Source organism: Aeromicrobium sp., assembly GCF_037719875.1.
Lineage (GTDB): Bacteria > Actinomycetota > Actinomycetes > Propionibacteriales > Nocardioidaceae > Aeromicrobium.
On the sequence record NZ_JBBJMJ010000001.1, the window covers coordinates 1 to 54,704 of the forward strand.

Below are 54,704 nucleotides of genomic sequence, written 5' to 3' on the forward strand. Positions count from 1 at the left end.
GCTCACCGAGACCGAGGAGAAGCCGGCTGAGGTCCTGAGCCTCAACATCTTGTCCAGCCGCGGCCGCACGATTCGGCCCAAGACGGTCAACCAGAAGCGCTATGTCGATGCGATCGACAAGCACACCATCGTGTTCGGCATCGGCCCGGCTGGCACCGGCAAGACCTATCTCGCGATGGCCAAGGCCGTCCAGGCGCTGCAGGCCAAGGAGGTCACCCGCATCATCTTGACCCGGCCCGCAGTCGAGGCCGGAGAGCACCTCGGGTTCCTTCCTGGGACGCTCGGAGAAAAGATCGACCCCTATCTCCGGCCGCTCTACGACGCCCTGCACGACATGATCGACCCCGAGTCGATCCCCAAGCTGCTCGCGTCGGGTGTCATCGAGGTGGCCCCGCTTGCCTACATGCGCGGTCGCACGCTCAACGACGCGTTCATCATCCTCGACGAGGCGCAGAACACGACTCAGGAGCAGATGAAGATGTTCCTGACCCGCCTCGGCTTCGGCTCGAAGATGGTCGTGACCGGAGACGTCACCCAGGTCGATCTTCCCTCCAGCGCCAAGAGCGGGCTGCGCGTCGTCCAGGGCATCCTCGACGATGTGCGCGACATCCACTTCTCGCGGCTGACCGCGCAGGACGTCGTGCGCCACAAGCTGGTTGGGCGAATCGTCGCCGCCTACGACGAGTTCGAGACCGAAGCGGGTGCAGACACCCATGAACGTCGACGTACTCAATGAGTCCGGTGTCGACGTCGATGTCGTCGGCCTGACCCGGCTGTGCCGCTTCACGATGCGGCGGATGCGACTTCATCCTGCGACCGAGCTGACCGTCCGGCTCATCGACTCCGACACCATCGCCGTGCTCAACGAGCAGTGGATGGGCAAGAAGGGTCCGACCGACGTCCTGTCGTTCCCGATGGACGAGCTCACGCCGGGGCGTGATGGTGCCGAGAGCCCGGAGGGCTATCTCGGCGACATCGCCCTCTGCCCGCAGGTCGCCGAGCAGCAGGCGCCGGCAGCCGGGCACACGGCACAGGACGAGATCGACCTGTTGACCGTCCATGGCATCCTGCACCTCCTCGGCTATGACCACGCGGAGCCCGAGGAGCACCAGGCGATGTTCGGCATCCAGGGACGGCTGCTGCTGGAGTGGCAGCAGGCCGCCGCGGGCAAGGATCCCGAGCAGCCGTGACGGGCCCACGATGAGCTGGCTACCGATCACGGTCTCGGTGGCCCTCGCGCTGGTTGCAGGCCTCCTGGCCAGCGTCGACGCCGCCATCTCGGCATTCTCCAAGGCCCGCGCCGAGGAGCTCGAGGACCATGGCCGCGGTGGCGCCGGGCGACTCGTGCGCATCCTCGAGGACCCCGCGGCCTATCTCAACTCGGTCCTGCTCGTACGCATCCTCGCCGAGACCTCGAGTGTCGTGCTGGTTGCCCTCGTGGTCGCCGACGAGGTGGATGGCCTGTGGCGACGCTTCGCCGTCGCGGTGGCGATCATGGTCGTGGTCAGCTTCGTCCTGATCGGCGTCGGCCCCCGTACGCTCGGCCGTCAACACTCCGAGTCGGTCGCGCTCGCGTCGGCACTGCCGGTCATCGGCCTGACGCGCCTGCTCGGCCCGCTCCCGCAGACGCTGATCCTCCTCGGCAACGCTGTGACGCCGGGCAAGGGGTTCCGCGAGGGCCCGTTTGCCTCGGAGGTAGAGGTTCGTGAGCTGGTCGACCTGGCCGCCGCGAGCTCGATCATCGAGTCCGACGAGGGCAAGATGCTGCAGTCAGTCTTCGAGCTCGGAGAGACGATCGCGCGCGAGGTCATGGTGCCGCGCACCGACCTGGTGTTCATCGAACGCCACAAGACGCTGCGTCAGGCCATGTCACTGGCGCTTCGCAGCGGCTACTCCCGCATACCGGTCATCGGTGAAAATCTCGATGACGTCGTCGGGATGGCCTACCTCAAGGACATCACCAAGCGGGTGTTCGACAACCAGATCGCCGAGACGACCGAGCGGATCGACTCGATAGCGCGGCCGTGCCTCTTCGTGCCGGACACCAAGCACGCCGACGATCTGCTCAAGGAGATGCAGGCCGAACGCATGCACGTCGCGATTGTCGTCGATGAGTTCGGTGGCACCTCAGGCATGATCACGATCGAGGACATCGTCGAGGAGATCGTGGGTGAGATCACCGATGAGTACGACACCGAGCCCGACGAGAGCGAGCAGCTGGGTGACGGCTCGTGGCGGCTCAGCTCGAGGTTCGAGGTCGACGACCTCGAGGATCTCTTCGACATCCCGATCGACGACGAGGACGTCGACTCCGTCGGCGGTCTGATGGCCAAGCACCTCGGCAAGGTCCCGATCCGGGGGAGCGTCGTCGTGCTCGAGGGCCTGCGGTTCGAGGCCGAGGGACCCTCCGGCCGGCGCAACCGCATAGGCCGCGTGCTCGTCAGTCGACTCGACCAGCACACAGACGTTGACGCATCGAAAGGTTCGGACCATGGAACTCAGTCCTGAGGACGCCAAGCTGGTGACACTCGCGCGTGCTTCGAGGGCGCGCGTCGGAGCTGCGGAGGGCGCGGCGGTGCGTGACCTCGACGGTCGCACCTACGCCGCGTCGACGGTGCGGCTCGAATCGCTGCAGATCGAGGCACTCGATCTCGCTGTTGCGATGGCCGTCTGCTCGGGGGCGAAGGGTCTCGAGGGCGCGGCGGTCATCACCGAGTCAGGCTCGCCCAGCACGTCGTCCGTACGCGATCTGGGTGGGCCCGGCATCAGCGTCTTCGTGGCTGACCCCAGCGGCGTCGTGGGATCGGTGCGTGAGTCGTGAGCGGGTTCTCATCGGGATTCGCCTGCTTCGTCGGGCGACCCAACGCCGGCAAGTCCACACTGACCAATGCCCTGGTCGGCGGCAAGATCGCGATCACCTCGTCCAAGCCGCAGACGACGCGGCACGCGATCCGGGGGCTGGTCAACCGCGACAACGCGCAGCTGATCCTGATCGACACCCCCGGTCTGCACAAACCGCACACGCTCCTCGGTGAGCGCCTCAACGCGCTGGTCCGCTCGACCTGGTCGGAGGTCGACACGATCGGCATGTGCCTGCCGGCCAACGAGACCGTCGGCGAAGGCGACAAGTTCCTGATCCGTGAGCTTGCGCAGATCCGCAACAAACCGGTGTTCGCGATCGCGACCAAGACCGATCTGGTCAAGCCCGACAAGCTCCGCGACCACCTGCTCCAGATCCAGCAGGCCGGCATCGACGCCGGTCTGCAGTGGCAGGAGATCATCCCGGTCTCGGCCGTGGCCGGCGACCAGGTCGACCTGCTCGCCGATCTGCTGATCGGCACCCTCCCGGCGGGGCCGGCGCTCTATCCCGAGGGGCAGCTGACCGATGAGCCGGAGGAGACACTGATCGCGGAGATCATTCGTGAGGCGGCGCTCGAGGGCGTACGCGACGAGCTCCCGCACTCGATCGCGGTCGTCGTGGACGAGATGGTCCCCAGGGCCGACCGGCCCGAGGACAAGCCGCTGATCGACGTCAGGGTCAACGTCTATGTCGAGCGGGACAGCCAAAAGGGCATCATCATCGGCAAGCAGGGTGCCCGGCTGCGGGAGATCGGCACCGACTCTCGCTCGCAGATCGAGAAGCTGCTCGGAACGCCGGTGTTCCTCGACCTGCACGTCAAGGTCGCCAAGGAGTGGCAGCGTGACCCCAAACAGCTCCGCAAGCTCGGATTCTGACGTGGACATCATCCAGCCGGTCATCGAGGTCGGCACCCTGCGGCTGCGCGATTTCACCACTGCCGACGTCGAGCTGGTCAACTCCGCGTCGAACGACCTGCTGATCCCGCTGACGACCTCGGTGCCGTCGACACCGGGCGAGGCCGAGGCGCGCGACTACATTGCCCGGCAGAACAGCCGGCTGCCGTCCGGCGTCGGCTATTCGTTCGCCATCGCGCGGACCTGCGACGACCTGGCTGTGGGTTACATCGGCCTGACCTATGTCGAGCACGGCCGGGCCTCGATCGGCTACTGGATCGGGCCAGACCATCGTGGTCAGGGCTATGCCGCACTGGCTCTTCGGGCGCTGGGCGAATGGGCGCTGACCGGGCTGTCGCTCCCGCGGCTCGAGCTCTACGTCGAGCCCTGGAACGAGGCCTCCGGCCGTACGGCCTTGGCTGCCGGCTTCGAGCGCGAGGGCCTGCTCCGTTCGTGGCAGGTCGTCGGCGACACTCGCCGCGACATGTGGATGTATTCACGGGTCAGCTGACTCCCGGATCGGTCGTCAGGCTGCGCGGGGTTGGAGCTTGGTGTGGCGGGCGTGGCGTAGTGGCCGTTGGTGGGGGTCGATGCGCTCGGGTGGGATGACCTCGATGACGCCGTCGGGGGCGAGCCGGGCGTGCCAGTCGGCGTCGTGGAGGAGGTGGTGGTGGATGAAGCAGAATAGGGCGCCGTTGTCGACAGTGGTCGGTCCGCCCCCGGCATAGGGTTCGGGGTGGTGAACCTCGCACCAGGCGGGTGGTCGTTCGCAGCCTTTCCAGCAGCATCCGCCGTCGCGTTTGACGATGGCGTGCCGTTGATGACGATCGTGCAGGCGGCGGGTTGGCGCCATGTCGAGGATCGTGGAGTCGCCGCCCATGACGACGGGGATGATGCCAGCGTTGCAAGCCAGTCGGCGGGCCTCGCCGGCGGAAATCTCGTCGCCGGTCGACAGCCCGGCTGTGCCGAGCCCGGATATGAGGGTGTCCAGGCTGGTCTCGATCGTGACGACAGCTGGCAGACCACCGGCTTGGGGCAGGGCGGCGGTCGGAAGGTGCTCGATGAGCTCGAGGAATGCCCACCCGATCCGTTGATCGTGGTGAGGGTGGCCCAGAGCGGGGTCGCCGTGCGGGCCACGGCCGTCCGGATCGATGCGGTGTGCCCGACGACGCGGCGAGGCCAGCCCTTCGAGAGCAGTCCGGAGCATTGCGCCCTGGGCGGTGGGGATCTGGCCCTTGAGTTGGGTCGTGCCGTGGCCGTCGTCCCGCATGATGAGCCGGGCGCCGTCGAAGGCACGCTTCTCCTGCTCGGCGAGCTGCCGACCGATGATCTCCTCGGCGCCGTCGGGGTCCAGGACCTCCACGACATGATTGCCGAGCCGGCGAAGATCCTCGATCGTCAGGTGGGGAGCGTGTTGGAGCATCACCTGCTCGGCGTCACGGCGCTCTTCTTCGCCGAACCAGTCCGGCAGTGCTTCGATCGCCCGGATGATCACACCGGCCTGCTCGGTCGTGATGCTCCCGTGTGACCACGCTGAGCGGGTCGGCTCCGCGTCGCAGACCGGGACTCGCGACAACGCCACCAGCTTGGCAGCGTCGGTCCGCGAGATGCCGGCGATCTTTGCCAGCCACGCCGTCGTGGACGTGCATCCGTCCTCGCGCGGCATGTCACGGTCCTCGGCTGCAGACGCCAACCTGGTTGCAAGCTCCTCGAGCCCGGCTCGCGCCCGGAAGACCACCTCGGCCAGTCCGCGGATCTCATCATTGCTCAGGCACCACGGTTCGAGCGCGCTGGTGTCATCCGGCAAGGACGACAGCTGCTCGATGATCATGGTCTCCCGATCGACTAGAACGTATGTTCGAGTCTATCTCGGGCCCGCGGCCGGGTCAAGAGAATCAGTCGATGAATTGTCTGCTATTGCAGGAGTATCTGGCGGACACCTCTTCAGCGCACACTGAAGTCGGACAGCCCCCGCGGATCCTCCTCGGTCACCTCGACGTTCTCCACAACGGCCTGGGGCGGGCCGTGGCCGGACCAGGCGACCATCGTCATGACGGCATCGCGGTCGCCCTCGAAGACGGCCTCGACCGCACCATCGGGTCGGTTCGACACCCAGCCACGGACCCCTTGTGCCCATGCCTCGTCACGGCAGGAGGCGCGGAAGAACACACCTTGGACGGTGCCACGCACCACGACGCGTCGACGGATCATCACTCCAGCGTATTAGGCTCCCGGCGTTGACAGGCTGCTCACGCGTCACACGTACCACGTGGGGTAGGGAGGACATATGGATGCAGTCGCGGCGCTGAAGGAGATCGGGTTCTGGCTCGAGCGGGAACAGGCCAAGTCCTACCGGGTCGAGGCATTCCGCAAGGCCGCGGCCGCGATCGACCACCTCGAGTCCGATGAGCTCGCGACTCAGCTGCGCGACGGACGTCTGAAGCGGATCAAGGGGATCGGTGACCGTACGTTCGGGATCATCGGCCAGGTCGTCGCAGGCGAGGTGCCGGACTACCTGGTTGATCTGCGCGCACGGGGCGAGGGGCCGCTCGCACCCGGGGGCGCGGAGCTGCGGGCCAAGCTGAGGGGCGACCTGCACAGCCACTCCGACTGGTCCGATGGTGGCTCCTCGATCCAGGAGATGGCTCGCGCGGCGCGCTGGCGCGGACGGGAGTACCAGGTCCTGACCGACCACTCGCCACGCCTCACGATCGCCAACGGGCTCACCGCCGAGCGGCTCGCCGAGCAGCTCGACATCGTGACCGAGGTCGATGCCGAGCAGGACGACTTCCGGCTGCTGAGCGGCATCGAGGTCGACATCCTCGATGACGGAGCGCTCGACCAGACCGACGAGATGCTCGGGCGGCTCGACGTCGTCGTGGCCAGCGTGCACTCCAAGCTCAAGATGGATCGCGACGCGATGACCAGACGCATGGTCACGGCGATCAGCAATCCACACACCAATGTGCTCGGCCATTGCACGGGTCGGCTCGTGGCGGGCGGGCGCGGCGCCCGCGATGAGTCACGCTTCGACCCGGAGATCGTGTTCGCCGCGTGCGAGAAGTTCGACGTCGCGGTCGAGATCAACTCCCGGCCCGAGCGGCGTGACCCGCCGCGCCGGCTGATCGAGATGGCGCTCGACTACGGGTGCCTGTTCGCAATCAACACCGACGCACATGCACCGGGGCAGCTCGACTTCCTCGACTACGGTGCCGAGCGGGCGGCGGCCAACCAGGTCCCGGCCGCACGCATCGTCACGACCTGGCCCGTCGAGCGGCTGCTCGAGTGGTCCCACGCCAAGCGCTGAGGTCAGCCGAGACTGTCGGCGAGCTCGCGGATCTGGTCGGAGTCGATATCACGGGCGATGCGACCGGTCACCGCGTCGTAGACGTCGATCAATCCGGCGAGATCGTTGACCATGCGCCGAGCCCGTGCCGGCTCGTTGCCGCAATCCGCGCGGCACTCTCCTGACGCGGCCACGAGGTGTGCGATGACGAGGGCCTTGGTGGCGTGGGCCTCGGCGGGCCCGAGCTCGGGGGACATCACAAAGGCCAACACCTGCGACGCGCCCCGATGGAACTCGGTGTGGGCCGCGTCGAGCTCACCGGTACGGCGAGGAAACGCCATCGCCTCGTCAAGGGCGTCGCGTACGTCGTCGGCAGCGCCATCGCGACCCAGCCACGACGTGGCCTGTTCGATGGCATGAGTGACGGGGCTGCGTGTGCCAGGCTCCAGCAGCGCGGCAACCTGATGCGCCTGCGCGATGCGAAGCCTCGTCCGCAGCTCCGGCGAGTCCTCAGTGGTGCCGAACAGCCGGCCGATCAGCGGCACGAGTCTCGTACGGTCGCCGTCACGCAGCAGATCGTTGGTCGTGCGGGCCTCGTGGGCGAGTATCGGATGGGTGCACTCGGGGCGGTCGCTCCACTCCTCGCCGGCGAGCAGCGAGACATACTCCATGACGCAGGCCTCGCCGTGATCGGAGTCGTGCGAGCCGGCGGACAGCGTCGGCAGGGAGTCGGGGATGTCGATCATCACGGTCTCCATTGTGGCGCGCGAGTCAAGCCGGACGATCCAGTAGCGTCCCCCTACCAGTGACACTCTGGACCAGCTAGACGTCGACATCGTCGTGCTGCCTGCCCGGCCGGTGTGTTGGTCAGTCCATCAGGGTCGCGGCGACGGTGCCGCCAAGCTCGTACGCGGCTTCGAGGTGCGCTTGGTCAGGATCGCCGAGGAAGCACAGCGGTTCGGCGATCCGCCGCCACTTGAGTCCGGTGGTGATCGACTCCATCGCGCGCTCGGCACCGCTGGTGTCGCTGCGGCCGTGTATGTAGTAGCCGAACGGGCGATTCGTCGTCTCTCGGCTCGCGACGTCGAAGGTCGTGTCGAAGAAGTGCTTGACGGCTCCGGAGATGTAGCCGATGTTCGCCGACGTGCCGACGATGTAGCCGTCGGCTTCCAACACATCGTCAATGGTCGCCTCCAGGGCCGGTCGTGCGAGCACCTGAACGCCCTCGATCGCGTCGTCCGAGGCTCCCGCGACAACAGCGTCGAGGATGCTCTGCAGGTTCGGTGAGGGGGAGTGGTGGACGATCAGCAGCCGGGCCATGGGCCGGACAGTATCAACCGGGCCCGTCACGCCACGTGATTCTGGACGGCGACCGGCTGTCGATGGCCTCCGGCGAGTCGTCCCAGGTACACCGCGACAACACTGCGCATTTGTGCCGATGTGCCTACCATCACATATGGAGTTCGAGACGGTTGCTCGTGCGATTCTCGCCAACATCGAGAAGGTCATCGATGGCAAGCCCGAGGCCGCAGAGGCCGCGCTGGTCGTGTTTCTCGCCGAGGGGCACCTGCTCATCGAGGATGTCCCCGGCGTGGGCAAGACGGTCCTCGCCAAGGCGCTGGGACGCTCGGTCAGCTGCTCGGTGCGGCGCATCCAGTTCACGCCCGACCTCCTGCCATCGGACATCACCGGCGTCTCGGTCTACAACCAGGCCGACCGGGAGTTCGAGTTCAAGCCCGGCGCGGTGTTCGCCAACATCGTGATCGGCGATGAGATCAATCGCGCTTCGCCCAAGACGCAGTCCGCTCTCCTCGAGGCGATGGAGGAGCGGCAGGTCACGGTCGACGGCACGACCTACGTGCTGGCGAGCCCGTTCTCGGTCGTCGCGACGCAGAATCCCTATGAGATGGAGGGCACGTACGCCCTGCCGGAGGCCCAGCGCGACCGCTTCATGGCCCGCATCTCGATGGGCTATCCCGACTCGCGGGCAGAGCTCGCCATGGTGCAGGGTCGCGACGCCGAGAACCCCTTCGACGAGCTCGAGTCCGTGGCCTCGATCGAGGACGTGCAGGCCATGATCGCGACGGCCCGAGCGATCTATGTGTCTCCGGCCGTCGAGCAGTATGCCGTCGACATCGCGCAGGCGACCCGGATCGATCCCGATCTCCGGCTCGGTGCTAGCCCACGCGCGACGCTCCAGCTCGTGAGGGCCGCCAAGGCCCGCGCGGCCGTGCAGGGGCGCGACTACGTGCTGCCGGACGACATCGACGCACTCGTGCCGGTCGTGCTGCCGCACCGACTGATCCCGATGCGAGGAGCCTCCAGCGCTGACGATGTCGTCGCCCGCATCGTCGCGAACACCCCGGTCCCGGCCGGCGCCGTGCAGCCGAGCTGAACGACATGCCGACCGACAGCTCTACCGGCCGTATTCGCCGCGCTGCGAGCTCCGTCGTCCTCACCTCGCGTGGTGGGGGGTTCCTGTGCGCGGCCATCGTGACCTTCATCGCCGCTCCGATCCTCTCCCTCCCGGCCCTGCTCTATGTGACAGGCCTGATGCTCGCGCTCGTGATCTTCTCGGCCGTGTTCGTGTTCGTCGGCCATTCGCGCGTACGCATCGAGCGCTCGTTCACCCCCCAGGTCGTGCCGCCAGGGGAGATGACCCACGCGACCTTGCGCATCACCAACCTGTCGGTGCTGCCGTGCCTCGAGGCGAGGTGGTCCGACGACCTGCCCCACGGGATCTCCGGCGACGCGGGCGGCATCCTGCCGGCGCTCGGCGGCAGCCACAGCCGCGACTCGCGGGCCTCGTTCTCGTATGCCCTGCAGGGGCTGCGGCGTGGGCTCCATCCGATCGGGCCGCTTCGGGTCAACGTGCTCGACCCCTTCGGCCTGGTCTTTCGTCGACACTCCTTCGGAGAGCCAGGGCTGTTGACCGTGCTGCCACGCAGGGTGGATCTGCGCCCCATCGCCCCGCGAGGGACGAGCGAGGACGGGGCCACCCGACCGGCTCCCCAGCACGTCGGACTCGGTGAGGATGACGTCATCGCCCGGAGCTATCTGCCGGGTGATGCCATGAAGCGACTGCACTGGAAGGCGACTGCGCACCGCGGCGAGCTGATGGTCCGCCAGGAGGAGCAGCAGCTCACCCCGCGGGCGGCGGTGTTCCTCGACTGTGAGCCGGTCGGCCAGGGCACGGCACGCGATCGTCAGGGCGATTGGGAGTACTCCTCTTCGTTCGAGTGGTCCATCGTCGCGGCGGCCTCGATCACGACGCACCTCGTCAGGGCCGGCTACGTCGTGATCTTCCAGTCCAACGGCACGTCGATCGACCACTTCATCGCAGGCGGCGAGGACACCCTCGAGGATGCGATGGTCGACCTCGCGGTCGTCGCGCCGGAAGTGCGCGACAATGATCGCCGGGTCGTCCCGGAGCGCGCAGCGTTCGTCGTGCTGGGCCGGCCCAGCGTCGAGCGCGCCCAGCACTGGGCGAGCCACTTGGCGACATCACGCACGGTGCTCGCGCTCGTGGCCGCCAACACCTCGCCCGAAGCTCTCGGCGTCCTCGACGACGCGCGGTGGCGGATCGTGACCTATCGCCCGGGCGACGACATCGGGTCGCTGTGGACCGAATTCGACGGAGCGCGTGCTCATGCTCCGGGCTGAGCCGGCGACCCGGCGCGGCACCGCCCGCACGGTACGCGACACGTGGCTCGACCACGTCATCATCGCCCTGGCTTTCGCGCTGCTCCTCTCGGGCTTCCGCAGCATCGTGTCGGGCACCGACTGGTGGATCACCACGGTCCTCGTGGCGACCCTCGCCGGGCTGACCTGCGCCGTCCTACGAGCGGTCGGAATGCGCTGGGTCGCACCGGTTGCCCTCCTGGTCGAGCTGCTCGCGCTGGCGTGGATCTTCGTCCCCGAGACCCTGCTCGTCTTCGTCCCCACGATCGACACGTTCCGCGGGCTCGGCAGCCTGGCGTCCGCGGCGCAGGAGATCATCGTCGAGGAGCAGGCGCCGGTCGCCGCGGCCAGACCGGTCGTGCTCCTCATCGCCAGCTCGTTCGGCCTGCTCGTGATCGTTGCGGACACGCTGCTCGCCAGCCGGCGAGCAGCCGCCGCGATCGGTGTCCTGTTGGTGGCGGTCTTTGCGACCCCCGCCCTGATCTCGGGCGACACCCCGTCGGTATGGCTTTTCGTCGCGGTCGCGGCCCTGTGGTTGGTGATCCTGCGATCGCGGACGACTCTTGGCAACGGGGCCATCCGGCGGCAGGGGGGACCGGCAGTGGTCCTCGCGACGGCCGCACTCGCGGCGGCCGTGGCGTTCCCGATCATCTCGCCGGACGTCAGTGCGGTCGCGGCATCGTGGGGCAAGCCTCCGGCCGCGGTGTTCGGACGGGGAATCAACCCGATGCTCGAGCTGGGCCAGAATCTTCGGCGCAACGGCACCTCGACCGCCCTGACATACACGACGGGGCTCGACGAAGCTCCCTACCTCAAGGTCGCGACGCTCCGCGACTTCACCGGCAAGACCTGGCGGCCCGGCTCGAACGGACGACTCGGTGCCCTTGAGGGCGAGTTCGCGATCGATCCCAACATCAGCGCCGAAAGGGTGTCGACCACCATCACGATCAGGAACCTGCGTAGCGACATGCTCCCGGTGCCCTATCCGCTCTATGAGGTCTCCGGACTCGACGGCCGGTGGGTGCGGGACAAGTTCGGGCTGACGTTGACCTCGAGGAACGACGACACTCGCGGGCAGAAGTATTCCGTCACGAGCCTGGACGTGCGGCCGACCGCCAACCAGATGCGCGCGCTGTCGACCGATGTCGGCATCCAGCTGAAGGATGAGGTCGCACTCCCCAAGAGGATTCCGGCAGTCATCGAGGAGACGGCTCGCGAGGTGACGGCCGACGCCGACAACCAGTACGACCGGGTGTTGGCGCTGCAGGACTATCTCCGCGACGGAGGGTTCACCTACTCCGAGACCGCCCCGGTCGCCGAGGACTACGACGGCAACGGGGTCGACGTCATCGCAGAGTTCCTCGACAAGAAGTCCGGATACTGCGTGCACTTCTCCTCGGCGATGGCCGTCATGGCGCGGACCCTGGACATCCCCTCGCGGATTGCGGTCGGCTATGCACCCGGCAGCGTCGACTCGATCAGGAGCGGTCGCAACGTCTACGAAGCCACCTCCGACGACCTCCACGCCTGGACCGAGATCTATTTCGAGGGCGCGGGGTGGATCAAGTTCGAGCCCACCCCGGGTGTCGGCTCGGCGACCGCGTTCAAGGAGCCCGGATCCTCGGCGACTGCACCCGAGGATGGCGAGGTACGGGATCCCGAGCAACTCGCCGCCCCTGAGGGAGCCAACCGGTTCGACAGCACGACCCAGACCAGCACGCAGTCCTCGCAGACCGCTCCCCGCACGGCGCTGATCACGGTCGCTGGACTGGTCGTCCTGCTGGGCGCCCCGTGGCTGATTCGGCGGTCGCGGCGTCGCTGGCGGCTCAGTCATGCCGACACCTCGATCGAACCGATCTGGCGCGAGCTCGAGGACACCGCCCGTGACTTCGGCGTCGCCTTCTCGCTCTCGGAGACACCGCGTGGATTCGCCGGACGACTCAGTGAGAGACGCGGAATCGACCAGGAGGCGTTGGACCGGTTGCTCAGGCGGGTCGAGCGGGCCCGATTTGCGCGGGCCGCGGCGCAGGATGGCGATGGTGTGGACGACCTGCGCGCTGTGATCGCGTCGCTGGAGGTGGATGCGACCCGGCAGGAGCGGTGGCGAGCGATCGCGCTGCCGAGGTCACTGTCCGGACGCCGGTCCTACACGTCCAGCGCGAGCGCACCCGTCCCGCTCGCGACCTAGGCAGGTCAGCATGCGCCCACCGCATCACGACGTCGAGCTGGTCGGCGGCCGGGAGAAGCGCGACATCATCATCGTGGATCATGACCCGACCTGGACCGATCGCTTCGATATTGAGCGGACGCGCATCCTGAACGCCTTGGGCGATCTGGCCCTCCGGATCGACCACATCGGCTCGACAAGCGTGCCGGGTCTCGCTGCCAAGCCGATCATCGACATCGACCTGAGCGTTGCCGATCCGGAAGACGAGCCCGCCTTTCTCCCCGATCTGGAGGAGGCAGGCTATGCCCTGCGAGTCCGTGAGGCTGGGCACCGCATGCTGCGCACCCCAGAGCTGGACGTGCACCTCCACGTCTGTGCAGTCGGCAGTGACTGGGAGTGGCGACACCTCGTGTTCCGCGACTGGCTTCGCACACATCCAGCTGACCGACAACGCTATGAAGACGTCAAGAGAGCCCTCTCAGATCGCGAGTGGGATGACATGAATGACTATGCCGACGCCAAGACCGAGGTCATCGTTGACATCATGCGTCGCGCCGGCTCAGCGCTCGGTCAGGGGCGCCGATCCATTGCCGAACGGCCGGCCGCCGAGTGACTCGCGGTGGTGGGGCGTCAGCCACACGGCGGGCTCGGGCCCCATCGGCACGATCCCGGTGGGATTGATGTCGGCGTGCACGACGTAGTAGTGGCGCTTGATCTGGTCGAAGTCGATCGTCTCGCCGAAGCCGGGGGTCTGGAAGAGGTCGCGAGCGTAGGCCCACAGGACCGGCATCTCGACGAGCTTTTGCCGGTTGCACTTGAAGTGTCCGTGATAGACCGCGTCGAACCTGGCCAGCGTGGTGAACAGGCGTACGTCGGCCTCGGTGATGGTGTCGCCCATCAGGAACCTTCGCGTCGCGAGCCGCTCCTCCAACCAGTCCATCGCGGTCCACAGGCGGTCGTAGGCGGATTCGTATGCCTCCTGCGATCCGGCGAAACCGCAGCGGTAGACCCCGTAGTTGACCTCGGTGAAGATCCGCTTCATGACGTCGTCCATCTCGTCACGGAGATCGGCGGGCCACAGATCTGGGGCGCCCTCCCGGTGGAAGTCGGTCCACTCTGTTGCGAAGTCATGCGTGATCGAGGGGAAGTCGTTGGTCACGACCTGGCCGGTCGGTACGTCCACGATCGCCGGCACCGTGATGCCGCGAGGGTAGTCGGGGTAGCGGGCGAGGTAGGCCTCCTGGATGCGCTCGATCCCGAGCACCGGGTCGACCCCGTCGGGGTCGAGATCGAAGGTCCAGCTGCGTTCATCGTGGGTCGGGCCGCAGTAACCGATCGAGATGGCGTCCTCGAGCCCGAGCAGCCTCCGGACGATGATCGAGCGGTTGGCCCAGGGGCACGCGCGGGCAACGATCAGCCGGTAGCGCCCAGGCTCGACCGGCCAGGTTGGGGGCGCCTCCCGCGAGCCCAGCGACGGGGGGACGCGCGCATCGCGGGTGATCCGGTCCGGGATGTAGTCCATGTCCCGGTCGAACTCCTTGCCCGGTTCGACGTAGGAACCCGCAGGGGTCTCAGTGTTCATGCTGCTAGCCTAGGCACATCATGCTGAATCAGCGCCTGCTCCTTCTCTGCCGCGTCGAGGTCCTCTAGGTCGGACCCCTCGGCGCGGAGTTTGTCGCGTACCGGCCGCACATCAGCCAGACAGACACCCCGAGGATGCAGATGAACGCGTACGTCAACACCCCACAGAAGACCAGTGGCATGCCGGTCGGGCGCTACACGCCATTCGTGCCGATCGACCTGCCCGACCGGACGTGGCCGGCCAGGACGATCTCGGACGCGCCGCGCTGGTGCGCCGTCGACCTCCGCGACGGCAACCAGGCCCTGATCGACCCGATGACGCCGGCGCGCAAGCTGGCGATGTTCCAGCTGCTCGTGAGGATGGGATACAAGGAGATCGAGGTCGGGTTTCCCAGTGCCAGCCAGACCGACTTCGACTTCGTGCGTCAGCTGGTCGACGGCGGCCACATACCCGACGATGTCGTGATCCAGGTGCTGACGCAGTGCCGCGAACCCCTGATCGATCGGACCTTCGAGTCGTTGGTCGGTGCCAAGCAGGCCATCGTGCACTTCTACAACTCGACCTCGACCCTGCAGCGCCGCGTCGTCTTCGGCCTCGACAAGGACGGCATCACTGACATCGCGACGCAGGGTGCACGACTGTGCATGAAGTACGCCGAGATCCACACGCCGGACACGAAGATCTCCTACGAGTACTCGCCGGAGTCCTACACCGGGACCGAGCTCGACTATGCCCTCGAGGTCTGCAGCAAGGTCATCGAGGTCATCGATCCCACCCCGGACTGGCCGTTGATCATCAACCTTCCTGCGACCGTCGAGATGGCGACCCCCAACGTCTATGCCGACTCGATCGAGTGGATGCACCGCAACCTGCCCCGCCGCGACAGTGTCGTGCTGTCGCTGCACCCCCACAACGACCGGGGAACCGGCGTCGCCGCCGCCGAGCTGGGCTACCTGGCCGGTGCCGACCGCATCGAGGGCTGCCTGTTCGGCAATGGTGAGCGCACCGGCAACGTCTGCCTCGTCACGCTGGGGCTCAACCTGTTCAGCCAGGGCGTCGACCCGCAGATCGACTTCCGCGACATCGACTCGATCCGGCGCACAGTGGAGTACTGCAACGAGCTGCCGGTCCCCGAGCGTCACCCCTACGGCGGCGATCTGGTCTACACCGCGTTCAGCGGCTCACACCAGGACGCCATCAAGAAGGGACTGGAGGCGTTGGCCAAGGAGGCTGCCGAGCAGGGCACGCATGTCGATGAGATGCCGTGGGCCGTCCCTTACCTGCCGATCGATCCCAAGGACGTCGGACGTACGTACGAGGCCGTGATCCGGGTCAACAGCCAGTCGGGCAAGGGCGGTGTCGCGTACATCCTGAAGAACGACCACCAGCTCGACTTGCCGCGTCGCCTCCAGATCGAGTTCAGCCAGGTCGTCCAGGTGCTGACCGAGGGAGAGGCCGGCGAGATCGAGCCCAACGAGATCTGGGCCGCGTTCCAGCGCGAGTATCTCGACATCGAGGAGCCCTATCTCCTGCAGAGCTACACCTCGGTGACGACCGCGGACGGTGGTGACCAGCAGGTCGTGACGTTGCGCGTTCGCGGCGATGTCCAGGAGTTCACCGGGGTCGGCAACGGACCGGTGGCGGCGTTCGTCGACGGCATGCGCCAGGCCGGTGCCGACATCAGCGTGCTCGACTACTCCGAGCACGCGTTGTCGGCCGGCGGCGACTCGCTCGCCGCTGCCTATGTCGAGTGCGACGTCGCCGGCGAGACCGTGTGGGGGGTGGGCATCCACGCCAACATCGTGACGGCGTCGCTGCGCGCTGTGGTGTCCGCGGCCAACCGCGCGGTCGCCCAGACCATCCCGGCCTGACGACTCACCGGGCGGGCTCGACCCAGCCGAGTGCGTGCCCGACGGCGCGGTTCCATTGCGCCGCCTCTCGGGTGCGTTCTGCAGGATCCATCTGCGGACGCCACACCGCGGCGACGTGGCGGTGGTGTCGCAGGGCGGCGAGGTCGGACCAGTAGCCGACGGTGAGCCCGGCGGCGTAAGCGGCGCCGAGGCACACCGTCTCGGAGACGAGCGGACGCTCGACCTTCGCGTCGAGGACATCGGCGACCAGCTGCATCAGCAGGTGGTTGGAGGTCATGCCGCCGTCGACCCGCAGGGTGTCGAGCGAGAGGCCGAGATCGCGGCGGATCGCCTCGACCACCTCCCACGTCTGCCAGGCCGTCGCCTCGAGCGCCGCCCGGGCCAGGTGGGCCTTGGTCACGAATGAGGTGAGGCCGACGATGACCCCTCGGGCATCCTGGTCCCATCGTGGGGCATACAGCCCCGAGAACGCCGGGACGATGTAGCAGCCGCCGTTGTGGTCGACCGAGCTCGCCAAGGTCTCGATCTGGGGTGCGGTCGGGATGATCTCGAGGGCATCCCGCAACCACTGGACGAGCGAGCCGGCCATCGCGATCGAGCCCTCGACCGCATAGACCGGGGCGTCGTCACCCAGCGCGTACGCAATCGTCGGCAGAACCGAGGGTCCCGGCGTCGGCCGATCGCTGCCGGCGTTGATCAGCAGGAACGCGCCCGTGCCATAGGTGCACTTGGCATCGCCCGGTTCGAAGCAGGTCTGGCCGAACAGGGCGGCCTGCTGGTCACCGAGCGCGCCCGCGATCGGCACCCCGGCCAACGGCGCGACGCAGGTCCCGTAGATCTCGGCATTGGAGCGGATGCTCGGCAGGACATCTCGCGGGATGTCGAGCAGGTCGAGCATGGAGTCGTCCCACTGGCCGGTCGACAGGTCCATCAGCATGGTGCGGCTGGCATTCGTCACATCCGTGACGTGGACCCCGCCGTCGACACCGCCGGTCAAGTTCCAGATCAGCCAGCTCTCCATCGTCCCGAAGAGCAGCTCGCCGGCCTCCGCACGGTCCCGCAACCCGCGCCGGTGGTCCAGCAGCCAGCGAAGGCGCGGCCCGGCGAAGTACGTGCGCGGCTGCAGGCCGGTGACGGCCATGACCTGTTCTGTCGTGCCCCGGGCGACGAGGTCGTCGACGATCGCCGACGTACGCGTGTCCTGCCACGTGATCGCGGGTGCGACCGACCGGCCGGTGACCCGATCCCAGACGACCGTGGTCTCCCGTTGGTTGGCGATCCCGAGCGCCGCGACCCGGTCGTGACCGAGGCCGGCCTGGGCAAGGGCTTCGGGGACGAGCCGCTGCACGTCTCGCCAGATCTCGTCGGCGTCCTGCTGGGCCCAACCCGGTCGGGGAAAGGCCTGGCGGTGCTCTCGCTGGGCCAGCGAACGGGTGCGACCCTGACGGTCGAAGATCATGCACCGCGTCGAGGTGGTGCCCTGGTCGATCCCGGCGACGACGGTGTCGATCATGGCCGGAGCCCCAGTGAGCGCGAGATCGATGCCGCGGTGTCGAGCGTCGCCTCGACGATGGAATCCCGCGGTGGCCCGGCGTGGCGATAGACCTCCTCGACCGGACCGGTGACCCCCAGCGCCCCCACGCCGATGCCGCCATAGCCACGCAGCGGCACCGCGACCGCACCGATCCCCGCGGTCAGCTCGCCACCCTCGGAGGCCCAACCGCGAGCGCGTATGCGGTGCATCTCCGCGTCGAACGCGGCGCGGCTGATCAGGGTGCGGCGGGTGTAGCGCTCCAGCTGTCGAGGAGCGGTCGGTGTGCCGGCCACGAAGCCAAGCATGACCTTGCCGAGTGCGCTGGCATGGAAGGGGAGGACCTCGCCGATTCTCAGCTCCTGTGGGGCGTCGCCGGGGCGGAAGACGTGGTGGACGATTCGAGCGCCGTCCTGATCGGGGAAGCCGATGTGCACCTCGAGGCGGGTGCGCGAAGCGAGGGCGTCGGACCAGTTCATGGCGTGTGAGCGCAGGTCGTGGGGGTCGAGACCTGACTCGTGCAGGTTGCGCACTCCCTCGCCGAGGGAGTAGTCGGACGTCGCGCGATCCTGGTGGACGAATCCGACATCGCGCAGCGTGCGGACGAGCCCGAACACCGTGGGCTTGGGAAGATCGAGGGCGTCGGCGATCTCGGAGAGCCGCAACGGGCGACCCGCCCCACCGAGGATCCGCAGCACGGCCGCAGCGCGTTCGACGGACTGGATGGCACCGGGCACGACACGACAGTATGCGAGCTGTTCGGCGATGTCGAACGGTCGGGGTTGAGCAAGGTCATACCGTCCCCTAGCGTCGGTCTGGACGGCGACCGACTGTCAGATATCGGGGGAAAGACCATATGAAGAAGAACAACCTCTGGGGTGAGGTCTGGGCCGAGATGCTGGGCACGATGGTGCTCATCTTGTTCGGGACAGGCGTCGTCGCGCAGGTCGTGACCGGCGATGGCGCGCAAGGCGATCACGACTCGATCGCGTGGGCATGGGGCATCGGCGTGACGCTCGGCATCTATGTCGCGGCTCGGATCTCGGGGGCGCACCTCAATCCGGCAGTCACGATCGCCCTCGCGGCGTTCAAGGGATTCGAGTGGCGCAAGGTCGCGCCCTACATCGCAGCGCAGGTCGTCGGCGCCTTCGTTGCTGCGCTGATCGTTCGCGCGACGTATGCCGATCTGATCGCCACGATCGATCCGGACCACACGTACGACACGCAGGGCATCTTCTCGACGTCACCGACCGCTGGGGTCTCGATCCCGTCGGCCTTCCTCGACCAGATCGTCGGCACGGCGATCCTGGTCTTCGTGATCTTCGCCCTGACGACGGCGGCCAACAACCCGCCAATGGCCAACATCGGCCCGGTCGTCGTCGGCCTGCTGGTCGTCGGACTGGGCATGGCGTTCGGTGGAAACGCCGGCTACGCCATCAACCCGGCTCGTGACTTCGGTCCGCGTCTCGCCTCGTGGCTGACCGGTTACGGAGACGCGTGGCTGAGCACGAGTGGCAGTCATCCGCTCTACTTCTGGCTGCCGATCGTCGCCCCGATCATCGGCGGCCTGATCGGTGGAGCGATGTTCAAGTACCTCATTGAGAATCACCTGCCCGATGAGCCCGAGGCAATCACGGTGTCCGAACCCATCCAGGAGGGGCCCCGCCAGGTCACGGACACGCAAGCATGACCGATCCACACACCCACATCCCCACCAACGAAGGGCACGTTCATGGCTGAGTACGTAGGTTCAATCGACCAGGGCACGACGAGCACACGCTTCATGATCTTCGACCACAGCGGCAACGAGGTCGCCCGCCACCAGCTCGAGCACGAACAGATCCTGCCGCAGGCCGGCTGGGTCGAGCACAACCCGGCCGAGATCTGGGAGCGCACATCGGCGGTCATCCAGACCGCCCTGACCAAGGCAGGACTGGGTCCTGACGACCTGGTGGCGCTGGGCATCACCAACCAGCGCGAGACCACCGTCGTGTGGAACAAGAACACCGGCCGTCCCTACTACAACGCCATCGTGTGGCAGGACACCCGGACCGACCGGATCGCAACTGCTCTGGACCGCGACGAGCGCGGCAATATCATCCGACGCAAGGCCGGGCTGCCGCCGGCGACCTACTTCTCCGGTGGCAAGATCCAGTGGATCCTGGAGAACGTCGACGGAGTGCGTGAGGCGGCTGACAAGGGTGAGGCGATCTTCGGCAACACCGACAGCTGGATCATCTGGAACCTGACCGGCGGCCGCAACGGCGGTGTCCACGTCACCGACCCGACCAATGCGAGCCGGACGATGCTGATGGACCTCGAGACCCTCGAGTGGGACGACGAGCTGCTCGGCTTCTTCGACATCCCGCGTGCCATGCTGCCCGAGATCAAGCCTTCCTCGACGACCGAGCCCTACGGCATGACTCTCGAGAACGGGCCGTTCGGCGGCGAGGTGCCGATCACCGGGATCCTCGGGGACCAGCAGGCAGCCACGGTCGGTCAGGTCTGCTTCGCGCCCGGCGAGGCCAAGAACACCTACGGCACCGGCAACTTCATGCTGCTCAACACCGGCACGGAGCTGGTGCGCAGCGAGGCGGGACTGCTCTCGACGGTCTGCTACCAGTTCGGCGACGACAAGCCGGTCTATGCCCTCGAGGGTTCGATCGCGGTCACCGGTTCGGCAGTCCAGTGGCTGCGCGATCAGCTCGGCATCATCTCCGGAGCGGCCCAGTCCGAGTCGCTCGCGCGTCAGGTCGACGACAACGGCGGTGTCTACTTCGTGCCGGCGTTCTCGGGCCTCTTCGCTCCCTACTGGCGTTCGGACGCGCGCGGAGCAATCGTGGGTCTGTCGCGGTTCAACACCAACGCCCACCTGGCACGGGCGACGTTGGAAGCGATCTGCTATCAGTCGCGCGATGTCGCCGAGGCGATGGAGAAGGACTCCGGGGTCGTGCTCGAGGTGCTCAAGGTCGACGGCGGAGTCACGGCCAACGAGCTCTGCATGCAGATCCAGTCCGACGTCCTCGGCGTCACGGTCAGCCGCCCGGTGGTCGCAGAGACCACGGCTCTCGGTGCCGCGTATGCCGCAGGGTTGGCGGTGGGCTTCTGGGCCTCGACCGACGAGCTCCGCGAAAACTGGAACGAGTCCACGCGGTGGGAGCCGGAATGGACCGACGAGCAGCGTGAGACCGGCTATGCGCAGTGGAAGAAGGCCGTCGAGCGGACCCTCGACTGGGTCGACGTCAGCTAACCGGACCGGTCAGTCCGCACATCCACGAGAGCCGAGGAATCACCATGAGGTCAGCTCCCCTGTCACCGCAGTCGCGCGAGGACGCACTCGAGGCAATGGCAGGCGAGACGCTCGACATCCTGGTGATTGGTGGTGGCGTCGTCGGGGGAGGTTCTGCCCTTGACGCCGCCACCCGTGGGTTGTCGGTCGGGCTGGTCGAGGCGCGGGACCTTGCGTCGGGAACCTCGAGCCGTTCGAGCAAGCTGATGCACGGGGGTCTGCGCTATCTGGAGATGCTGGACTTCCGGCTCGTGGCGGAGGCATTGAAGGAGCGTGGGCTCAGCCTGCAGCGGCTCGCACCTCATTTGGTCAGGGAGGTCCCGTTCCTCTATCCGCTGCAGCATCGGGGGTGGGAGCGCCTCTATGCCGGTGCAGGTGTCGGCCTCTATGACGCGATGAGCAGGGCGTCGGGATATGGGCATGGTGTGCCGCTGCACCGCCACCTGACCCGCCGAGGTGCGCGCCGCATCGCACCGTCACTGCGCAAGGACGCCCTCGTCGGCGCGCTGCAGTATTACGACGCCCAGGTCGACGACGCCCGGCACACGATGTTCCTGTCCCGGACCGCCGCGGCATACGGCGCACACGTCGCCACCCGAGCGAGGGTCACGTCGCTGGTCAAGGAGGGCGGTCGTGTGGTGGGCGCGGAGGTCCACGACCTGGAGTCGGGGCGCACGATCACGGTGCGCGCCCGCCAGGTCGTCAATGCGACGGGGGTGTGGACCGACGAGACGCAGGCCTTCGCAGGTGAGCGGGGTCAGTTCCATGTGCGGTCGAGCAAGGGTGTGCACCTGGTGGTGCCGCGTGATCGGATCCGCAGCGAGACCGGGCTGATCCTACGCACGGAAAAATCGGTGCTGTTCGTCATCCCGTGGGGTCGGCACTGGATCATCGGCACGACCGACACCGACTGGTCGTTGTCCAAGGACCACCCGGCCGCGAGCCGCAGCGACATCGACTATCTGCTCGACCATGTCAACAAGGTCCTGGTCGAACCGTTGACGCACGCCGACGTCGAGGGTGTCTTCGCTGGCCTGCGACCGCTGCTCCACGGCGAGGACGCGGCAACCAGCAAGCTGTCCCGCGAGCACGCCGTCGGCAACGCGGTGCCCGGACTGGTCGTGGTTGCGGGCGGGAAGTACACGACCTACCGGATCATGGCCAAGGACGTGATCGACCACGCCGTGAGCGGACTTGTCGGACAACTCGAACGAAGAGTGCCGCCGTGCGCCACCGAGCACGTCCCTCTCCTCGGCGCTGAGGGGTTCGACGCAATCTCCCACCAACGCCATCTGCTCGCGCGCAGCAGCGGCCTCCACGAGGAGCGGATCACGCACCTGCTCGGACGCTATGGATCGCTGATCGACGAGGTGCTCGCACTGGTCGCCGCCGACCCGGATCTCGGGCTGCCGCTCGACGGGGCGCCGGACTACCTCCGCGCCGAGGTGGTCTATGCGGCCTCGCACGAGGGCGCGCGCCACCTCGATGACGTCCTGACCCGTCGCACCCGCATCTCGTTCGAGCAGTTCGACCGCGGGACGGCGGCGGCTCCGATGGTTGCCGAACTGATGGGCCGGGTCCTCAGCTGGGACGACGCACAGCGTGCCAACGAGGTCGAGCACTACGTCAAACGGGTCGAGGCCGAGCGCGAGAGCCAGACCATGCCCGACGACGAGACCGCCGACGCTGCGCGCATGGGTGCGCCGGATGTCGTGCCGGTGTCCGTGCGGACCGGCGCGCGCTGAGCGGGCCACGATCGACACGAGTCGTCTACTGTACCGCCCGGTACAGTAAATGACCCTTCGGCGCGTTAGGATTGGGTCGACGCCGACCACCCCTCGGCGCATTGTCGTACTGCGGTGTGATCCACCGTGGTCGTGAGGAGGATTCGTGTCTCGCATCATCAATCAGGTCGCGGTGTTCGGACTCGGCAAGGTGGGCGAGCTCGTCGCCGTCATGCTCGGAGAGTCCGGTTTCAAGGTCGTCGGCTATGACGCCGCACCACGTGACGATCTCGATTTCGAGGTCAAGCCGCTCGACGTGCTGGACACCGCCGGACTGCGGGATTCGCTGCGCGGCGTCGACGCCGTGGTGTCGTGCCTGCCCTATCACCTCAACATCGCCGTGGCCGAGGCTGCGTATGACGCGGGCACGCACTACTTCGACCTGACCGAGGACGTCCCCACGACGAACCGGGTCATCGAGCTGGCCTCCCAGCCGAGCAGCTCGGGTGCAGCCGGCGCGGCATTCGCCCCGCAGTGCGGCCTGGCCCCGGGTCTCATCGGCATCATCGGCGCCTCGATCGCCAAGACCTTTGAGGAGATCCGGTCGATCGAGCTCAAGGTCGGTGCGCTGCCGCAGAACCCGACCGGCCTGCTGGGCTATGCCATCAACTGGTCGCCAGAGGGAGTCGTCAACGAGTACCTCAACGATTGTGAGGTCCTGCGATCGGGCAACCGGCAGATGGTGCCGGCGATGACCGAGAAGGAGCGGGTCTTCATTGGCGGCATTGAGCTCGAGGCGGCTCTGACCTCCGGCGGGCTCGGCACGATGTGTGAGACATACGAGGGGCAGGTCCACCGGCTCGACTACAAGACGCTGCGCTATCCGGGTCACTTCGACCAGATGCACTTCCTGTTCGACGAGCTCAACCTGCGCGAGCAGCGCGATCTGGTCGGCAAGATGCTGGTCGACTCCAAGCCACCGGTCAATGACGATGTCGTGTTCATCCACGCGGCCGTCGAGGGCCGCAAGGCCGGCCACCCGTTCCGCGAGAACCACGTGCGCGCCTACAAGCCGCTCAACATCTCCGGCCGGGTGTGGCGCGCGATCTCGTGGACTACGGCCGCCTCGGCGGTCAGCGTCGTCGAGCTCGTCGCCGACGGTGTGCTGCCCCACACCGGCTTCATCAAGCAGGAGGACATCACGTTGGAGCAGCTGTTCTCCACGCAGGCCGGCCGCCATTTCGCCGAGCAGGGAGAGGTCTGACATGACTGACATCGCCACCCGTACGCAGGACATCCTCGACCGGCTGGGAGCCGGCAACCCGTTCGTCGCGGACGGCGACCTGGTCTGCCGCTCGCCGATCGACGGCAGCGAGATCGGCAGGTTGCGCTCGCACACCGCCGATGACGTGACCGAGCTGATCGACCGCGCCCAGACCGCTTTCGAGCAGTGGTGCAGCGTGCCTGCGCCCGTGCGAGGGCAGTTCGTCCGCGAGCTCGGAGAGCTGCTGCGCGAGCACAAGGAAGATCTCGGCGCACTCGTCTCTATCGAGGCCGGCAAGATCGTGTCCGAGGGCCTGGGTGAGGTCCAGGAGATGATCGACATCTGCGACCTGGCCGTCGGGCTGTCGCGGCAGCTGCACGGACTGACGATCGCGACGGAGCGACCGGGTCACCGGATGATGGAGCAGTGGCATCCGCTGGGTGTCATCGGTGTCATCTCGGCGTTCAACTTCCCGGTTGCCGTGTGGTCGTGGAACGCTGCGCTGGCGTTCGTCTGCGGCGATGCTGTTGTGTGGAAGCCGTCGGAGAAGACCCTGCTCACGGCACTCGGCTGCCAGGCGCTGGCCGCCGAGGCCGGACGTCGTGCCGGGGTGCCCGAGGGGCTCTCGGCCGTCCTGATCGGCGACCGCACGATCGGTGAGGCGATGGTCGACGACCCCCGGGTGCCACTGGTCTCGGCCACGGGTTCGACCCGCATGGGCAAGGAGGTCGCTCCGCGGGTCGCGGCCCGCCTCGGGCGTACGCTCCTCGAGCTCGGCGGCAACAATGCCGCGATCGTCGCGCCGTCGGCCGATCTCGAGCTTGCGGTGCGCGGCATCGTGTTCTCCGCAGTCGGCACGGCAGGCCAGCGCTGCACCTCGTTGCGTCGCATCATCGTGCACGAGTCGATCAAGGATGATCTCGTTGCCGGGCTCAAGGCCGCCTACGAGACGCTCCCGATCGGCTCACCCCTGGAGTCCGAGACGCTCGTGGGGCCACTGGTCGACGAGTCCGCATTGGACGCGTTCGGTGCGGCGGTCGAGCAGGCCAAGACTGACGGTGGCGACCTCGTCACCGGCGGGACCCGGGCCGATGTCGACGGTGACGGGTTCTACGTGCATCCGGCCATCGTCGACATGCCCAAGCAGACCGAGATCGTCAAGGCGGAGACGTTCGCGCCGCTGCTCTACGTGCTGACCTACTCCGATTTCGACGAGGCGCTCGCGCTGCACAACGACGTCGCCCAGGGTCTGTCGTCGTCGATCTTCACCCTCGACGTGCGCGAGGCCGAGCTGTTCATGTCGGTTGTCGGCTCCGACTGTGGCATCGCCAACGTCAACATCGGGCCCTCGGGAGCCGAGATCGGTGGTGCATTCGGCGGCGAGAAGGAGACCGGCGGCGGCCGGGAGTCCGGTTCCGACGCATGGCGTGCCTACATGCGCCGGTCGACCAACACGGTCAACTACTCCACCGAGCTTCCGCTGGCGCAGGGCGTCGAGTTCGGATGAGCCACGAGTTCGTCAGCTCGACCGAGCTCCGCTCACGGTTCGCCCGGGACCTCTCGGAGCTGTATGGGTCGGAGGTGCCGGCCTACGCGCAGCTGGTCGAGGTCTCCGAGGCGGTCAACGCCGCCGTCCTCGCCCGATCGGGCGAGGACGCGGAGCGTCTCGGCTCGATCGTGCGGGTCACGTCCGAGCGGCACGGAGCCATTCGGGTCGGCACGCCCGATGAGCTCGCGCAGGTCGCGCGCATCTTCGGAGCGTGCGGCATGCAGCCGGTCGGGTTCTATGACCTTCGCGAAGCGACCCCGGCCATACCGGTGGTGTCGACGGCGTTCCGCCCCCTCGATCGGACGGACCTGGCGGACAACCCGTTCCGGGTGTTCACCTCGTTGCTGGTCGTGGACGACCGGCGGTTCTTCGACGCTCGGCTCGAGGCCGACCTGCGGGAATTCCTCGGGGCGCGGACCCTGTTTCCCGAGGAGCTGCTGGAGCTGGCCGACAAGGCCGAGGCCAACGCGGGCATGCCTGACGATGAGGCGGAACGGTTCCTCGAGCTGGCCACTGCGGCGTTCGCGCTCTCGCCCGAACCGGTCGATCGTGACTGGTATGACCGCCTCGAGGCGGTCTCGAGCGTCGCGGCAGACATCGGCGGGGTCGCCAGCACGCACATCAACCACCTGACGCCGCGGGTGCTGGACATCGACGACCTCTACGCGCGGATGACCGAGCGTGGCATCGAGATGATCGACCGTATCCAGGGGCCGCCACGGACCGACAAGCCCGAGATCTTGCTGCGGCAGACCTCGTTCCGTGCCCTCGCCGAGCCGCGTACGTTCCGCGACTCCGACGGCTCGCTGTCCAGCGGAGCCCTGCGAGTCCGATTCGGCGAGGTCGAGGCGAGGGGAGTCGCGCTGACCCCCAAGGGCCGCGAGCTCTATGACACCCACGGCATCGATGCGTTCCCGGGGACCGAGGCCGAGCTGGACGGGGCGGACCTGGCCTACTACACCCGCAACGCGGAGGGCAGTCTCCTGCCGATCGTCTACGAGGACTTCCTGCCCCGGTCGGCGGCGGGCATCTTTGCCTCCAACCTCACGAGCGACGGTTCCCTGGACGATTCGCAACAGGGGAGTGCGCGCGACGCTCGGTGGCTGCAGGGCGTGCTCGGGCGTGAGCTCCACGATCCCTACGTCCTCTATGACGCCGAACGCACCGCCGGCCGGTGAGCTGGCGTCCAGTTGCCCTGCGGGGCGGCTCGCCCGCTGTCGGCTGTGCGTAGTTTCGGATCGAATGTAATCTCGGTCACAGTCGACCGAAGCCGACCGTGGAGGGATCTCATCCGCGAACCGCTGGATCGATGTCCAGAGAGGCAGGCCTGTGAAGTCGTTGGGAGCGAAGCTTCGGTGGCTGGTCAGCCCGGCAGTCGATCAGGTGCCGATCGGGCATGCTCGTGCTGCTGCTTCTCTGCGGGTGCTGCTGGGTCTGCTGTGGCTGTACAACGTGTCCTGGAAGCGCGCTCCCGACTTCGGCCAAGAGGCCGGCAACGGGTTGTTCAAGTTCACCAGCTATGCGGTCAGTCACCCCGTTCTGCCGCCCTACAGCTGGGTCATCGAGAACGTCGTTCTTCCGCAGTTCGAGTTTTTTGGGTGGTTGGTACTGGCGGCCGAGACCGCCCTCGCGGTACTTCTGATGACTGGGACGTGGGTGCGCGCTGCCGCCGTTCTGGGAATCGCCCAGTCCATCGCCATTGCGCTCTCGGTTGCCTACGCGCCCGACGAGTGGCCGTGGTCGTACTGGTTGATGATTGGCGCACACGCTCTGATCCTGTTCAGTTCCGCCGGTCGGGTGCTGTCGGTGGAGGCCATCCGCGCCGGCTTGTCCGGGGGCGCGGCGCTCCTGCGGGCGACCGGTGCGCTGTCGCTGCTCGTAGGACTGATCGCGATCGTTGGCTCAGTCAGCGATCCGCTGGCAGCTCGTGGCGTCCTGGTCGGGTCCCAAGACCTGTCTGTGGGCCTGGGCGCATACAACGCCCTCGGAGGTGTGGTGCTGATCGTTGTCGGCGCTCTCTTGCTCGCCGCGCTCCGGGTCGGCGCTTCGGGGCCCCGGCTGGCTTTCAGCGCGGCCGGGTTGTCGCTGGTCGCAGCGGCATCGCTGTACGTCCAGCTCGGGTTCACTGACCCCGTGCTCGGCGGATCGGCCACCTCGGCGGCCTATCTGCTCTGCGTCGCCGTCGTGGCTACCGCGGCCGGCCGGCGGATGTCCACGGGCTCTGACGGCCTGCATGCTTCGGTGCCGGGGACCGCAGGTTGAGTATGGAGCTGATAGACGGCGGGGATCGAAGCTGCGGGGATCTGTTGCTGGTGCTGGCGGCACGCAGTCGTGCCCTCGGCCGGGGCACCATCCGCCTCCTGGCCAACGATCCGGCGGCGGCGATCGACCTGCCGGCCTGGTGCCACCTCACCGGCCACAGCTATCTCGGACGAGGCGTCAACGCGCAGGGCCGCCCCTACTTCGACGTGCGACTCTCGAACGTCGCTCGCACGACCGACCACACCCAACCGTGGCGTCTCGATCCCGAGCCGCCAAGAAGTCACCACCGAGAGGAACACGTATGAACGGGCTAGTCATCAACCTCACGCACTCGGTCGACGATGTCGACCGAACCAGTGTTGCCATCGTCGTCGCAGGCGCCTCTGTGGCTTCATCCCAGGCCACGACAGTCTTCTTGTCCTCTGAGGGGACACGTCTGGCAGCCAAGGGGGTTGCGGAGACTCTGCATGAGGATGGCTTCGCGCCGATGTCTGAGCTAGTTGGCAGCTACGTGGAGGCCGGAGGAACTTTCCTGGTCTGCAGCCCGTGTGCCAAGAAGCGAGGCATCGGCGAGGACGATCTCATCGAGGGCGCCACGATCGTCGGTGGGGCCACTTTGGTGGCATTGCTGGCCGACGGCGCCTCGTCGTTGTCCTTTTAGGGCAGACACGCCATGCCGGAGATCGCCGGGTCCCCGTCTGCCGATGCGACTGCAGTGCCGGTTGCCCTGGACTATGACGGGGGTGACATGGACTGCGGTAGCGGCCTGCTGCTCGCCATCACATCCCGCATGCGCCGCATCGAGGAGGGCGAGGTCCTCCTCCTGCACACCCGGGAGCGCTCGGTGCTCGCCGACCTGCCGGCGTGGGCACGACTGGCCGGCCATGACCTACTCGCGGTCGTCGACGACGCAGCCGGCAGTGGACCAGGGCCTTGGCGACTATGGATCTCTCGGGGCCAAGCTGGCGACAAGGGAACGAACCGATCCGCTGCTCCGTTGGTCGCGTACTCGTCTGGATCGCCCGCGCCGGTAGGGACCAGATTGTGGTTGTACTCCAATTTCCACTGCAACCTGGCCTGCACCTACTGTTGCGCGGCGTCCTCGCCACACGCAGATCCTCGACTGATGACCGTGGAGACCGCAGTGGTCGCTGCCGAGCAATTCGTCAGCCAGGGCGGACAGGAGCTGCTCATCACCGGCGGTGAACCCTTTTTGCATCCCCACCTCGATGAGATCGTCGAAGGAACGTCGGCGCAGGTGCCGGTGACCGTGTTGACCAACGCGATGGTGTTCGAACGAGGCCGACGCCGCGAGATCCTGGAGTCTTTCGACCGCAACCGGGTGACCTTGCAGATCAGCCTGGACTCCGCGGACCCGGGGCTGCATGACCGCCAGCGTGGCGCCGGATCACACAGCCGCGCCCTCGACGGGATCCGGTTGGCCAGGGAGCTGGGCTTCAGGGTTCGAGTGGCGACGACCTATCTGCCGCAAGACGCCGCAGCCGCCGGTGACCTGCACGGAGCGCTGGCTGCGCTCGGAATCGCTCCAGCGGACCGCCTGATCAGACCGGTAGCCCAGGAAGGCTACGCAGACGATGGCGTCGAGATCACGCTCGACTCGGTCGAGCCCGAGCCCACGCTGACAGCCGACGGCGCCTGGTGGCACCCGGTCGCCGTCACCAACCGGCATTTGCGGGTGGCCGATGCGCCCTTGCCATTGGGTCATGTCTTTGACGTGATCCGCGACGTCGTGGCCGTTCAGTCGGCCGGTGGATCCCAAGGACGTGCGGTCTTTCGCTGCACCTGACCAAGCCTGGGCAGCAGGCTCAGGTCCAGATCGCGGGTGACGCCGCCGAGCGTGGCTCGGGCGGCATGCGCTCGGCCAGCCCGTCGGCGAACCGTCGGGCAGTCCACGCCGTGGCGGCGGCATCGAGGACGTCATCGGCGGCGACCCCCGTCCGCGTGACGTCCTCGACGTCGAGCCCGTGGTCCCGAAGCAGCGCGTGCCTGCGGGCGGCCCCGGCGAGAGTGGTCTTGCCGTCGATCACAACGCCGCCGTTCATCGCCGCGAAGCACAGCTCCGGGTGTGACTCGATGACCGCCACTCCCGGATCTGTCGCCAACCAGTCGTGGACGTCCCGGATCTTGGGCATGAGATACCAGGTCTGCTTGCTCAGGCCCAGACCCAACGCGCCCCGGTTGGCGGCGTTTGCGGCGTGATAGTCGGGCGCCTCGAGCACGACCGACGCCGGGGCGTTGAAGACGGTCGAGGCGCGGCCGGGCAATGCGCGCCGCGCCAGGCGCTCGGCCTGGCGGGGCTGATCGGTCGGCAGCCCGATCGGGATGTCGACCGCGACCGCCTCCAACGGTCCGACGAGGCGGACCAGCTCACCGATGGTCGGTGCCACCAGTACCGTCGTCGCGGTGTCCCAGACGACGCCGACCCACCCGATCCTGCACCCGTCCACGCCCAGGACCGTCATGCACCGATCCTCGCACTCTCGGCTGCGGCGCTGGCAACTGTCGGTGGCGCGCGAGAAGGTGGAGCCATGACCAGAGAAGTGCAGATCACGTTCGACTGCGCCGACCCTCGGGGGCTGGGCGCGTTCTGGGCCGAGGTGCTCGGTTATCAGATGCAGCCGCCCCCGCAGGGATTCGACACCTGGGAGGCCGCGCTCGAGGCCTGGGGCGTCCCCCGCGACCAGTGGAACAGCCGCTGGGCCATCCTGCCGCCAGACGGCAACGGCCCGCGGGTCTTCTTCCAGCGGGTCCCCGAGGGCAAGTCGGCCAAGAATCGGGTCCACCTCGACGTACGTGTGGCGGTCGGCCAGTCCGGCGACGAGCGGATGGCGACATTCGAGGTCGAGGCGGCGAGGTTGGCAGAGCTCGGCGCGACCCGCGCCTATCGCGTCGAGCCGGATGGGAGGATGGAGCTCGGCTTCCTCAGCATGCTCGACCCCGAGGGCAACGAGTTCTGCCTCGACTGACCACGACCAACCTGGCCCCGAGCACCGCGCGGCCCGAGCGTGCCGAGGCGCATTCGTCACCCCCGCACGGCACAATGGGCGGGTGAGCCTCTACCGCGACGCCGGCATCGTGCTGCGCGTCCACAAGCTCGGCGAAGCCGATCGCATCATCACGCTGCTCACGCGCGACCGCGGCATCGTCCGGGCCGCGGCCAAGGGCATACGCAAGACCACCTCGCGCTTCGGTGGGCGGCTCGAGCCGTTCATGCACGTCGACCTCCAGCTGGCCGAGGGGCGGTCTCTGGACATCATCACCCAGGTCGAGACGATCAATGCGTTCGCCAAGGACCTCGGCAGCGACTACGCGGCCTACACCGCCGGCACCGCGATGCTCGAGACTGCCGAACGCCTCGTCCAGGAGGACGGCGAGCCAGCCGTACCCCAGCTCCAGCTGCTCGTCGGTGCCCTGCGTGCGCTGACCGAGGGACGGATGACACCGAGCCTGATCCTCGACTCCTATCAGCTCCGCGCCCTGTCGATCGCCGGATATGCCCCGACGTTCGACACCTGCGCCCGGTGCAGCACGCCAGGTCCGCACCGCAACTTCCACGCCGCATCCGGTGGCATGCTGTGCGACAACTGCCGCATGGCTGGCTCGGCCGCACCATCTCCCTTCACCGTGACGCTGCTCGCTGGTCTGTTGAGCGGCGACTGGACTTCCGTCGGAACCTCGGACGATCGGTCTCGCCGCGAGGCCAGCAGCATCGTCAGCGCCTACCTGTCATGGCACCTCGAGCGTGGGTTGCGCTCCCTGAGCCACGTGGACAGGTAGACCCGTGAAGCGCGACGCCCGAACGCCCGTTCCGCACGCCTCCGGTGCGAGGCCGCCCGCGATCCCGATCGATCAGGTTCCTGGTCACGTCGCCATCGTGATGGATGGCAACGGCCGTTGGGCCAAGCAGCGCGGGCTGCCGCGCACCGCCGGTCACGAGATGGGTGAGGCGGCCCTGTTCGACGTCGTCGAGGGCGGCATCGAGATCGGCGTCAAGGCGATCTCGGCCTACGCATTCTCAACCGAGAACTGGAAGCGCTCACCCGACGAGGTGCGCTTCCTGATGGGATTCAACCGTGACGTCATCCGCCGCCGCCGCGACCAGATGCATGAGCTCGGCGTGCGTGTGCGTTGGGCCGGCCGCCGGCCCCGGCTGTGGCGCAGCGTCATCAAGGAGCTCGAGGCCGCCGAGGAGCTGACCCAGGACAACGACGTCCTGACCCTCACGATGTGCGTCAACTACGGCGGACGTGCCGAGATCGCCGACGCCGCCGCTGCGCTGGCCCGCGATGTCGCCGCCGGACGGGTCAATCCCGACAAGGTCACCGAGCGTACGTTCGCCCGCTATCTCGACGAGCCCGACATGGCCGATGTCGACCTGTTCTGGCGCACGTCGGGGGAACAGCGCACGAGCAACTTCCTGCTCTGGCAGTCGGCCTATGCCGAGCTGGTGTTCTCCGACATCGCGTGGCCCGATGTCGACCGTCGTGCGCTCTGGGCAGCGATCGAGGAGTATGCCGCCCGCAACCGCCGATACGGCAGCGCCTGACCCCTGGATCGGGCCAAATCGGGCCAGGTCAGGCCAGATCGGGTGGCGGTCAGAGCGGACGGGGCTGTTGCTGCGTGATGCAGTGGATGCCGCCTCCGCGGGCGAAGATGGGCCGCGCCTCAACGCTCACGACCTTGCGACCCGGATAGGCCTCGGCGAGGATTGCGGCCGCTCGGGCGTCGTTCGCGTCCCCGAACGAGCAGGCGATGACGCCGCCGTTGACGACCAGGTGATTGACGTAGCTGTAGTCGACCCAGCCCTCGTCGTCCTTGAGGACCTCGGGTGCCGGCAGGTCGACGATGTCCCAGTCGGTCGGCAGTGCCCGGCGCACCTCGCGCATCACGTCGGCGTCGGGGTGCGACTCGTCCCGCTGGTCGTGCACGAGCAACAGGCCGGGGGAGGGGATCGCCGCGACGATGTCGACATGTCCGCGGGTGCCGAACCTCTCGCTGTCGCGGGCCAGCCCCTTCGGCAGCCAGATGACGCGGTCGACGCCCAGGGTACGGCGCAGCTCGGTCTCGACGTCTGCCTTCGTGAGAGACGGGTTGCGGCCGAGATCGAGCTGGACCGTCTCGGTGACGAGCACGGCGCCCTGCCCGTCGACCTGGATGCCGCCACCCTCGTTGACCAGGTCGGAGGAGATGATCTCGACGCCGGCATGTTCGAGCACGATCCGGCCGATCAGCGCATCCTTGTCCCATGTCGCCCAGTCCTGCTGGCCCCAGCCGTTGAAGACCCAGTCGACCCCGGCAACACCACCGCCTGGACCATGCACGAACGTCGGGCCGATGTCACGCATCCAGGCGTCGTCGAGGGGAGCAGGGACGATCTCGATGTCGGTGGACAGGTGCGTCCGCGCGATCGCGACATCGGCAGGATCGACGACCATCGTCACGGGCTCGAACTCCAGCACCGCATGAGCGACCGCTGCCCACGCCGATCGTGCTTCGTCGGCATCCTCGGCACTGTCGCCGAGCGTGTAGCCCGCGGGCGGGAATGCCATCCAGATCCGGTCTTGCGGAGCCGTCTCCGCCGGCATCCGCCACGTCATACGGCACCGTAGGGCCGCGTGTCGTCAACCGGTGCGGTCAGCGACGCATACGTGTCGGGGCGTCGGGTCGTGAGGAACGGGAAGAGGTCGAGCCAGTCCTTGCGCTGCTCGAGATCGAGGTCGGCGATGAGGACGGCCTCCTCATCGCGGGGGGCCTCGACGAGCACCCGACCGTACGGATCGGAGATGAAGGACGAACCGTAGAAGGTCAACGCCCCCTCGTCGCCGGTGCGATTGGGCACGATCATGAAGGTGCCGGCGGTGATCCCGTTGGCGACGATGACCTGTCGCCACAGCGGCTGGGTGTCGAAGGCGGGAAAGATCGGCTCCGAGCCGATCGCGGTCGGATAGACCAGTACCTCGGCGCCGGCCAGGGAGTATGCCCGTGCGACCTCGGGGAACCACTCGTCCCAGCACGTCGGCAGGCCCAGCCGGGCACCTCCGAGGGCCGTGACCTCGGTGACGGGGTAGGCGTCCTGGGCCGGTCCGGGCCGGAAGTAGGTGTCCTCGTAGTAGCCGGCGCTGACGGGGATGTGGGTCTTGCGGGTGCGGGCGAGGAGCTCGCCTTCGGGGGAGACCAGGATCGCGGTGTTGAGGCCGCGGCCGTCCGGCCCGTCCGCGCGCTCATAGAGCGAGGCATGGACGTGGACGCCGTGCTCGCGTGCCGCGCGAGCGGCGAGTGCGAAGGTCGGGCCATCGATGAGGTCCTCGGCACGGTCTCCGGGGGTCCCGGTCGCCCGCTCGTCGGCTGGGTACTTGCTCAGCGTGAGCTCGGGAAGGAACACGGCCTGCGCTCCGGCGTCCGCGGCCGACCCGATGGCCTCGTGCAGGATGCGGGTCAGCGCACCGGCATCCTCGCGCCAGTGGTGCTGGACGAGCCCGACCCGCACGGCCGGGCGGTCCCGGTCGATGCTGCGGGCGAGTGAATGGGGTGCGCCGGGGGCGGTGATGACCTTCATGTGCTCTTTCCTGTCGCTGTGATGAGGTGATGAATGGCGGTGCGGATAAGGGTGCGTGCGTGGTCGGTGGAGAGCTCCCCGCCGAGCCATCGGCCCGACACGCCCTCGATCAAGGCGGTCAGGATGGTGGCCAGGTGATCTGTGTCGCCGGATGCGCCGACGTCGTCGAGTGCGGCCCTGACCCGCGAGTTCCACGTGGCGGTCGTGTGCGCAAGGGGCTCGCGGAGCCCTGCCTCGAACACTGCGGTCGCCCGCAGCTCGTTCCACGCGATCGACCCGGTTCGGATGTCGTCGTCGTCCCGGATTTCTCCGAGCAACAATGCCTCGAGCCGATCGAGGGCGGTCTCGCCGGCCGCGCGTGCGAGCCGGTGATCTGCCGAGACGTCGTTGATGTGGTCGAGGGTCGCGGCGAGCAGGCCCTCGCGGTCGGTGAAGTGGTAGTAGAGCAGGCTGGTCGACACGTCGGCCTCGGCGGCGACGTCGTGCACACGCAGACCACGCACGCCCTGCCGGGCGATGCAGCGGGCAGCGGCCTGCAGGATCGCGTCCTGTCGTGGGGTCATGCGTCCACCTCATCACCTTCTGGCCAGATCCGGGATGCGACGAGGTAGCCGGTCGCGGCGATCAGCGCCGAACCGATCAGGCTGAGATCCACGCCCGAGGCGAGGTCGGCGAGCGGGCCGACGTACGCCGTGGTGTTGACCGACAAGATGCCGAATACCGAGGCGATCGCGAACGGCACGACGGCGCGGAAGTTGAGCCCGGCGGTGAACCAGTATCGACCCCCGCGCCGGCCCTGGTTGAACGCCTGCAGGTCGACCGGGTCGTAATGTCCCCTGCGGGTGACGAGGAAGGCCACGGCATTGATCGCGACCCATGGTCCAGCGACGCCGTTGAGGATCAGCGTCATGGCGGTGATCGCATCGACCGCATCGATGACGAACACACCGACGTAGAGCAAGGCGACCGCGCACGCCGAGGTGACCAGCGTGGTCTGCAGGCGGGACAGGCGGGGGATGAGTGCCTCCAGGTCGAGGCCGCTCGCGTAGATGTTGAGCACTCCTTGCCCGAGGCCGCCGGCGAGCGCGATCAGCACGATCGGCAGGACGTACCAGCTCGGGGCGGCGTTCACCAGGTCGCCGACGTACGAATCGCTCATCTCGGGAAATGCGAGGGTCGTGAAGATGCCGAACAGTGCGGTGGCGAGGAGGCCGAGGAAGACCCCGCCGCAGGCAGCAAGGACCACGGCGCGGTCGGAGTGTCGCCGGCTGGAGATCCTGCGGGTGTAGTCGCCCAGCGTCGGTGCGTAGGACAGCGGTCCGCCGATCGACACCGTGACCGCGAGGAACCAGGTCGGCCAGAATCCACCGAGCAGGTAGTCGCGGCCGCCGCGGGACAGGTCCATGTCGCCGGCGAATGCGAAGATGCCCAGCACGAGCAGGAACCCGACCACCGGCAGGACGAATCGCTGCAGGGCCACGACCGTGCCGTGGCCGTAGAGCGCGACGATCACGATCTCCATCGCGATCAGCCCATAGCCGAGCGCGAGCGCGAGGTCGCCGTCTGGCGTGCCGAGGAGCCGGTGCGAGGCCGCGACGAGTGCGTCGCCAGCGGTCCACACCGCGATCGCCGCGTAGGCGAGGGCGAATGCGAGGGTCAGTGCCGATCCGATGAGCCGGCCGCGGACGCCGAAATGGCCGCCGCTCGCGACGACGTTGTTGGTGCCTGTGCGCGGGCCGAGCAGCGAGAGGGGAGCGATCAGCACGGTGCCGATCAGCAGCCCGGTGAATGCCGAGGCGACCGCCTGCTGCCAGCTCAAGCCGAACGTGATGGGGAGCCAGCCGAACACGATGACCGAGAAGGCGAGGTTGCCTCCGAAGAAGACCGTGAAGACGTTGCGGGGTGTCGAGTGCCGCTCGTCGTCGGGGATGAACTCGACCCCGATCTGCTCGACCTGGCCGAAACCGTCACCCGCAGGGGCTGTCGTGGTGGGGTCGGTATCGGCAGGGGTCATGCCGTGACACTAATCCTGACTGAATATTCAGTCAAGAGCTGGAAGGCAAGAATTTCCCCGAAAGCCACCGGCACCGGGTGCTTGTCTCCCGGCCGATAGGCTGGGGTATATGCGCATTGCCAGATTCGCGGGTGAGGACGACCCCCGCTTCGGAGTCATCGGGGACGACAACGGTGTCCCCACCATTGCAGTGCTGAACGGGGATCCCCTCTATGCAGGACTCAACCTCAGCGGGCAGAAGATCCCACTTGCGGACGTACGCCTGCTGGCGCCGGTCATCCCACGCAGCAAGGTCGTGTGCGTCGGCAGGAACTACGCCAAGCATGCTGCCGAGCTGGGCGGCGAGGTGCCGGACGAGCCCTTGATCTTCCTCAAGCCCAACACCAGCGTGATCGGGCCGGGCGAGCCGATCTTCTACCCGGAGCAGAGCGAGGACGTGCACTACGAGGGCGAGCTGGCGGTCGTGATCGGGCGGATCTGCCGTGACATTTCGGCGGCCGACGCAGCCAAGGTCATCTTCGGCTACACGATCGGCAACGACGTGACTGCCCGCGACCTGCAGAACAAGGACGGTCAGTGGACCCGGGCCAAGGGCTTCGACACGTTCTGCCCGCTCGGCCCGTGGATCGAGACCGACTTCGATCCCTCCGATGTCGCGATCTCGACCCGCCTCGGTGACGATGTGAAGCAGGACGCGCGTACGTCTGACATGGTCTTCACGGTCCCTGCCATCGTCGAATATGTCTCGTCCTTCATGACGCTGCTGCCCGGTGACGTGATCCTGACCGGTACGCCCGACGGCGTCGGTCCGATGCAGGTCGGTGACGAGGTCAGCGTGACTATCGAGGGCATCGGCACCCTGACGAACAGCGTGGTCTCGCGTGACTGATCCAACCCGTCCCGTCGTCGCCCGCTTCTGCCCCTCGCCGACCGGCAATCCGCACGTGGGCATGGCCCGGACTGCGCTGTTCAGTTGGGCCTTCGCGCGTCACCATGGCGGAACGTTCGTCTTCCGCATCGAGGACACCGACACCTCACGTGACAACGAGGAGTCCTATCAGCTGCTGGTCGAGGTCATGCGTTGGCTCGGCCTCGACTGGGACGAGGGCCCCGAGGTCGGCGGCCCCAACGGCCCGTATCGGCAGTCCGAACGCATGCACATCTATGCCGACGTCGCCCAGCAGCTGCTCGACGCGGGTTTCGCCTACAAGGCATACGACAGCGCCGAGGAGCTCGAGGCACGTCGCAACGCCGCGCGCGCGGCCGGCAAGCCCAGCGGCTACGACGGCCTGCATCGCGACCTGACGCCCGAGCAGATCGAGGCCTACGAGGCCGAGGGTCGTCAGCCGGTCATCCGGTTCAAGATGCCCGAGCGGGTCTATACGTTCACCGATCTCGTCCGGGGCGAGATCACCTTTGACTCCGCCAACGTCCAGGACTATGTGCTCGTGCGTGCCAATGGTCAGCCGCTCTACACCCTGACCAACCCCACCGATGACGCCATGATGGGCATCACGCATGTGCTTCGCGGCGAGGACCTGCTGAGCTCGACGCCCCGGCAGATCGCGCTCTACGAGGCATTCGCGCAGATCGGCGTCGGCGGCGGTTTCACCCCGGAGTTCGGTCACCTGCCGTTCGTCATGGGGGAGGGCAACCGCAAGCTCTCCAAGCGCGACCCGGAGTCAAACCTGCTCGACTACAAGCCCAAGGGGTTCCTGCCCGAGGGCCTGCTCAACTACATGGCTCTGCTCGGCTGGTCGATTGCCGAGGACCGGGACATCTTCACGATCCCCGAGATGGTCGAGGCATTCGAGATCGGTCGGGTCAACCCCAGCCCGGCCCGGTTCGACATCAAGAAGTGTGAGGCGATCAACGGCTCGCACGTCCGCCTGCTGTCCACCGATGAGCTGCGCGACCGGCTGTTGCCCTACTTCCAGTCAGCCGGACTGATCGGCGAGGCGCCGAGCGACGGACAGCTCCGCATGCTCGGGGCCGCGACACCGCTGGTGCACGAGCGGATGACGCTGCTGACCGAAGCGGTCGACATGTTGCGCTTCCTGTTCATCGCCGACGACGACTTCTCGGTCGACGAGGCGGACCGGGCCAAGAATCTCGACGAAGCGGGTGTGGGCGTTGCTCGCGCCGCCCACGATGCCCTCGCGCGGGTCACGAGCTGGACGACCGAGGAGATCGAAGGAGCCCTCCGTGGAGCCCTGATCGAGGAGCTCGGCCTCAAGCCTCGACTGGCCTTTGGGCCCGTACGCGTTGCGGTCACAGGCAGTCGCATCTCACCGCCGCTGTTCGAGTCGCTGGAGCTGCTCGGACGCGACACGACACTGGCGCGCCTGGCATCCGCGATCACCCCGTGACGGACGGTCCCGGTTTGGGAGCCGGCGGGGAAGTCGGGTAATGTGTGACCTCGGCTCGGACCTCGTCCGTGGCCATTGGGATATGGTGTAATTGGCAACACAGCGGTTTCTGGTACCGCCATTCTAGGTTCGAGTCCTAGTATCCCAGCGAAACCCTCCGAGCAGCATGCGTGCACGCTTTGGTAGGGTTTTGTGCGGTCGCAAGACCACCATGGCCCCGTTGTGTAGCGGCCTAGCACGCCGCCCTCTCAAGGCGGTAGCGCGGGTTCGAATCCCGTCGGGGCTACCATGGAAATGACCCCCTGAACTGCAGAGATGCTGATCAGGGGGTCTTCCTTTCTGCGTCGGTGGTCCAGATGATCGAGGGGGTCGAGCGATCGTATTGAGACCATTCCCACCCCGGGCGAGCCCCGATCCGCTGATGTTCGTGCGGTCGATCCTCGTCGCGCTCGTCATTGCAGTCACCCTGGCCAAGCTGATCAGCGAGAGCAGCGTCAGTCATGGATTCAAGGTCGGCCTCGGCGCGTTCCAAGCGGCCTGACCTCGCCCGGGTGCACGTCCGAAACCCGCTGGAAAGTGGCAGTTCCAGCCGTCATGATGGACGTATGCACAACGACCACGAGCGCTGCTATCGGGCAGTCCAGTCCCGTGATGCCCGGTTCGATGGCGTCTTCTACACCGGAGTCAAGACGACCGGGATCTATTGCCGGCCGTCCTGCCCCGCGGTCACACCCAAGCCGCAGAATGTCACGTTCTATGCGTCTGCCGCCGCGGCTCAGGACGCGGGGTTCCGCGCCTGTCGACGCTGCCGACCGGACACGACTCCGGGATCTCCGGAGTGGAATGTCCGTGCCGACGCCGTAGGACGGGCGATGCGCCTCATTGGTGACGGTGTCGTCGAGCGTGAGGGCGTCGAAGGGTTGGCGAGCCGGCTCGGCTACAGCCACCGCCACGTCACCCGCATGCTGACCCAGGAGCTCGGAGCCGGGCCACTCGCGCTCGCTCGTAGCAATCGTGCCCATGCGGCCCGCATCCTCATCGAGACCACCGAGATGCCGATGTCCGATGTCGCCTTCGCCGCAGGCTTCGCGTCGATCCGCCAGTTCAACGCCTCGGTGCGTCACGTCTATGCGCTGTCGCCGACCCAGATGCGCGGACGCCGGCGCAGCACCCCGACGGGCCGGGTCACGCTGCGCCTGGCACTGCGCCAGCCATTCCACGCGCAGGCGCTGCTGGACTTCCTCGAGGCCCACGTGCTGCCGGGTGTGGAGACGGTCCGCGGCAACATCTATGCACGGGTCCTGCGGTTGCCACACGGACTCGGGGTGATGGCGTTGACGGTCCACGCAGATCGGGTCGACTGTGAGCTCGAGCTGGCCGATCTACGTGACACCTCGGTGGCGATCGGTCGGGCCCGGCGGCTGCTGGACCTCGACGCCGACCCCGTCGCGATCGACACGGTGCTCGGCGCCGATCCTGTGCTGCGCGATCTCATCGCCGCCGCCCCGGGGTTGCGGGTGCCGTCCCACGTCGACGGCTACGAGGTCGCGGTCCGGACGATCGTGGGCCAGCAGGTCTCGGTCGCCGGCGCCAACACGGTGCTTGGGCGGCAGGTCCCGACGAGGGGCACGCCGGTCGACTTCGCCCTGGCAGCCGAGTTCGGCCTGACCCATGCATTCCCCGCGCCGGAGGCGCTGGCCGAGGCTGAGCCGACCCAGCTCGGCATGCCCCAGTCCCGGGCGCGAACCATCATCGATCTGTCGCAGGCGGTGGCTGACGGCAAGCTCGACCTCGATCCGGGAGTCGATCGCGAGGCCGTCCGCGAGCAGCTCGTCGCGATGCGCGGCATCGGGCCGTGGACCGCTGACTACATCGTCATGCGGGCGCTGGCCCACCCCGACATCCTCCTGACGACCGACCTGGTGCTGCGGCGCGAGCTCGATCGCCTCGGCATCACCCAGGACGACACCCAACGGTGGCGTCCCTGGCGCTCCTACGCCGGAATGCACCTGTGGCGCGCCACCTCCGCCTTCGAAAGGACAGCCCCATGACCACCACGGACCAGACACGCTGGATGGACTCGCCGATCGGCGGACTGCGCATCCACTCCTCTGCCGGACTGATCACCGCGATCGACTTCGGCGCCGTCCAACCGCGCAAGCAACGCGGCGCGGACGCGCTGCTGGATCGTGCCGAGCATCAGCTCGGGGAGTACTTCGCCGGTGACCGGACCGACTTCGATCTGCCCCTGGCGAGCGAGGGCTCGGAGTTCCAGAAGAAGGTGTGGGCCGAGCTGCGGCGCATTCCCTACGGCGAGACCGCCAGCTATGGGGACATCGCTCGGCGACTGGGCTACGAGCCGGTGATCTCACGCGCGGTCGGCGCAGCCAATGGCGCCAATCCGATCCCCATCGTGGTTCCCTGCCATCGGGTGATCGGGTCCAACGGATCGTTGACCGGTTATGCCGGCGGGCTGGAGCGCAAGAAGACGTTGCTCGACCTCGAGCAGCCGGGACTCTTCTAAGTCGCCGTTCGCCCGGTGTTCACCCAGGGGCGCCACGATGGTGGAACCCCAGGTGGAGGAGAACATGGCACCGAAAAGCAAGAACGCACCGAGTGACAAGAACGCACCGAGTCGCAACAAGCTGGAGCGCATGCTCCACGCGTCTGAGTCCCACGTCGAGGAGCTCGCGGCTGAGATCGTGACGCTGCGGCGTCAGGTCCGCGATCTCCAGGATGAGTCGGCCTCGTGGCGCAAGAAGGCCGAGAAGCATCGATCCCGGGTGCAGAAGGTCCGCGCAACGGCCGAGATCGCGATCGCCGAGGCGACCCAGGCCGCCAAGAAACGGGCAAGGAAGCGAGCCAAGGCCAAGATCCGCCAAGTGATCGCTGACCACCCACGGGCCGAGCCGCTGGCTTTGCGCGACGCGCCGCCGCTGCCCCAACCGACATGGCCTGTGGCGCGGTTGCGCGAGGCTGCCCGCGAGCAAGGCGTCACGGGCTATTCGCGGATGCGAAAGGACCAGCTGCTCGACGTCCTGGTCTGAGGGCTGCGGCGAGCCAGCCGATTCCCGCCATCTGTTCACCTTGGTCTGGCAGGATTCCGGGCTACCGATGTCACCGCGTGAGGAGAACCATGGCCGCGAGCAAGAAATCGTCCAAGTCGTCCAAGTCGAGCAAGAAATCCGCCAAGGATGTCGAGCTCGCCACCGCACGCTCAACGATCAAGAAGTTGAGGCGCACGGTCGACAAGCTCGAGAAGAACGTCAGCAAGCTCGAGAAGAGGACTTCCGAGCTCAAGGCGGAGGCCAAGGAGCGCCAGTCCCTGGCAAAGCGTACGGTCAAGAAGGCCAAGGACAGCGGCGGGGCGACGGCCAAGTCGGCCCGGAAGGTCGTCGACTCGGTGCTGCGCCAGGATGCACCTCCGGCCGAGCCCGCGCTGGCCACCGAGGTCGTTGCCGTCGATGAGGCGCCCGCCGCGGACCTGACAGTCGCCCAGCTCCGAGCCGCGGCGCGGCAGCAGGGCGTGCCCGGATACTCCCGGATGCGCAAGGCGCAGCTGATCGCCGCGCTGGCCTAGTTCGGGCGGGCGGCGCCAGCCTGTGGACGACGGGTTCGACGTGTCCCAGGTCGGCTCAGGAGTGTGGGGCCATGACCTCACGAGATCTCTCCGACATCCCGCCCGTCCATACCCCTGCCGACCTCGAGGCGGCTTGGCGCCGGCTCGTCGAGCCTCTCGGGTTCGGCAGTCGCCAGATCTTCGCGATCCTGCTGGATCGTCGTGGGCTGGTCCTTCCGTCGATCGTCAACGTCACGGATTGCCCGGCGGCGCCTGACGGGCAGATGCTCGTCAACCTCGCTCGCTCGCTGCGGACCGTGCTCGACGACATCGACCCCGACGGATCGTGCGCATTGCTCTGGGCGCGGCCCACGGGTGCTGGCAGCCGCGCATCCGACATTACCTGGATCCGCGCGATCACAGCCGCGATGGCGATGCAGAGCCTGGCGGACTGGCCGGTGCACTCAGCAGACGACTCGGTCCTGCGGGTGATGTCGCCGGACGACCTAGCTGGAGCGGCGCAGGCTTTGTGAGAGGCGTTCGGCAGCTGCCACGACGGCCGGCGCGTGCATACGTCCGGGCTGACGGGTCAGACGCTCGAGTGGGCCGGACACCGACACCGCGGCGACGACCTTGCCGGAGGGGGAGCGGACCGGAGCAGAGACCGACCCGACGCCGTTCTCGCGCTCTCCGACGCTCTGGGCCCAGCCGCGACGGCGTACGGCCGACAGCTCGGCCGCGGAGAACGTCGCCTTGAGCAGCCCCTTGTTCATCCGCTCCGGATCCTCCCAGGAGAGGAGGATCTGGGCGGCGGATCCAGCGCTCATCGTGAGCTGGCCGCCGACCGGGATCGAGTCCCGAAGACCGGTGGGTCGATCGGCGGCCGCGACGCATACGCGGAAGTCGCCCTGACGGCGGAAGAGCTGGGCGGACTCGCCGGTGATGTCGCGCAGTCGGGCGAGGACAGGTCCGGCGGCAGCGAGCAGTCGATCCTCACCGGCGGCCGCTGCCAGCTCGCCGAGGCGAGGGCCCAGGATGAATCGCCCTTGCATGTCGCGCGCGACGAGCCGATGATGTTCGAGGGCCACAGCGAGGCGGTGGGCGGTCGGCCTGGCGAGGCCGGTGCTGGCGACGAGGCCGGCAAGAGTCGCGGGTCCCGGCTCGAGCGCGGCAAGCACGAGTGCGGCTTTGTCGAGGACCCCGACTCCGCTAGAGTTGTCCATGTCTTGATACTGCCGTATCGCATTGTGAGACGCAAGTGCATGATGAGCACAGGAACGCAGCTGAGGAGAGCGCCATGGGCAAGACTCTTGCCGAGAAGATCTGGGAAGAACACGTCGTACGCCGCCACGAGGGCGAGCCCGACCTGCTCTACATCGATCTGCACCTGATTCATGAGGTCACGAGCCCTCAGGCCTTTGACGGACTCCGGATCGCCGGGCGCCCGGTGCGCCGGCCCGACCTCACGCTGGCGACCGAGGACCACAACATCCCGACCACCGACCTGGACAAGCCGATCGCCGATCTGGTGTCGCGCACGCAGGTCGAGACGCTGCGCCGCAACTGCGAGGAGTTCGGCGTCCGGCTGCACCCCATGGGTGACATCGATCAGGGCATCGTGCACGTCGTCGGTCCGCAGCTCGGACTGACCCAGCCCGGCATGACGATCGTGTGTGGCGACTCGCACACCTCGACGCACGGCGCGTTCGGCTCGATCGCCTTCGGGATCGGTACGTCCGAGGTCGAGCACGTCCTCGCGACGCAGTCGCTCTCGCAGGCCAAGCCCAAGATGATGGCCGTCGAGGTCGTCGGCGAGCTGCCCGCCGGCTCCACCGCCAAGGACCTGATCCTCGCGCTCATCACGCAGGAGACGACCGGCGGCGGGCAGGGCTACATCGTGGAGTATCGCGGCGAGGCCATCCGCGCCCTCTCGATGGAAGCCCGCATGACGATCTGCAACATGTCGATCGAGTGGGGTGCCAAGGCCGGCCTCATCGGGCCGGACCGGACGACATACGACTATCTCCAAGGTCGCCCGAGCGCGCCGACCGGTGCCGACTGGGATGCGGCCGTCGCCCATTGGGACAGCCTCGTCACCGACGATGACGCCGAGTTCGACAAGGTCATCACGATCGATGCGTCGACCATCACGCCGTTCGTCACGTGGGGCACCAACCCCGGCCAGGGCGTCCCGCTGTCGGGCCAGGTTCCCGATCCGGCGTCGTTCGAGGACGACAACGAGCGCATTGCTGCCGAGAATGCCCTGCGCTACATGGGCCTCGAGGCAGGCACGCCGATGAAGGAGATCAGTGTCGACACGGTCTTCATCGGTTCGTGCACCAACGGGCGCATCGAGGACCTCCGCGTCGCGGCCGGGCTGATCGAGGGCCATACGGTTGCTGCGGACACCCGGATCCTGGTCGTGCCGGGGTCGGTTCGCGTGCGCCTGCAGGCCGAGCAGGAAGGCCTCGACGTGATCTTCAAGGATGCCGGGGCCGAGTGGCGCGGCGCGGGTTGCTCGATGTGCCTGGGCATGAACCCCGACACGCTCGAGCCCGGCGAGCGCAGCGCGTCGACGTCCAACCGCAACTTCGAGGGCCGGCAGGGCAAGGGCGGGCGCACCCACCTGGTGTCGCCCGACGTGGCCGTGGCGACCGGCATCCTCGGCCATCTGGCCGGGCCGGCCGATCTCGCCGAGCTCGAGAAGGCAGGAGCCTGACCATGGAGAAGTTTTCGAGTCATGTCGGGGTGGGCGCCCCGTTGCGTCGCAGCAACGTCGACACCGATCAGATCATCCCCGCCGTGTGGCTCAAGAAGGTCACACGTGACGGCTTCGAGGAGGGCTTGTTCTCGGCCTGGCGCAGCGATCCGTCGTTCGTGCTCAATCAGGAGCCCTACAAGAACGCCACGGTGCTGGTGGCCGGACCGGACTTCGGCACGGGCTCCTCGCGGGAGCACGCGGTCTGGGCACTGCAGAACTATGGCTTCAAGGTCGTCATCTCGCCGCGCTTCGGCGACATCTTCCGTGGCAACTCCGGCAAGGCCGGTCTGCTTGCCGCACAGGTCGATGACAAGGTCGTGCAGCGGTTGTGGGACTACCTCGACGAGGTGCCCGGTGCGTCGATCACGGTCGATCTCGAGTCTCGGACGGTCAAGGCCGGCGACGGCGTCGATGCGATCGAGGATTCGTTCACGATCGACGACTACACCCGGTGGCGTCTGCTCGAGGGACTCGACGATGTCGCGATCACGCTCTCGCACGAGGCCGACATCACGACATACGAGTCGACCCGCCCGTCCTTCAAACCCGCCACCCTCTAACCCACCGCCCCCTCCACTTCCTTCCTTCCTTCCTTCCTTCCTTCCGCTGAGGGGTCACTTTTCGCTCGGTGAGGGGTCAGTATTTGCGGTCGTGTCTCGCACGAAGTGACCCGTCAGAGGACGAGAAGTGACCCGTCACCGAGCGAGAAGTGACCCGTCAGCGGGGGGTCCAGATCTGGATGGCGGTGACCGTGCCGGTGGGCGAGGTCTCGACGAAGACCCGCTGGCCCACGCGGAGGTGGCGGATGTGGTCGGCGAGCGACTCGGCGGCGAATGCCAACGGCATGCCCTCATCGGTCAGGAGGCTTCCGCCACGGGTGGACTGGTCGAAGGTCGCGACGGTGCCCTGCATGGCTGTCACCCTAGTGGGCGCGGCAAGGTTTAGGCTCGCCCTCATGGCGAAGAGTCCGGCGCCCCGCACGACCCGGGTCATCAGGTTCTTCCTGCGTCCGATCCTCATGGCGACCACCAGGCGGGACTGGCGCGGCCTCGAGAACCTGCCGACCGGCGGATATGTCCTCGCGCCCAACCACGTGTCACACCTCGACCCGTTCTTCATCTCACACTTCATGCTCGACAACGGCATCGCGCCCCGATTCCTCGCCAAGGACACGCTGGTCGGCGCCAAGGGATATGGCTGGATCCTGCGCACGGCCGAGCAGATCCCGGTCTACCGCAGCACCGAGGGTGCGGCAGAGTCTCTGCGGGCCGCAGCGGCGGCGGTTGAGGCCGGCCTGGTCGTCACGATCTATCCCGAGGGTACGATCACGCGTGACCCGGCCGCATGGCCGATGACCGGTCGCACCGGGGCGGTGCGCGTCGCCCTGAGCACGGGCAAGCCCCTCGTCCCACTCATGCAGTGGGGGCCGCAGGAGATCCTGTGGCCGTACGCGAAGAAGGTACGTCTGTTGCCTCGCAAGACGATCCACATCCGCGTCGGCAAACCGATCGACCTCTCGGACTTCGAGGGCAAGGACCTGACCGAGGAAATCCTTCACCAGGCAACGGACAGGCTGATGGACGCCTTGACTGCCATGATGGCTGAGGTGCGCGGCGAGCTTCCCTCGACACCACGCATCGATGTGCATACCTTGAGCAAGCCAAAAACCAACTACCGGCAATGAACACCTTCAAGAGATTGGAATCGTGAATGGCGCAGACAGCTGTGATGGGCGCAGGATCCTGGGGCACGGCATTCGCGATGGTGCTGGCCGACGCCGGCAACGACGTACGCCTGTGGGGGCGGCGACCCGAGCTCTGCGAGACCATCAACACCAAGCACGAGAACATCGACTACCTGCCCGGCATCGCGCTGCCGCACGAGATATCCGCGACCCACGATCCGGCCGAGGCGATGGAGGGTGCCGAGATCGTCGTGCTTGCCGTGCCGTCGCAGCAGCTGCGATCCAACCTCAAGTCCTGGAGCGAGCACGTCCCGGCCGATGCCGTGATGGTCAGCCTGATGAAGGGTGTTGAGCTCGGCACCCACCAGCGCATGAGCGAGGTCATCGCCGAGATCACCGGCGCCGGGCCCGAGCGTATTGCCGTGGTGTCGGGCCCGAACCTCGCCCGCGAGATCGCCAACCGCGAGCCAGCCGCCAGTGTCGTGGCGTGCGTCGACCAGACCGTGGCCGAGAGGCTGCAGAAGGCGTGCCACACCGCGGCGTTCCGCCCCTACTCCATGACCGACGTGATCGGCTGCGAGCTTGCCGGCACGGCCAAGAACATCATCGGCCTTGCGGTCGGTGTCTGCGTCGGTCTGGGTTACGGCGACAACACCAAGGCCTCGGTCATCACCCGCGGCCTCGCGGAGACCGCCCGGCTCGGTGCAGCGATCGGGGCAGATCCGGTGACCTTCATGGGGCTCGCCGGCATGGGGGACCTCGTCGCGACGTGCTCCTCACCGCTGTCCCGCAACCGTACGTTCGGCGAGAAGCTGGGCCAGGGCATGAGCGTCGAGGAGGTCACGGCACAGACCAATCAGGTCGCCGAGGGCGTCAAGTCGTGTGTGTCGGTCAGCGAGCTCGCCAAGCTGCACGGCGTCGAGATGCCGATCGTCGAGCACGTCGCTGCGCTGGTCTCCGGCGAGCTGAGCCCGGACGACCTGGTCTCGAGGCTGATCTCGCGACAGGCCAAGCCGGAGACGGTCTAGCCGTCAACTGAACGCGGACAGAACGGTCTGGATGTCGAGCCAGAGGTCCTCGACGTCCTCGATGCCCACCGAGAAGCGGATCAGGCCCTCGGGCACCGAGTCCGGCTCGCCGGGGTGGCGTCGACGGCGCTCCCAGGTCGACTCGACCCCACCGAGGCTCGTTGCGTAGGTGATGACGTCGCTCTGCTCGGTCATCTTCTGGGCCATCTGGGCACCGCCGACGACCTCGAACGCGATGATCGTGCCGAAGCCCGGATAGCGGGAGTAGGCGATGCGGCTCGAGGCCGAGAGGCGCTTGTGCAGCTCGCGGGCATTGGCCTCGGCCCGGTCGAGCCGCACGTGGAGCGTACGCATGCCGCGCACCGCGAGCCAGGTCTCCATCGCTCCGGGGACCGCACCGAGGACGGAGCGACGCTTCTCGATCGCTGAGTAGGCGCGGTCGCTGCTGGTGACGACGGCTCCGAGGATCACGTCGCTGTGGCCGGACAGGAGCTTGGACGCCGAGTGGACGACGAAGTCGGCGCCCAGCTCGAGGGGCTTTTGGCGCAGGGGGGTGGCGAAGGTGTTGTCGACCGCGACCGCGGTGCCGGCTTGCGCCGCGGCGGTCGAGATCGCGGCGATGTCGGCGATCTCGAGTGCCGGATTGGTCGGCGACTCGATCCAGACGAGCGCCGCGCTCTCGGCCGCGTTGACGACCTGCGTGGTGTTGTCGATGTCGACGAGCCGAAGCTCGATCTGGCCGCGACGGGCCCGCTCCTGGAGCTGATTGATCGTGCCGTAGTAGGCGTGCCGAGGGGCGACCACCGCGGCCTTGGCAGGGACGAGATCGAACAGCGCGGTGGTGGCCGCGATACCCGAGGCGAAGGCCAGGGCCCGACCGCCCTCGAGCGCGCCGAGCACCGTCTCGAAGGACTCCCAGGTCGGATTGCCGTGGCGTCCGTACTCGGATGCGCCGCCAGGGACGAGCGCGCTGGCAAGCGTGATCGGCGCATTGAGAGGCCCCCCGGGGACCCGGTTCGGCCGTCCGGCGCCGACGGCGATCGTCGAGGGCGAAAGATCGTGTCCATGCATGAAGCCATCATGCCTTGACCGGTAATGTGCTCCGCAATGAGCCTCTCGGTGGACCTCCCAGTCGACAAGCCGCGCCTCGCTGTTGTTTTTGGTGGCCGTTCCAGCGAGCACGGTGTGTCGTGCCTGACGGCGCGCGAAGTCATCGCGGCGATCGACTCGGAGCGTTACGACGTACGTCCGATCGGCATCACCCGCGATGGTGCGTGGGTCCATGAGACCGCTCAGTGGCCCGACCTCGCGGCCGGCGAGCTGCCCGAGGTACGCAACGACAGCCCGGCATTCTCGTGGGAGGAGCTGCGTGAGCTCGACGCGGTGTTCCCGCTCCTGCACGGTCCATGGGGCGAGGACGGCACGATCCAGGGCCTGTTCGAGATGGCCGACGTCCACTATGTCGGCGCGGGCGTGCTCGCGAGCGCGGTGGGCATGGACAAGCCGTTCACCAAGACAGTCTTCTCGGCTGCCGGCTTGCCACAGATTCCATATGTCACGGTCCTCCCGTGGGAGTGGAAGGGCGATCGTGACCGGGTGGAGGCGCGCATCCGGGCGCTGGGCCTGCCGGTCTTCGTCAAGCCTGCGCGGGCCGGCTCGAGCTCCGGCGTGACGATGGTCGAGACCTGGGACGAGCTCGACGGAGCGATCAACAAGGCGCGGGACTTCGACCCCAAGGTCATGGTCGAGGCGGGCGCGAAAGGCAAGCGGGAGCTCGAGTGTGCCGTGATGCAGCAGTCCGATGGCAAACCGATCGCCAGCGTGGTCGGCGAGATCACCGTCGCCGCGGATTCAGCTCACGAGTTCTATGACTTCGAGGCCAAGTATCTCGACGGTACGAGCCTCAACGTCGTGCCTGCGGACATCCCCGAGACCCTGCGTGAGCGCATACGGACGTATGCCGTGCAGGCCTTCGAGGCGATCGGCTGTGAAGGGCTGGCACGGGTCGACTTCTTCCTGACCGACGATGGCCTGGTCATCAACGAGATCAACACGATGCCGGGCTTCACGCCCTATTCGATGTTCCCCGTGCTGTGGGAGAAGAGCGGCGTGCCCTACCCGGTGCTTGTCGACCAGCTGATCCAGCTCGCGCTGAGACGCGACACCGGACTGCGTTAGATGTGGGCCGTCAGCTAGACGCAGGGCTTGTCGACGGGGTCGTGACGGGCGACGGAGTCGGCGAGATCGGCGAGGGCGTCGGCCGCCGGCTCGTAGTCGCCGGGCACCTCGACGCTGACGTGGAAGTCCCGGCCGATCGTCGTGAACAGAAAGCCGTCGGCGGTCGTCTCGGTGAACCATCCGACGCCGTCCACCATGTCGCAGCGGGCGGCCGGGCCGAGTCCCTCGGGCTTTTCGACGCCGCACCGCAGGATGATCGCGGGATCGCCCCACGCGGAGGCATTGCCGCCATCGACGAGGCGGTTGTCCTGGCCTGCGACCTTGAGCGGACGATCGGCGAGCAGGCTCTTGCAGTTGATCGACGTGCCCGGCTCAGTGGGATAGGCGTCGACCGACACCCCCGAGCCGCAGCCCGCCATGAGCGCGCAGAGCGTGCAGGCGACAAGAAGCCGTTTCACGCCGAGGAGCACAGGTCAGATGCGCACGATGGGGCACGTGAGGGTGCGGGTGATGCCGGGGACGTTCTGGATCGTGGTGACGACCAGGGCGCCGAGCTCGTCGACGCTGGGTCCCTCGGCGCGAACGATCACGTCGTAGGGACCTGTGACGTCCTCGGCGAGCGTGACACCATCGATGGCGGCAATTGCCCTGGCGACGTCAGCCGCCCTACCCACCTCGGTCTGGACGAGGATGTATGCGTGAACAGCCATCGGGGACCCCTTCGTTTGACCGGACTGTGCCACGCTACCCGATGCGCCTGCTCCTGCGCCCCGCCGCCTGCGACACAATGCCCCTATGGTCATGAACGCTGCAGGCGAGCCCACGATCGGCGACATCGGCGAGTTCGCCCTGATCGACCAGCTGCGTGGTCAGATCGGCGACAACCGGCACATCCTGCTCGGACCCGGCGATGACGCCGCGCACGTCTCGACCAACGACGGGACGTTCGTCGTCTCCACGGATCTGTTGGTCGAGGGCCGCCATTTCCGCCGCGACTGGTCGTCGGCTCATGACGTCGGTCGCAAGGCGGCGGCCTGCAACCTGTCGGACATCAACGCGATGGGCGGCGTGGCGACAGCCCTGACGGTCGGCTTCGGCGCGCCGGCCGATCTACCGGTCTCGTGGGCTCTGGAGATGATCCGCGGCTTCGAGATCGAGTGCGCACATGTCGGTGCACACATCGTCGGCGGGGATGTCACGGCCTCGGACAAGATCGTCATCGCGGTCACCGCGATGGGCGACGCCGTGCGTCCGGTCCTGCGCTCCGGTGCGATGCCCGGGGACATCGTGGCCTGCGCCGGGCGGCTCGGGCTGGCGGGCGCGGGGTTCGCCACGCTGAGTCGTGGATTCCGCTCGCCCAAGGCCGCGGTCGAGGCGCACCGGGTGCCTCACCCTCCGTATGCCGCGGGGCCGCAGGCCGCGGGCGCCGGAGCGACGGCCATGACCGACATCAGTGACGGGCTGCTCGCCGACCTCGGGCACATCGCCGAGGCGAGCGGGGTCGCGATCGACCTGGACTCCTCGGCGTTCGTGATTCCCGAGCCGGTCGCGACGGTTGGCGAGGCGCTCGGCGTCGACGCGCTGACGTTCGTGCTGACCGGCGGCGACGACTACGCCCTGGTGGCTACCTTCAGCTCGCAGACGACCCTCCCCGACGGATGGGTCAGGGTCGGCACTGCGTCGGACGGCGCCGGCGTCACGGTCGACGGGCAGGCATACGAAGGCCCGCGGGGGCACCAGCACTGGCGCTGAATGTGTTGCGGACCCCTCAGCCCTGGATCTTGTCGAATGGCTGGGCGGCCTCCAGCTCGTACAGGAACTGGTCGGTGAAGGGTGAGTTCGCCGCAGCTGGGCGCGACTTGACCGCCAGTGAACCCTGATCCGAGGGCAGCCCGGCGAAGTCGGTGTTGTCCTTGAGGAATGTCGGCACACCTGCGAAGACGCCCTCCGCGGACCGCTCGGACGCCGCGAGCCCGCGGTCGAAATCGGAATGCTGGATCGCGTTGAGCACGGGGTTGACCCGCTCGGCGCGACGAACGGCTGCCTCCGTCGCCTCTCGCGCACTGATGGCGCCGGAGGCAATGGCCGCGGCGACCCCGACGGTGTCGAGGTCGCCGAGTGCATCGTCGCCGAAGGCGTGGACACGGGTCGTCATCTCTGTGGTCACGAGATGACTCTAGGGTCAATTCAATCTGTCGACCAGAGAAGGGTTAGCGGGAGACCTTGCCGGCCTTGAGGCACGAAGTGCACACGTTGACCCGCTGGGGGGTCCCGTTGATCACAGCGCGAACGCGCTGGATGTTGGGATCGAAACGACGCTTGGTGCGTCGGTGCGAGTGGGAGACGTTGTGGCCGAAGCCGGGTCCCTTGGCGCACACATCACAGACCGCAGCCACGGCGAACTCCTGAACATTGAGACTTCACGAACAAAGGGGGGTGTCTTCATGGCCGTGACGGCCAGACGACAACCGCTCAAGAATAGCCGAAGACCCGACGCCGAAGCGAATCCACCCGGCTGGTCCGCGGGTTCGAAGGTGCTGACCGATAGCCTCGCCCCATGGGCCTCACCCTCAACTCCACGGCATTCCGTGCGTGGACGCAGCTGTGTGCCGGGGCCCTGTCATCGGCCCGGGCCGAGATCGACGCGCTCAACGTCTTTCCCGTGGCCGACAGCGACACCGGGACCAACGCCTATCTGACGTTCGTCTCGGGGTCGGACGCCGTATCGGCTGCAGGCGCCGACGTGCCCTTGCCGGCACTGGTCAAGGCCTATGTCGACGGTCTGCTGACCGGCGCCAAGGGCAACACGGGCGTGATCTTGTCCCAGCTCGTTCGAGCCTGCTTCCGCGACCTCGACCTCGAGACAGAGGTCACTGCGGCCGACGTCGCCAGATCATTCGTCGCAGCCTCCGATGCCGCCTGGGCTGCCGTGGGAGCCCCGGTCGAGGGCACGATCCTCTCGGTCGCCAAGGCCGCGGCCGAGGGTGCGACGACGGCAGCCGAGGCGGGGGTTGACGGACGCACGGTCTTTGGCCGGGCCGCTCGCGCGGCGCGCGAGGCATTGGCCCGGACTCCCGAGCAGATGGAGCTCCTCGCTCGAGCCGGCGTGGTGGACGCCGGCGGACGCGCTTTGGTGGTCGTCCTCGATGCCACCGAGCAGGCGTTGACCGGCCGGGTCCCCGACCGGGCCGGCAGCAACATCCCGGTGCCCATCATGGTGCCCGGCGACGACCTCAGCGCAGACGGCCCGTCCTACGAGGTCATGTATCTCCTCGAGGCGGACGACGATCGCATTCCCGATCTGCGATCGGCCCTCATGCCGCTCGGCGACTCGCTCGTCGTCGTCGGCGGGGAGCGCCTGTGGAACGTGCATGTGCACGTCGACGACGTGGGTGCGGCGATCGAGGCCGGGATCGGCGCCGGCCGGCCCTATCGCATCGCGGTCACCCACTTCGCCGACCAGATGGCTCGCGCACCGCGGAGCGGCCGCGTCGTCATCTCGGCGACGACCGGCGCGGGCCTGACCACGTTGTGCCGGGAAGCCGGGGCGCAGGCACTCGACTTCACCCGCCAGAGTCCTCTGACGATGACCGAGATGAGCGCCTCGCTGAGCGACACCGGCGCTGACGAGATCATCGTGCTGCCCAACAATCCGCGCTATGTCCGCCAGTTCGAGGCAGCCGCACAGGCTGCGCGGCAGGACGGCGTACGCGTTGCGGTCATCCCCACCCACGCCCAGGTCCAGGGCATCGCCGCGCTCGCGGTGCACGACCCGGGCCTCGCGTTCGACGAGGTTGTCGTCGCGATGTCCAGCGCCGCAGCCCATACCCAGCACGGGGCGGTCACGGTCGCGACCGAGCCGGGCATGACGATGGTCGGACCGTGCGAGACCGGAGACGTCCTTGGGGTCGTGGCCGGCGACTTCGCGGTCGTCGGGCGAGACATCCTCGCGGTCGCCTACGAGGTCATCGATCGGATCTTGTCCCCGGCAGGTGAGATGGTCACAGTCGTGATGGGTCAAGGCGCAGAGGGGATGATCGAGGAGTCGATCTCGGAATATCTCCGCACGATGCGGCCCGATGTCGACCTCGTGGTCTACGACGGCGGCCAGGAGAACTATCCGCTGTTCATCGCGGTGGAGTGATGGTCGATCCCTCGACCAAGCTGGTCAACGTGCTCGGCGACAAGACCACCAAGCCGCTCACCAAGGCCTTCGACATGCTCGTGGTCGAGGACCTCCTGCGGCACTATCCCCGTCGCTATGCCGAGCTCGGCAAGCTCACCGACCTGTCCGGTCTCGAGGCCGGACAACACGTGACGATCATGGCCCGCGTTGCGTCCGTCAAGAACTACTCGTTCGGTCCGGGCGGGCGCCGTACGCGTACGGAGGTCGTCGTCACGGACGGCACGGGCCAGCTGACGCTGACGTTCTTCCAGCAGGGCTGGCGGCTCAAGTCGATGGAGGAGGGCTCACTCGGTCTGGCCGCGGGCGTCGTCAGTGAGTTCAACCGCAAGCTGCAGCTGACGCACCCGGACTGGGAGCCGATCAGGGTCTCCGACGACCCGATCGAGAGT

At 67.5% G+C, this 54,704-nt stretch carries 59 protein-coding genes and 2 tRNA genes (1 of these 61 running past the window's edge); 42 read left to right on the forward strand and 19 right to left on the reverse strand.

Features of this window, described 5'->3' with window-relative positions; all coding sequences use genetic code 11:
* From WKF39_RS00005 to WKF39_RS00030, 6 genes are all read left to right on the forward strand, one after another.
* The coding region (locus WKF39_RS00005) for a PhoH family protein (RefSeq protein ID WP_340384667.1) at positions 1 to 736 on the forward strand (736 nt) is incomplete at its 5' end.
* Positions 714 to 1,190 carry an rRNA maturation RNase YbeY gene (gene ybeY / locus WKF39_RS00010; protein WP_340384669.1) on the forward strand — a complete coding sequence of 159 codons (477 nt, stop codon included), beginning with the start codon at positions 714 to 716 and terminating at the stop codon, positions 1,188 to 1,190. The genes WKF39_RS00005 and ybeY, both read left to right, overlap by 23 nt.
* A 10-nt stretch (positions 1,191 to 1,200) precedes the next feature.
* Positions 1,201 to 2,508 carry a hemolysin family protein gene (locus WKF39_RS00015; protein WP_340384671.1) on the forward strand — a complete coding sequence of 436 codons (1,308 nt, stop codon included), beginning with the start codon at positions 1,201 to 1,203 and terminating at the stop codon, positions 2,506 to 2,508.
* A complete protein-coding gene (locus WKF39_RS00020) occupies positions 2,492 to 2,821 on the forward strand; it encodes a cytidine deaminase (RefSeq protein ID WP_340384673.1) in 330 nt (109 codons plus the stop codon). Before WKF39_RS00015 ends, WKF39_RS00020 begins: the two co-directional genes overlap by 17 nt.
* Positions 2,818 to 3,735, forward strand: coding sequence for a GTPase Era (gene era / locus WKF39_RS00025; RefSeq protein WP_340384675.1), 918 nt, complete (start codon positions 2,818 to 2,820; stop codon positions 3,733 to 3,735). Before WKF39_RS00020 ends, era begins: the two co-directional genes overlap by 4 nt.
* A gap of 1 nt (position 3,736) precedes the next feature.
* Positions 3,737 to 4,264, forward strand: a complete 528-nt coding sequence (locus WKF39_RS00030) for a GNAT family protein (RefSeq protein WP_340384677.1) — start codon at positions 3,737 to 3,739, stop codon at positions 4,262 to 4,264.
* A gap of 15 nt (positions 4,265 to 4,279) precedes the next feature.
* Here the strand turns inward: WKF39_RS00030 and WKF39_RS00035 are convergent, their stop codons facing one another.
* Positions 4,280 to 5,584 carry a DUF222 domain-containing protein gene (locus WKF39_RS00035; protein WP_340384679.1) on the reverse strand — a complete coding sequence of 435 codons (1,305 nt, stop codon included), beginning with the start codon at positions 5,582 to 5,584 and terminating at the stop codon, positions 4,280 to 4,282.
* A gap of 113 nt (positions 5,585 to 5,697) precedes the next feature.
* Entirely contained in the window at positions 5,698 to 5,964 is a 267-nt protein-coding gene (locus WKF39_RS00040; protein ID WP_340384681.1) for an acylphosphatase, read from the reverse strand.
* Between the two features lie 76 nt (positions 5,965 to 6,040).
* Between WKF39_RS00040 and WKF39_RS00045 the strand changes: the two genes are divergently transcribed.
* Positions 6,041 to 7,060, forward strand: coding sequence for a PHP domain-containing protein (locus WKF39_RS00045; RefSeq protein ID WP_340384683.1), 1,020 nt, complete (start codon positions 6,041 to 6,043; stop codon positions 7,058 to 7,060).
* 2 nt (positions 7,061 to 7,062) lie between these two features.
* Here WKF39_RS00045 and WKF39_RS00050 read toward each other — a convergent pair whose 3' ends face one another.
* Both WKF39_RS00050 and WKF39_RS00055 read right to left on the reverse strand, forming a co-directional pair.
* A complete protein-coding gene (locus WKF39_RS00050) occupies positions 7,063 to 7,788 on the reverse strand; it encodes a hypothetical protein (protein WP_340384685.1) in 726 nt (241 codons plus the stop codon).
* 118 nt (positions 7,789 to 7,906) lie between these two features.
* Positions 7,907 to 8,359, reverse strand: coding sequence for a hypothetical protein (locus WKF39_RS00055; RefSeq protein ID WP_340384688.1), 453 nt, complete (start codon positions 8,357 to 8,359; stop codon positions 7,907 to 7,909).
* Positions 8,360 to 8,495: 136 nt separating this feature from the next.
* Here WKF39_RS00055 and WKF39_RS00060 point away from each other — a divergent pair, with 136 nt between their 5' ends.
* From WKF39_RS00060 to WKF39_RS00075, 4 genes are read left to right on the forward strand one after another with little or no spacing between them, the layout of a single operon-like run.
* A complete protein-coding gene (locus tag WKF39_RS00060) occupies positions 8,496 to 9,434 on the forward strand; it encodes an AAA family ATPase (RefSeq protein WP_340384690.1) in 939 nt (312 codons plus the stop codon).
* Positions 9,435 to 9,439: 5 nt separating this feature from the next.
* Positions 9,440 to 10,702 carry a DUF58 domain-containing protein gene (locus tag WKF39_RS00065; RefSeq protein WP_340384692.1) on the forward strand — a complete coding sequence of 421 codons (1,263 nt, stop codon included), beginning with the start codon at positions 9,440 to 9,442 and terminating at the stop codon, positions 10,700 to 10,702.
* Complete coding sequence (locus WKF39_RS00070) at positions 10,689 to 12,908, forward strand: DUF3488 and transglutaminase-like domain-containing protein (protein ID WP_340384694.1); 2,220 nt, start codon at positions 10,689 to 10,691, stop codon at positions 12,906 to 12,908. Before WKF39_RS00065 ends, WKF39_RS00070 begins: the two co-directional genes overlap by 14 nt.
* A gap of 10 nt (positions 12,909 to 12,918) precedes the next feature.
* A complete protein-coding gene (locus WKF39_RS00075; RefSeq protein ID WP_340384696.1) occupies positions 12,919 to 13,500 on the forward strand; it encodes a GrpB family protein in 582 nt (193 codons plus the stop codon).
* Here WKF39_RS00075 and WKF39_RS00080 read toward each other — a convergent pair.
* Positions 13,447 to 14,469, reverse strand: a complete 1,023-nt coding sequence (locus tag WKF39_RS00080) for a glutathione S-transferase C-terminal domain-containing protein (RefSeq protein WP_340384698.1) — start codon at positions 14,467 to 14,469, stop codon at positions 13,447 to 13,449. The two genes, WKF39_RS00075 and WKF39_RS00080, sit on opposite strands and share 54 nt — an antisense overlap.
* A gap of 140 nt (positions 14,470 to 14,609) precedes the next feature.
* On the opposite strand from WKF39_RS00080, the gene leuA reads away from it, so the two are divergent.
* Positions 14,610 to 16,340, forward strand: a complete 1,731-nt coding sequence (gene leuA / locus WKF39_RS00085; RefSeq protein ID WP_340384700.1) for a 2-isopropylmalate synthase — start codon at positions 14,610 to 14,612, stop codon at positions 16,338 to 16,340.
* Positions 16,341 to 16,344: 4 nt separating this feature from the next.
* On the opposite strand, the gene glpK (WKF39_RS00090) is transcribed toward leuA, so the two are convergent.
* On the reverse strand, positions 16,345 to 17,853 hold the full coding sequence (gene glpK / locus WKF39_RS00090) for a glycerol kinase GlpK (protein WP_340384702.1): 1,509 nt from the start codon (positions 17,851 to 17,853) through the stop codon (positions 16,345 to 16,347).
* Complete coding sequence (locus WKF39_RS00095) at positions 17,850 to 18,608, reverse strand: IclR family transcriptional regulator (RefSeq protein WP_340384704.1); 759 nt, start codon at positions 18,606 to 18,608, stop codon at positions 17,850 to 17,852. Before WKF39_RS00095 ends, glpK (WKF39_RS00090) begins: the two co-directional genes overlap by 4 nt.
* Positions 18,609 to 18,727: 119 nt before the next feature.
* Between WKF39_RS00095 and WKF39_RS00100 the strand changes: the two genes are divergently transcribed.
* From WKF39_RS00100 to WKF39_RS00145, 10 genes are all read left to right on the forward strand, one after another.
* Positions 18,728 to 19,561 carry an MIP/aquaporin family protein gene (locus tag WKF39_RS00100; protein WP_340384705.1) on the forward strand — a complete coding sequence of 278 codons (834 nt, stop codon included), beginning with the start codon at positions 18,728 to 18,730 and terminating at the stop codon, positions 19,559 to 19,561.
* A 42-nt stretch (positions 19,562 to 19,603) separates the two neighbouring features.
* Positions 19,604 to 21,121, forward strand: coding sequence for a glycerol kinase GlpK (gene glpK, locus WKF39_RS00105; protein ID WP_340384706.1), 1,518 nt, complete (start codon positions 19,604 to 19,606; stop codon positions 21,119 to 21,121).
* Positions 21,122 to 21,165: 44 nt separating this feature from the next.
* The gene (locus tag WKF39_RS00110) at positions 21,166 to 22,905 is read left to right on the forward strand and encodes a glycerol-3-phosphate dehydrogenase/oxidase (RefSeq protein ID WP_340384707.1); all 1,740 of its coding nucleotides are present in this window, start codon (positions 21,166 to 21,168) and stop codon (positions 22,903 to 22,905) included.
* Between the two features lie 145 nt (positions 22,906 to 23,050).
* Complete coding sequence (locus tag WKF39_RS00115; protein ID WP_340384708.1) at positions 23,051 to 24,148, forward strand: saccharopine dehydrogenase C-terminal domain-containing protein; 1,098 nt, start codon at positions 23,051 to 23,053, stop codon at positions 24,146 to 24,148.
* Between the two features lies 1 nt (position 24,149).
* Positions 24,150 to 25,655 carry an aldehyde dehydrogenase family protein gene (locus WKF39_RS00120; protein WP_340384709.1) on the forward strand — a complete coding sequence of 502 codons (1,506 nt, stop codon included), beginning with the start codon at positions 24,150 to 24,152 and terminating at the stop codon, positions 25,653 to 25,655.
* Positions 25,652 to 26,875, forward strand: coding sequence for a VOC family protein (locus tag WKF39_RS00125; protein ID WP_340384710.1), 1,224 nt, complete (start codon positions 25,652 to 25,654; stop codon positions 26,873 to 26,875). The genes WKF39_RS00120 and WKF39_RS00125 overlap by 4 nt, the downstream gene beginning before the upstream one ends.
* A 151-nt stretch (positions 26,876 to 27,026) precedes the next feature.
* Positions 27,027 to 27,959 carry a hypothetical protein gene (locus WKF39_RS00130; protein WP_340384712.1) on the forward strand — a complete coding sequence of 311 codons (933 nt, stop codon included), beginning with the start codon at positions 27,027 to 27,029 and terminating at the stop codon, positions 27,957 to 27,959.
* A gap of 2 nt (positions 27,960 to 27,961) precedes the next feature.
* Entirely contained in the window at positions 27,962 to 28,264 is a 303-nt protein-coding gene (locus tag WKF39_RS00135) for a hypothetical protein (RefSeq protein ID WP_340384714.1), read from the forward strand.
* Positions 28,261 to 28,620, forward strand: a complete 360-nt coding sequence (locus tag WKF39_RS00140; protein ID WP_340384716.1) for a DsrE family protein — start codon at positions 28,261 to 28,263, stop codon at positions 28,618 to 28,620. Before WKF39_RS00135 ends, WKF39_RS00140 begins: the two co-directional genes overlap by 4 nt.
* A 12-nt stretch (positions 28,621 to 28,632) precedes the next feature.
* The gene (locus WKF39_RS00145) at positions 28,633 to 29,766 is read left to right on the forward strand and encodes a radical SAM protein (protein ID WP_340384718.1); all 1,134 of its coding nucleotides are present in this window, start codon (positions 28,633 to 28,635) and stop codon (positions 29,764 to 29,766) included.
* 19 nt (positions 29,767 to 29,785) lie between these two features.
* On the opposite strand, the gene WKF39_RS00150 is transcribed toward WKF39_RS00145, so the two are convergent.
* Positions 29,786 to 30,442 carry a DUF429 domain-containing protein gene (locus WKF39_RS00150; RefSeq protein ID WP_340384720.1) on the reverse strand — a complete coding sequence of 219 codons (657 nt, stop codon included), beginning with the start codon at positions 30,440 to 30,442 and terminating at the stop codon, positions 29,786 to 29,788.
* A gap of 66 nt (positions 30,443 to 30,508) precedes the next feature.
* Between WKF39_RS00150 and WKF39_RS00155 the strand changes: the two genes are divergently transcribed.
* From WKF39_RS00155 to WKF39_RS00165, 3 genes are all read left to right on the forward strand, one after another.
* Positions 30,509 to 30,946 carry a VOC family protein gene (locus WKF39_RS00155; protein ID WP_340384722.1) on the forward strand — a complete coding sequence of 146 codons (438 nt, stop codon included), beginning with the start codon at positions 30,509 to 30,511 and terminating at the stop codon, positions 30,944 to 30,946.
* Between the two features lie 82 nt (positions 30,947 to 31,028).
* Entirely contained in the window at positions 31,029 to 31,757 is a 729-nt protein-coding gene (gene recO / locus WKF39_RS00160; protein WP_340384724.1) for a DNA repair protein RecO, read from the forward strand.
* A gap of 4 nt (positions 31,758 to 31,761) precedes the next feature.
* Complete coding sequence (locus WKF39_RS00165; protein ID WP_340384726.1) at positions 31,762 to 32,526, forward strand: isoprenyl transferase; 765 nt, start codon at positions 31,762 to 31,764, stop codon at positions 32,524 to 32,526.
* Positions 32,527 to 32,575: 49 nt separating this feature from the next.
* Here the strand turns inward: WKF39_RS00165 and WKF39_RS00170 are convergent, their stop codons facing one another.
* From WKF39_RS00170 to WKF39_RS00185, 4 genes are read right to left on the reverse strand one after another with little or no spacing between them, the layout of a single operon-like run.
* Positions 32,576 to 33,577 (reverse strand): agmatine deiminase family protein, encoded by a 1,002-nt coding sequence (locus tag WKF39_RS00170; RefSeq protein ID WP_340384729.1) that lies wholly within the window; start codon positions 33,575 to 33,577, stop codon positions 32,576 to 32,578.
* The gene (locus WKF39_RS00175) at positions 33,574 to 34,536 is read right to left on the reverse strand and encodes a nitrilase-related carbon-nitrogen hydrolase (RefSeq protein ID WP_340384731.1); all 963 of its coding nucleotides are present in this window, start codon (positions 34,534 to 34,536) and stop codon (positions 33,574 to 33,576) included. Before WKF39_RS00175 ends, WKF39_RS00170 begins: the two co-directional genes overlap by 4 nt.
* Entirely contained in the window at positions 34,533 to 35,099 is a 567-nt protein-coding gene (locus WKF39_RS00180) for a TetR/AcrR family transcriptional regulator (RefSeq protein WP_340384733.1), read from the reverse strand. The genes WKF39_RS00175 and WKF39_RS00180 overlap by 4 nt, the downstream gene beginning before the upstream one ends.
* Complete coding sequence (locus tag WKF39_RS00185) at positions 35,096 to 36,550, reverse strand: cytosine permease (RefSeq protein WP_340384735.1); 1,455 nt, start codon at positions 36,548 to 36,550, stop codon at positions 35,096 to 35,098. The genes WKF39_RS00180 and WKF39_RS00185 overlap by 4 nt, the downstream gene beginning before the upstream one ends.
* A gap of 109 nt (positions 36,551 to 36,659) precedes the next feature.
* Between WKF39_RS00185 and WKF39_RS00190 the strand changes: the two genes are divergently transcribed.
* From WKF39_RS00190 to WKF39_RS00230, 9 genes are all read left to right on the forward strand, one after another.
* Complete coding sequence (locus WKF39_RS00190) at positions 36,660 to 37,439, forward strand: fumarylacetoacetate hydrolase family protein (protein WP_340384736.1); 780 nt, start codon at positions 36,660 to 36,662, stop codon at positions 37,437 to 37,439.
* The gene (gltX, locus tag WKF39_RS00195) at positions 37,432 to 38,919 is read left to right on the forward strand and encodes a glutamate--tRNA ligase (protein WP_340384737.1); all 1,488 of its coding nucleotides are present in this window, start codon (positions 37,432 to 37,434) and stop codon (positions 38,917 to 38,919) included. Before WKF39_RS00190 ends, gltX begins: the two co-directional genes overlap by 8 nt.
* A 76-nt stretch (positions 38,920 to 38,995) precedes the next feature.
* Positions 38,996 to 39,067 (forward strand) — tRNA-Gln (locus tag WKF39_RS00200).
* Between the two features lie 65 nt (positions 39,068 to 39,132).
* A tRNA-Glu gene (locus tag WKF39_RS00205) sits at positions 39,133 to 39,208 on the forward strand.
* A 316-nt stretch (positions 39,209 to 39,524) separates the two neighbouring features.
* Entirely contained in the window at positions 39,525 to 40,970 is a 1,446-nt protein-coding gene (locus WKF39_RS00210) for an AlkA N-terminal domain-containing protein (protein WP_340384738.1), read from the forward strand.
* Positions 40,967 to 41,443 (forward strand): methylated-DNA--[protein]-cysteine S-methyltransferase, encoded by a 477-nt coding sequence (locus WKF39_RS00215; protein WP_340384740.1) that lies wholly within the window; start codon positions 40,967 to 40,969, stop codon positions 41,441 to 41,443. The genes WKF39_RS00210 and WKF39_RS00215 overlap by 4 nt, the downstream gene beginning before the upstream one ends.
* A gap of 64 nt (positions 41,444 to 41,507) precedes the next feature.
* Entirely contained in the window at positions 41,508 to 41,966 is a 459-nt protein-coding gene (locus tag WKF39_RS00220) for a Rho termination factor N-terminal domain-containing protein (protein WP_340384742.1), read from the forward strand.
* An 89-nt stretch (positions 41,967 to 42,055) separates the two neighbouring features.
* The gene (locus WKF39_RS00225) at positions 42,056 to 42,499 is read left to right on the forward strand and encodes a Rho termination factor N-terminal domain-containing protein (RefSeq protein WP_340384744.1); all 444 of its coding nucleotides are present in this window, start codon (positions 42,056 to 42,058) and stop codon (positions 42,497 to 42,499) included.
* Between the two features lie 71 nt (positions 42,500 to 42,570).
* Entirely contained in the window at positions 42,571 to 43,011 is a 441-nt protein-coding gene (locus WKF39_RS00230) for a hypothetical protein (RefSeq protein WP_340384746.1), read from the forward strand.
* On the opposite strand, the gene WKF39_RS00235 is transcribed toward WKF39_RS00230, so the two are convergent.
* Positions 42,985 to 43,701, reverse strand: a complete 717-nt coding sequence (locus WKF39_RS00235) for an IclR family transcriptional regulator (RefSeq protein ID WP_340384748.1) — start codon at positions 43,699 to 43,701, stop codon at positions 42,985 to 42,987. The two genes, WKF39_RS00230 and WKF39_RS00235, sit on opposite strands and share 27 nt — an antisense overlap.
* 74 nt (positions 43,702 to 43,775) lie before the next feature.
* Between WKF39_RS00235 and leuC the strand changes: the two genes are divergently transcribed.
* Both leuC and leuD read left to right on the forward strand, forming a co-directional pair.
* Positions 43,776 to 45,197 carry a 3-isopropylmalate dehydratase large subunit gene (leuC, locus tag WKF39_RS00240; protein WP_340384750.1) on the forward strand — a complete coding sequence of 474 codons (1,422 nt, stop codon included), beginning with the start codon at positions 43,776 to 43,778 and terminating at the stop codon, positions 45,195 to 45,197.
* 2 nt (positions 45,198 to 45,199) lie between these two features.
* The gene (gene leuD / locus WKF39_RS00245; RefSeq protein WP_340384752.1) at positions 45,200 to 45,799 is read left to right on the forward strand and encodes a 3-isopropylmalate dehydratase small subunit; all 600 of its coding nucleotides are present in this window, start codon (positions 45,200 to 45,202) and stop codon (positions 45,797 to 45,799) included.
* Between the two features lie 157 nt (positions 45,800 to 45,956).
* Here leuD and WKF39_RS00250 read toward each other — a convergent pair whose 3' ends face one another.
* Entirely contained in the window at positions 45,957 to 46,151 is a 195-nt protein-coding gene (locus WKF39_RS00250) for a hypothetical protein (RefSeq protein ID WP_340384754.1), read from the reverse strand.
* Positions 46,152 to 46,194: 43 nt separating this feature from the next.
* On the opposite strand from WKF39_RS00250, the gene WKF39_RS00255 reads away from it, so the two are divergent.
* Together WKF39_RS00255 and WKF39_RS00260 are read left to right on the forward strand one after the other, a co-directional pair.
* Positions 46,195 to 46,923 (forward strand): lysophospholipid acyltransferase family protein, encoded by a 729-nt coding sequence (locus WKF39_RS00255; RefSeq protein WP_340384756.1) that lies wholly within the window; start codon positions 46,195 to 46,197, stop codon positions 46,921 to 46,923.
* 26 nt (positions 46,924 to 46,949) lie between these two features.
* Complete coding sequence (locus tag WKF39_RS00260; protein WP_340384758.1) at positions 46,950 to 47,951, forward strand: NAD(P)H-dependent glycerol-3-phosphate dehydrogenase; 1,002 nt, start codon at positions 46,950 to 46,952, stop codon at positions 47,949 to 47,951.
* A gap of 3 nt (positions 47,952 to 47,954) precedes the next feature.
* Here WKF39_RS00260 and WKF39_RS00265 read toward each other — a convergent pair whose 3' ends face one another.
* Positions 47,955 to 49,022 carry a PLP-dependent aspartate aminotransferase family protein gene (locus tag WKF39_RS00265; protein ID WP_340384760.1) on the reverse strand — a complete coding sequence of 356 codons (1,068 nt, stop codon included), beginning with the start codon at positions 49,020 to 49,022 and terminating at the stop codon, positions 47,955 to 47,957.
* 36 nt (positions 49,023 to 49,058) lie between these two features.
* Between WKF39_RS00265 and WKF39_RS00270 the strand changes: the two genes are divergently transcribed.
* Positions 49,059 to 50,129, forward strand: a complete 1,071-nt coding sequence (locus WKF39_RS00270; protein ID WP_340384762.1) for a D-alanine--D-alanine ligase family protein — start codon at positions 49,059 to 49,061, stop codon at positions 50,127 to 50,129.
* A gap of 14 nt (positions 50,130 to 50,143) precedes the next feature.
* Here WKF39_RS00270 and WKF39_RS00275 read toward each other — a convergent pair whose 3' ends face one another.
* Together WKF39_RS00275 and WKF39_RS00280 are read right to left on the reverse strand one after the other, a co-directional pair.
* On the reverse strand, positions 50,144 to 50,587 hold the full coding sequence (locus WKF39_RS00275; RefSeq protein ID WP_340384764.1) for a DUF3515 family protein: 444 nt from the start codon (positions 50,585 to 50,587) through the stop codon (positions 50,144 to 50,146).
* Positions 50,588 to 50,602: 15 nt separating this feature from the next.
* Entirely contained in the window at positions 50,603 to 50,839 is a 237-nt protein-coding gene (locus tag WKF39_RS00280) for an Lrp/AsnC ligand binding domain-containing protein (RefSeq protein ID WP_340384766.1), read from the reverse strand.
* A gap of 91 nt (positions 50,840 to 50,930) precedes the next feature.
* Between WKF39_RS00280 and WKF39_RS00285 the strand changes: the two genes are divergently transcribed.
* Positions 50,931 to 51,881: a thiamine-phosphate kinase gene (locus WKF39_RS00285; RefSeq protein WP_340384768.1), complete on the forward strand. Its 951-nt coding sequence runs from the start codon at positions 50,931 to 50,933 to the stop codon at positions 51,879 to 51,881.
* A 16-nt stretch (positions 51,882 to 51,897) separates the two neighbouring features.
* Here WKF39_RS00285 and WKF39_RS00290 read toward each other — a convergent pair whose 3' ends face one another.
* Positions 51,898 to 52,296, reverse strand: a complete 399-nt coding sequence (locus WKF39_RS00290; RefSeq protein ID WP_340384770.1) for an amidase family protein — start codon at positions 52,294 to 52,296, stop codon at positions 51,898 to 51,900.
* A 43-nt stretch (positions 52,297 to 52,339) separates the two neighbouring features.
* Positions 52,340 to 52,525, reverse strand: a complete 186-nt coding sequence (gene rpmB, locus WKF39_RS00295) for a 50S ribosomal protein L28 (RefSeq protein WP_108577479.1) — start codon at positions 52,523 to 52,525, stop codon at positions 52,340 to 52,342.
* Positions 52,526 to 52,686: 161 nt separating this feature from the next.
* Between rpmB and WKF39_RS00300 the strand changes: the two genes are divergently transcribed.
* Positions 52,687 to 54,273: a DAK2 domain-containing protein gene (locus WKF39_RS00300; protein ID WP_340384781.1), complete on the forward strand. Its 1,587-nt coding sequence runs from the start codon at positions 52,687 to 52,689 to the stop codon at positions 54,271 to 54,273.
* A protein-coding gene (locus WKF39_RS00305; RefSeq protein WP_340384783.1) for an ATP-dependent DNA helicase RecG crosses the window boundary here: on the forward strand, positions 54,273 to 54,704 show its start. The gene runs 1,725 nt beyond the window's last position; only the first 432 of its 2,157 coding nucleotides appear in the window; the start codon lies at positions 54,273 to 54,275; its stop codon lies off the right edge, out of view. Before WKF39_RS00300 ends, WKF39_RS00305 begins: the two co-directional genes overlap by 1 nt.

Excerpts from the sequence above, each read along its gene's own strand:
- ybeY (WP_340384669.1), top strand. The coding sequence starts at position 714 with ATGAACGTCGACGTACTCAATGAGTCCGGTGTCGACGTCGATGTCGTC.
- WKF39_RS00015 (WP_340384671.1), top strand. The coding sequence starts at position 1,201 with ATGAGCTGGCTACCGATCACGGTCTCGGTGGCCCTCGCGCTGGTTGCA.
- WKF39_RS00020 (WP_340384673.1), top strand. The coding sequence starts at position 2,492 with ATGGAACTCAGTCCTGAGGACGCCAAGCTGGTGACACTCGCGCGTGCT.
- WKF39_RS00035 (WP_340384679.1), bottom strand. The coding sequence starts at position 5,584 with ATGATCATCGAGCAGCTGTCGTCCTTGCCGGATGACACCAGCGCGCTC.
- WKF39_RS00040 (WP_340384681.1), bottom strand. The coding sequence starts at position 5,964 with ATGATCCGTCGACGCGTCGTGGTGCGTGGCACCGTCCAAGGTGTGTTC.
- WKF39_RS00045 (WP_340384683.1), top strand. The coding sequence starts at position 6,041 with ATGGATGCAGTCGCGGCGCTGAAGGAGATCGGGTTCTGGCTCGAGCGG.
- WKF39_RS00055 (WP_340384688.1), bottom strand. The coding sequence starts at position 8,359 with ATGGCCCGGCTGCTGATCGTCCACCACTCCCCCTCACCGAACCTGCAG.
- WKF39_RS00060 (WP_340384690.1), top strand. The coding sequence starts at position 8,496 with ATGGAGTTCGAGACGGTTGCTCGTGCGATTCTCGCCAACATCGAGAAG.
- WKF39_RS00065 (WP_340384692.1), top strand. The coding sequence starts at position 9,440 with ATGCCGACCGACAGCTCTACCGGCCGTATTCGCCGCGCTGCGAGCTCC.
- WKF39_RS00070 (WP_340384694.1), top strand. The coding sequence starts at position 10,689 with ATGCTCCGGGCTGAGCCGGCGACCCGGCGCGGCACCGCCCGCACGGTA.
- WKF39_RS00075 (WP_340384696.1), top strand. The coding sequence starts at position 12,919 with ATGCGCCCACCGCATCACGACGTCGAGCTGGTCGGCGGCCGGGAGAAG.
- WKF39_RS00080 (WP_340384698.1), bottom strand. The coding sequence starts at position 14,469 with ATGAACACTGAGACCCCTGCGGGTTCCTACGTCGAACCGGGCAAGGAG.
- leuA (WP_340384700.1), top strand. The coding sequence starts at position 14,610 with ATGAACGCGTACGTCAACACCCCACAGAAGACCAGTGGCATGCCGGTC.
- glpK (WP_340384702.1), bottom strand. The coding sequence starts at position 17,853 with ATGATCGACACCGTCGTCGCCGGGATCGACCAGGGCACCACCTCGACG.
- WKF39_RS00100 (WP_340384705.1), top strand. The coding sequence starts at position 18,728 with ATGAAGAAGAACAACCTCTGGGGTGAGGTCTGGGCCGAGATGCTGGGC.
- glpK (WP_340384706.1), top strand. The coding sequence starts at position 19,604 with ATGGCTGAGTACGTAGGTTCAATCGACCAGGGCACGACGAGCACACGC.
- WKF39_RS00110 (WP_340384707.1), top strand. The coding sequence starts at position 21,166 with ATGAGGTCAGCTCCCCTGTCACCGCAGTCGCGCGAGGACGCACTCGAG.
- WKF39_RS00120 (WP_340384709.1), top strand. The coding sequence starts at position 24,150 with ATGACTGACATCGCCACCCGTACGCAGGACATCCTCGACCGGCTGGGA.
- WKF39_RS00125 (WP_340384710.1), top strand. The coding sequence starts at position 25,652 with ATGAGCCACGAGTTCGTCAGCTCGACCGAGCTCCGCTCACGGTTCGCC.
- WKF39_RS00135 (WP_340384714.1), top strand. The coding sequence starts at position 27,962 with ATGGAGCTGATAGACGGCGGGGATCGAAGCTGCGGGGATCTGTTGCTG.
- WKF39_RS00140 (WP_340384716.1), top strand. The coding sequence starts at position 28,261 with ATGAACGGGCTAGTCATCAACCTCACGCACTCGGTCGACGATGTCGAC.
- WKF39_RS00145 (WP_340384718.1), top strand. The coding sequence starts at position 28,633 with ATGCCGGAGATCGCCGGGTCCCCGTCTGCCGATGCGACTGCAGTGCCG.
- WKF39_RS00150 (WP_340384720.1), bottom strand. The coding sequence starts at position 30,442 with ATGACGGTCCTGGGCGTGGACGGGTGCAGGATCGGGTGGGTCGGCGTC.
- WKF39_RS00155 (WP_340384722.1), top strand. The coding sequence starts at position 30,509 with ATGACCAGAGAAGTGCAGATCACGTTCGACTGCGCCGACCCTCGGGGG.
- WKF39_RS00170 (WP_340384729.1), bottom strand. The coding sequence starts at position 33,577 with ATGACGTGGCGGATGCCGGCGGAGACGGCTCCGCAAGACCGGATCTGG.
- WKF39_RS00175 (WP_340384731.1), bottom strand. The coding sequence starts at position 34,536 with ATGAAGGTCATCACCGCCCCCGGCGCACCCCATTCACTCGCCCGCAGC.
- WKF39_RS00180 (WP_340384733.1), bottom strand. The coding sequence starts at position 35,099 with ATGACCCCACGACAGGACGCGATCCTGCAGGCCGCTGCCCGCTGCATC.
- WKF39_RS00185 (WP_340384735.1), bottom strand. The coding sequence starts at position 36,550 with ATGACCCCTGCCGATACCGACCCCACCACGACAGCCCCTGCGGGTGAC.
- WKF39_RS00190 (WP_340384736.1), top strand. The coding sequence starts at position 36,660 with ATGCGCATTGCCAGATTCGCGGGTGAGGACGACCCCCGCTTCGGAGTC.
- WKF39_RS00210 (WP_340384738.1), top strand. The coding sequence starts at position 39,525 with ATGCACAACGACCACGAGCGCTGCTATCGGGCAGTCCAGTCCCGTGAT.
- WKF39_RS00215 (WP_340384740.1), top strand. The coding sequence starts at position 40,967 with ATGACCACCACGGACCAGACACGCTGGATGGACTCGCCGATCGGCGGA.
- WKF39_RS00220 (WP_340384742.1), top strand. The coding sequence starts at position 41,508 with ATGGCACCGAAAAGCAAGAACGCACCGAGTGACAAGAACGCACCGAGT.
- WKF39_RS00225 (WP_340384744.1), top strand. The coding sequence starts at position 42,056 with ATGGCCGCGAGCAAGAAATCGTCCAAGTCGTCCAAGTCGAGCAAGAAA.
- WKF39_RS00230 (WP_340384746.1), top strand. The coding sequence starts at position 42,571 with ATGACCTCACGAGATCTCTCCGACATCCCGCCCGTCCATACCCCTGCC.
- WKF39_RS00235 (WP_340384748.1), bottom strand. The coding sequence starts at position 43,701 with ATGGACAACTCTAGCGGAGTCGGGGTCCTCGACAAAGCCGCACTCGTG.
- leuC (WP_340384750.1), top strand. The coding sequence starts at position 43,776 with ATGGGCAAGACTCTTGCCGAGAAGATCTGGGAAGAACACGTCGTACGC.
- leuD (WP_340384752.1), top strand. The coding sequence starts at position 45,200 with ATGGAGAAGTTTTCGAGTCATGTCGGGGTGGGCGCCCCGTTGCGTCGC.
- WKF39_RS00250 (WP_340384754.1), bottom strand. The coding sequence starts at position 46,151 with ATGCAGGGCACCGTCGCGACCTTCGACCAGTCCACCCGTGGCGGAAGC.
- WKF39_RS00255 (WP_340384756.1), top strand. The coding sequence starts at position 46,195 with ATGGCGAAGAGTCCGGCGCCCCGCACGACCCGGGTCATCAGGTTCTTC.
- WKF39_RS00260 (WP_340384758.1), top strand. The coding sequence starts at position 46,950 with ATGGCGCAGACAGCTGTGATGGGCGCAGGATCCTGGGGCACGGCATTC.
- WKF39_RS00265 (WP_340384760.1), bottom strand. The coding sequence starts at position 49,022 with ATGCATGGACACGATCTTTCGCCCTCGACGATCGCCGTCGGCGCCGGA.
- WKF39_RS00270 (WP_340384762.1), top strand. The coding sequence starts at position 49,059 with ATGAGCCTCTCGGTGGACCTCCCAGTCGACAAGCCGCGCCTCGCTGTT.
- WKF39_RS00280 (WP_340384766.1), bottom strand. The coding sequence starts at position 50,839 with ATGGCTGTTCACGCATACATCCTCGTCCAGACCGAGGTGGGTAGGGCG.
- WKF39_RS00285 (WP_340384768.1), top strand. The coding sequence starts at position 50,931 with ATGAACGCTGCAGGCGAGCCCACGATCGGCGACATCGGCGAGTTCGCC.
- WKF39_RS00300 (WP_340384781.1), top strand. The coding sequence starts at position 52,687 with ATGGGCCTCACCCTCAACTCCACGGCATTCCGTGCGTGGACGCAGCTG.